This window comes from Phenylobacterium sp. (genome assembly GCF_036501465.1).
Lineage (GTDB): Bacteria > Pseudomonadota > Alphaproteobacteria > Caulobacterales > Caulobacteraceae > Phenylobacterium.
Window position 1 is genome coordinate 1 of sequence record NZ_DASYAF010000046.1, and the last position, 54,137, is coordinate 54,137.

General features: G+C 70.1%; 55 protein-coding genes and 1 tRNA gene (1 of these 56 running past the window's edge). 28 read left to right on the forward strand and 28 right to left on the reverse strand.

The annotated features are described in order from the left end of the window. The 4 genes from VGL85_RS04650 to VGL85_RS04665 form a co-directional block, all read left to right on the forward strand. On the forward strand, positions 1-367 hold a 367-nt coding region (locus VGL85_RS04650), incomplete at its 5' end, for a hypothetical protein (RefSeq protein WP_331586483.1). Positions 368-692: 325 nt separating this feature from the next. Further along, on the forward strand, positions 693-1,514 hold the full coding sequence (locus VGL85_RS04655; RefSeq protein ID WP_331586485.1) for a Cof-type HAD-IIB family hydrolase: 822 nt from the start codon (positions 693-695) through the stop codon (positions 1,512-1,514). 38 nt (positions 1,515-1,552) lie between these two features. Continuing rightward, positions 1,553-2,494, forward strand: coding sequence for a class I fructose-bisphosphate aldolase (locus VGL85_RS04660; RefSeq protein ID WP_331586488.1), 942 nt, complete (start codon positions 1,553-1,555; stop codon positions 2,492-2,494). 30 nt (positions 2,495-2,524) lie between these two features. Further along, positions 2,525-3,394, forward strand: coding sequence for an SMP-30/gluconolactonase/LRE family protein (locus VGL85_RS04665; protein ID WP_331586490.1), 870 nt, complete (start codon positions 2,525-2,527; stop codon positions 3,392-3,394). Between the two features lie 6 nt (positions 3,395-3,400). On the opposite strand, the gene VGL85_RS04670 is transcribed toward VGL85_RS04665, so the two are convergent. From VGL85_RS04670 to VGL85_RS04685, 4 genes are all read right to left on the reverse strand, one after another. Continuing rightward, complete coding sequence (locus VGL85_RS04670) at positions 3,401-3,814, reverse strand: YybH family protein (protein ID WP_331586492.1); 414 nt, start codon at positions 3,812-3,814, stop codon at positions 3,401-3,403. A 120-nt stretch (positions 3,815-3,934) separates the two neighbouring features. Further along, positions 3,935-4,933, reverse strand: a complete 999-nt coding sequence (locus VGL85_RS04675) for an aspartyl protease family protein (RefSeq protein ID WP_331586494.1) — start codon at positions 4,931-4,933, stop codon at positions 3,935-3,937. A 148-nt stretch (positions 4,934-5,081) separates the two neighbouring features. Next, a complete protein-coding gene (locus tag VGL85_RS04680) occupies positions 5,082-5,651 on the reverse strand; it encodes a gluconate 2-dehydrogenase subunit 3 family protein (protein WP_331586496.1) in 570 nt (189 codons plus the stop codon). Then, entirely contained in the window at positions 5,651-7,378 is a 1,728-nt protein-coding gene (locus VGL85_RS04685; RefSeq protein WP_331586497.1) for a GMC family oxidoreductase, read from the reverse strand. Before VGL85_RS04685 ends, VGL85_RS04680 begins: the two co-directional genes overlap by 1 nt. 119 nt (positions 7,379-7,497) lie before the next feature. Between VGL85_RS04685 and VGL85_RS04690 the strand changes: the two genes are divergently transcribed. The 4 genes from VGL85_RS04690 (at position 7,498) to tdh (ending at position 11,451) form a co-directional block, all read left to right on the forward strand. Further along, positions 7,498-8,085: an XRE family transcriptional regulator gene (locus tag VGL85_RS04690; protein ID WP_331586499.1), complete on the forward strand. Its 588-nt coding sequence runs from the start codon at positions 7,498-7,500 to the stop codon at positions 8,083-8,085. An 84-nt stretch (positions 8,086-8,169) separates the two neighbouring features. Beyond that, complete coding sequence (locus tag VGL85_RS04695) at positions 8,170-9,027, forward strand: hydroxypyruvate isomerase family protein (RefSeq protein WP_331586501.1); 858 nt, start codon at positions 8,170-8,172, stop codon at positions 9,025-9,027. Positions 9,028-9,173: 146 nt separating this feature from the next. Then, positions 9,174-10,412 carry a glycine C-acetyltransferase gene (gene kbl / locus VGL85_RS04700; protein WP_331586503.1) on the forward strand — a complete coding sequence of 413 codons (1,239 nt, stop codon included), beginning with the start codon at positions 9,174-9,176 and terminating at the stop codon, positions 10,410-10,412. A gap of 13 nt (positions 10,413-10,425) precedes the next feature. Continuing rightward, entirely contained in the window at positions 10,426-11,451 is a 1,026-nt protein-coding gene (tdh, locus tag VGL85_RS04705) for an L-threonine 3-dehydrogenase (protein ID WP_349257105.1), read from the forward strand. Positions 11,452-11,481: 30 nt separating this feature from the next. On the opposite strand, the gene VGL85_RS04710 is transcribed toward tdh, so the two are convergent. The 3 genes from VGL85_RS04710 to VGL85_RS04720 form a co-directional block, all read right to left on the reverse strand. Then, entirely contained in the window at positions 11,482-13,107 is a 1,626-nt protein-coding gene (locus VGL85_RS04710) for a carboxylesterase/lipase family protein (protein WP_331586507.1), read from the reverse strand. Between the two features lie 19 nt (positions 13,108-13,126). Continuing rightward, on the reverse strand, positions 13,127-13,819 hold the full coding sequence (locus VGL85_RS04715; RefSeq protein WP_331586509.1) for a TetR/AcrR family transcriptional regulator: 693 nt from the start codon (positions 13,817-13,819) through the stop codon (positions 13,127-13,129). Between the two features lie 110 nt (positions 13,820-13,929). Then, entirely contained in the window at positions 13,930-16,113 is a 2,184-nt protein-coding gene (locus VGL85_RS04720) for a TonB-dependent receptor (RefSeq protein WP_331586511.1), read from the reverse strand. A gap of 243 nt (positions 16,114-16,356) precedes the next feature. Between VGL85_RS04720 and VGL85_RS04725 the strand changes: the two genes are divergently transcribed. Then, positions 16,357-16,785, forward strand: a complete 429-nt coding sequence (locus tag VGL85_RS04725; RefSeq protein ID WP_331586513.1) for a hypothetical protein — start codon at positions 16,357-16,359, stop codon at positions 16,783-16,785. 82 nt (positions 16,786-16,867) lie between these two features. Here the strand turns inward: VGL85_RS04725 and VGL85_RS04730 are convergent, their stop codons facing one another. The 5 genes from VGL85_RS04730 to VGL85_RS04750 all read right to left on the reverse strand — a co-directional run bounded on the left by VGL85_RS04730 (position 16,868) and on the right by VGL85_RS04750 (position 19,628). Then, on the reverse strand, positions 16,868-17,128 hold the full coding sequence (locus VGL85_RS04730) for a hypothetical protein (protein WP_331586515.1): 261 nt from the start codon (positions 17,126-17,128) through the stop codon (positions 16,868-16,870). 204 nt (positions 17,129-17,332) lie between these two features. Continuing rightward, on the reverse strand, positions 17,333-17,752 hold the full coding sequence (locus VGL85_RS04735; protein ID WP_331586517.1) for a helix-turn-helix domain-containing protein: 420 nt from the start codon (positions 17,750-17,752) through the stop codon (positions 17,333-17,335). Positions 17,753-17,818: 66 nt separating this feature from the next. Next, entirely contained in the window at positions 17,819-18,394 is a 576-nt protein-coding gene (locus VGL85_RS04740; protein WP_331586602.1) for an isochorismatase family protein, read from the reverse strand. Positions 18,395-18,399: 5 nt separating this feature from the next. After that, positions 18,400-19,032, reverse strand: coding sequence for a hypothetical protein (locus tag VGL85_RS04745; protein WP_331586519.1), 633 nt, complete (start codon positions 19,030-19,032; stop codon positions 18,400-18,402). Continuing rightward, positions 19,029-19,628 carry a hypothetical protein gene (locus VGL85_RS04750; RefSeq protein ID WP_331586521.1) on the reverse strand — a complete coding sequence of 200 codons (600 nt, stop codon included), beginning with the start codon at positions 19,626-19,628 and terminating at the stop codon, positions 19,029-19,031. The genes VGL85_RS04745 and VGL85_RS04750 overlap by 4 nt, the downstream gene beginning before the upstream one ends. A gap of 96 nt (positions 19,629-19,724) precedes the next feature. Here VGL85_RS04750 and VGL85_RS04755 point away from each other — a divergent pair, with 96 nt between their 5' ends. Continuing rightward, positions 19,725-20,726 (forward strand): LysR family transcriptional regulator, encoded by a 1,002-nt coding sequence (locus VGL85_RS04755; RefSeq protein ID WP_331586523.1) that lies wholly within the window; start codon positions 19,725-19,727, stop codon positions 20,724-20,726. Positions 20,727-20,735: 9 nt separating this feature from the next. On the opposite strand, the gene VGL85_RS04760 is transcribed toward VGL85_RS04755, so the two are convergent. Beyond that, the gene (locus tag VGL85_RS04760; RefSeq protein ID WP_331586525.1) at positions 20,736-21,488 is read right to left on the reverse strand and encodes a sulfite exporter TauE/SafE family protein; all 753 of its coding nucleotides are present in this window, start codon (positions 21,486-21,488) and stop codon (positions 20,736-20,738) included. A gap of 92 nt (positions 21,489-21,580) precedes the next feature. Between VGL85_RS04760 and pgsA the strand changes: the two genes are divergently transcribed. The 4 genes from pgsA to VGL85_RS04780 all read left to right on the forward strand — a co-directional run bounded on the left by pgsA (position 21,581) and on the right by VGL85_RS04780 (position 23,746). Next, entirely contained in the window at positions 21,581-22,198 is a 618-nt protein-coding gene (gene pgsA / locus VGL85_RS04765) for a CDP-diacylglycerol--glycerol-3-phosphate 3-phosphatidyltransferase (protein ID WP_331586528.1), read from the forward strand. Positions 22,199-22,282: 84 nt separating this feature from the next. Further along, positions 22,283-22,930 (forward strand): glutathione S-transferase family protein, encoded by a 648-nt coding sequence (locus VGL85_RS04770; protein WP_331586530.1) that lies wholly within the window; start codon positions 22,283-22,285, stop codon positions 22,928-22,930. A 1-nt stretch (position 22,931) separates the two neighbouring features. Then, on the forward strand, positions 22,932-23,258 hold the full coding sequence (locus VGL85_RS04775; protein WP_331586532.1) for a metalloregulator ArsR/SmtB family transcription factor: 327 nt from the start codon (positions 22,932-22,934) through the stop codon (positions 23,256-23,258). Next, a complete protein-coding gene (locus VGL85_RS04780; RefSeq protein WP_331586534.1) occupies positions 23,255-23,746 on the forward strand; it encodes an SRPBCC family protein in 492 nt (163 codons plus the stop codon). The genes VGL85_RS04775 and VGL85_RS04780 overlap by 4 nt, the downstream gene beginning before the upstream one ends. A 75-nt stretch (positions 23,747-23,821) precedes the next feature. Here the strand turns inward: VGL85_RS04780 and VGL85_RS04785 are convergent, their stop codons facing one another. From VGL85_RS04785 to VGL85_RS04795, 3 genes are all read right to left on the reverse strand, one after another. Next, positions 23,822-24,301 (reverse strand): DUF4410 domain-containing protein, encoded by a 480-nt coding sequence (locus tag VGL85_RS04785; RefSeq protein ID WP_331586536.1) that lies wholly within the window; start codon positions 24,299-24,301, stop codon positions 23,822-23,824. 25 nt (positions 24,302-24,326) lie between these two features. Continuing rightward, complete coding sequence (locus VGL85_RS04790) at positions 24,327-24,728, reverse strand: PEGA domain-containing protein (RefSeq protein ID WP_331586538.1); 402 nt, start codon at positions 24,726-24,728, stop codon at positions 24,327-24,329. Between the two features lie 142 nt (positions 24,729-24,870). Beyond that, positions 24,871-26,259 (reverse strand): L-serine ammonia-lyase, encoded by a 1,389-nt coding sequence (locus tag VGL85_RS04795; protein WP_331586540.1) that lies wholly within the window; start codon positions 26,257-26,259, stop codon positions 24,871-24,873. Between the two features lie 223 nt (positions 26,260-26,482). On the opposite strand from VGL85_RS04795, the gene VGL85_RS04800 reads away from it, so the two are divergent. Next, positions 26,483-27,331, forward strand: coding sequence for a hypothetical protein (locus tag VGL85_RS04800; RefSeq protein WP_331586542.1), 849 nt, complete (start codon positions 26,483-26,485; stop codon positions 27,329-27,331). A 2-nt stretch (positions 27,332-27,333) separates the two neighbouring features. Next, positions 27,334-27,912 (forward strand): hypothetical protein, encoded by a 579-nt coding sequence (locus VGL85_RS04805; protein ID WP_331586544.1) that lies wholly within the window; start codon positions 27,334-27,336, stop codon positions 27,910-27,912. 10 nt (positions 27,913-27,922) lie between these two features. On the opposite strand, the gene VGL85_RS04810 is transcribed toward VGL85_RS04805, so the two are convergent. The 4 genes from VGL85_RS04810 to VGL85_RS04825 are packed head-to-tail and all read right to left on the reverse strand — an operon-like array spanning position 27,923 to position 30,105. Further along, positions 27,923-28,822: a pirin family protein gene (locus VGL85_RS04810; RefSeq protein WP_331586546.1), complete on the reverse strand. Its 900-nt coding sequence runs from the start codon at positions 28,820-28,822 to the stop codon at positions 27,923-27,925. A 7-nt stretch (positions 28,823-28,829) separates the two neighbouring features. Continuing rightward, positions 28,830-28,985, reverse strand: coding sequence for a hypothetical protein (locus tag VGL85_RS04815; protein WP_331586548.1), 156 nt, complete (start codon positions 28,983-28,985; stop codon positions 28,830-28,832). Between the two features lie 7 nt (positions 28,986-28,992). Then, positions 28,993-29,604, reverse strand: coding sequence for a DUF6338 family protein (locus VGL85_RS04820; RefSeq protein ID WP_331586550.1), 612 nt, complete (start codon positions 29,602-29,604; stop codon positions 28,993-28,995). 3 nt (positions 29,605-29,607) lie between these two features. Continuing rightward, positions 29,608-30,105, reverse strand: coding sequence for an Lrp/AsnC family transcriptional regulator (locus VGL85_RS04825; RefSeq protein ID WP_331586552.1), 498 nt, complete (start codon positions 30,103-30,105; stop codon positions 29,608-29,610). 141 nt (positions 30,106-30,246) lie between these two features. Between VGL85_RS04825 and VGL85_RS04830 the strand changes: the two genes are divergently transcribed. The 3 genes from VGL85_RS04830 (at position 30,247) to VGL85_RS04840 (ending at position 34,645) form a co-directional block, all read left to right on the forward strand. Continuing rightward, positions 30,247-33,690, forward strand: a complete 3,444-nt coding sequence (locus tag VGL85_RS04830; protein WP_331586554.1) for an indolepyruvate ferredoxin oxidoreductase family protein — start codon at positions 30,247-30,249, stop codon at positions 33,688-33,690. A gap of 103 nt (positions 33,691-33,793) precedes the next feature. Continuing rightward, the gene (locus tag VGL85_RS04835; RefSeq protein ID WP_331586556.1) at positions 33,794-34,114 is read left to right on the forward strand and encodes a hypothetical protein; all 321 of its coding nucleotides are present in this window, start codon (positions 33,794-33,796) and stop codon (positions 34,112-34,114) included. Positions 34,115-34,174: 60 nt separating this feature from the next. Then, positions 34,175-34,645 (forward strand): hypothetical protein, encoded by a 471-nt coding sequence (locus VGL85_RS04840; RefSeq protein WP_331586558.1) that lies wholly within the window; start codon positions 34,175-34,177, stop codon positions 34,643-34,645. Here the strand turns inward: VGL85_RS04840 and VGL85_RS04845 are convergent. Then, positions 34,642-35,838: a hypothetical protein gene (locus tag VGL85_RS04845; RefSeq protein WP_331586560.1), complete on the reverse strand. Its 1,197-nt coding sequence runs from the start codon at positions 35,836-35,838 to the stop codon at positions 34,642-34,644. The two genes, VGL85_RS04840 and VGL85_RS04845, sit on opposite strands and share 4 nt — an antisense overlap. 149 nt (positions 35,839-35,987) lie before the next feature. On the opposite strand from VGL85_RS04845, the gene VGL85_RS04850 reads away from it, so the two are divergent. Beyond that, a complete protein-coding gene (locus VGL85_RS04850) occupies positions 35,988-36,617 on the forward strand; it encodes a hypothetical protein (RefSeq protein WP_331586562.1) in 630 nt (209 codons plus the stop codon). 19 nt (positions 36,618-36,636) lie between these two features. Here VGL85_RS04850 and VGL85_RS04855 read toward each other — a convergent pair whose 3' ends face one another. Continuing rightward, the gene (locus VGL85_RS04855) at positions 36,637-37,839 is read right to left on the reverse strand and encodes a serine hydrolase domain-containing protein (RefSeq protein ID WP_331586564.1); all 1,203 of its coding nucleotides are present in this window, start codon (positions 37,837-37,839) and stop codon (positions 36,637-36,639) included. Positions 37,840-38,212: 373 nt separating this feature from the next. On the opposite strand from VGL85_RS04855, the gene VGL85_RS04860 reads away from it, so the two are divergent. Together VGL85_RS04860 and VGL85_RS04865 are read left to right on the forward strand one after the other, a co-directional pair. Next, positions 38,213-39,325: an NAD(P)/FAD-dependent oxidoreductase gene (locus tag VGL85_RS04860; RefSeq protein WP_331586566.1), complete on the forward strand. Its 1,113-nt coding sequence runs from the start codon at positions 38,213-38,215 to the stop codon at positions 39,323-39,325. Between the two features lie 69 nt (positions 39,326-39,394). Beyond that, on the forward strand, positions 39,395-41,323 hold the full coding sequence (locus VGL85_RS04865) for a M1 family metallopeptidase (protein ID WP_331586568.1): 1,929 nt from the start codon (positions 39,395-39,397) through the stop codon (positions 41,321-41,323). A 147-nt stretch (positions 41,324-41,470) separates the two neighbouring features. On the opposite strand, the gene asnB is transcribed toward VGL85_RS04865, so the two are convergent. Continuing rightward, positions 41,471-43,276, reverse strand: coding sequence for an asparagine synthase (glutamine-hydrolyzing) (gene asnB, locus VGL85_RS04870; RefSeq protein ID WP_331586570.1), 1,806 nt, complete (start codon positions 43,274-43,276; stop codon positions 41,471-41,473). Positions 43,277-43,279: 3 nt separating this feature from the next. Continuing rightward, positions 43,280-44,308, reverse strand: coding sequence for a glycosyltransferase (locus tag VGL85_RS04875; protein ID WP_331586572.1), 1,029 nt, complete (start codon positions 44,306-44,308; stop codon positions 43,280-43,282). Positions 44,309-44,444: 136 nt separating this feature from the next. Between VGL85_RS04875 and VGL85_RS04880 the strand changes: the two genes are divergently transcribed. Continuing rightward, complete coding sequence (locus tag VGL85_RS04880) at positions 44,445-44,762, forward strand: hypothetical protein (protein WP_331586574.1); 318 nt, start codon at positions 44,445-44,447, stop codon at positions 44,760-44,762. 15 nt (positions 44,763-44,777) lie between these two features. Here the strand turns inward: VGL85_RS04880 and VGL85_RS04885 are convergent, their stop codons facing one another. Then, on the reverse strand, positions 44,778-44,981 hold the full coding sequence (locus VGL85_RS04885) for a hypothetical protein (RefSeq protein ID WP_331586576.1): 204 nt from the start codon (positions 44,979-44,981) through the stop codon (positions 44,778-44,780). A gap of 167 nt (positions 44,982-45,148) precedes the next feature. On the opposite strand from VGL85_RS04885, the gene VGL85_RS04890 reads away from it, so the two are divergent. Beyond that, the gene (locus VGL85_RS04890) at positions 45,149-46,912 is read left to right on the forward strand and encodes an FAD-binding oxidoreductase (protein ID WP_331586578.1); all 1,764 of its coding nucleotides are present in this window, start codon (positions 45,149-45,151) and stop codon (positions 46,910-46,912) included. A 6-nt stretch (positions 46,913-46,918) separates the two neighbouring features. On the opposite strand, the gene VGL85_RS04895 is transcribed toward VGL85_RS04890, so the two are convergent. Next, positions 46,919-49,375, reverse strand: coding sequence for an ATP-binding protein (locus VGL85_RS04895; RefSeq protein ID WP_331586580.1), 2,457 nt, complete (start codon positions 49,373-49,375; stop codon positions 46,919-46,921). Positions 49,376-49,719: 344 nt separating this feature from the next. On the opposite strand from VGL85_RS04895, the gene VGL85_RS04900 reads away from it, so the two are divergent. The 4 genes from VGL85_RS04900 (at position 49,720) to VGL85_RS04915 (ending at position 53,051) form a co-directional block, all read left to right on the forward strand. Further along, positions 49,720-50,643 (forward strand): PEPxxWA-CTERM sorting domain-containing protein, encoded by a 924-nt coding sequence (locus VGL85_RS04900; RefSeq protein WP_331586582.1) that lies wholly within the window; start codon positions 49,720-49,722, stop codon positions 50,641-50,643. Positions 50,644-50,777: 134 nt separating this feature from the next. Further along, positions 50,778-51,686 (forward strand): PEPxxWA-CTERM sorting domain-containing protein, encoded by a 909-nt coding sequence (locus VGL85_RS04905; protein WP_414695178.1) that lies wholly within the window; start codon positions 50,778-50,780, stop codon positions 51,684-51,686. 207 nt (positions 51,687-51,893) lie between these two features. Beyond that, positions 51,894-51,970, forward strand: a tRNA-Met gene (locus tag VGL85_RS04910). A 28-nt stretch (positions 51,971-51,998) separates the two neighbouring features. Further along, positions 51,999-53,051, forward strand: a complete 1,053-nt coding sequence (locus tag VGL85_RS04915; RefSeq protein WP_331586584.1) for a tetratricopeptide repeat protein — start codon at positions 51,999-52,001, stop codon at positions 53,049-53,051. Here VGL85_RS04915 and VGL85_RS04920 read toward each other — a convergent pair. Together VGL85_RS04920 and VGL85_RS04925 are read right to left on the reverse strand one after the other, a co-directional pair. Continuing rightward, a complete protein-coding gene (locus VGL85_RS04920) occupies positions 53,044-53,667 on the reverse strand; it encodes a class I SAM-dependent methyltransferase (RefSeq protein ID WP_331586586.1) in 624 nt (207 codons plus the stop codon). The two genes, VGL85_RS04915 and VGL85_RS04920, sit on opposite strands and share 8 nt — an antisense overlap. Before the next feature lie 29 nt (positions 53,668-53,696). Further along, positions 53,697-54,137, reverse strand: the final stretch of a protein-coding gene (locus tag VGL85_RS04925; protein WP_331586588.1) for a DUF2125 domain-containing protein. 603 nt of this gene lie beyond the right edge of the window; the window shows 441 of its 1,044 coding nt (coding positions 604-1,044); its start codon lies off the right edge, out of view; it ends in the stop codon at positions 53,697-53,699.

Genomic DNA, 54,137 nt, shown 5'->3' on the forward strand with positions numbered 1-54,137 from the left:
GATCGAGACGCTGGCCCAGAAGGCCGAAGCCGGCGCGGCCGAGCGCCAGCGCCTGGCGGCCATCTCCAATCGCGTGCGCCATCCCGTCGATGTGCAGAAGGACCGGGTGTGCGCGCTCCTGAAGCGCCTGCTGTGGACCGAGTCCGAAGGCGACAGCGAAGAGTTCGACGTCCTCTACGATGACCTTAGCGCGCGCCTCGACGAGGCCGCCCGCGACCCCGCCTTCCTCGACATCCCCATCGAGGCCCTCGCCGGCCGCATGATCGCCGACATGGGCCTCTCCGGAACCTTCACCCTCAGCGTGGGCGAGGCCCCGGCGGCGCAAGCCACGCCCCAGCCCACACCCCAGCCTGCAGACACCGGCTAACCCCCCCCCCTCCCCGCTCATCCCGGCGAAAGCCGGGACCCAAGCTGAGTTTCAGAACGACACCCCACCTCGACGACAGCCTTGAGGCCGCATGGATCCCCGCCTTCGCGGGGATGAGCGGAGGCATGGGAGGGCGGAGGGCGCCAAGTGGCGTTCAAACCCCGGAACCCACACGACCGCCCCCTTTCCGTGTGGTCCGTGTGTTCCGGGGTTCAAATCCTTCCTTTTCCGGCCGCCAAAAAGTCACCGCCCGCCGTGCGTTCCGTGATCCAATGGGCCCGGCGCCCCGCCGTCGCGGGGGCTGAGTGGAACAGGGGTCGACGCGTTGGGCGCAGGATCGGACATCCGGCTGCTGCTGGCCGACGTGGACGGCACCCTGATCACCAACGACAAGGTGCTGACCGAGGCGGCGCAGGCCGCGGTGCGCGACCTGGACCGCGCGGGCATCGCCTTCGCCATCACCAGCGGGCGGCCGCCGCGCGGCATGCGCATGCTGGTCGAGCCGCTCGCACTGCGCACCGCCATCGCCGGGTTCAACGGCGGGGTGCTGGTCCACCCCGACCTGTCGGTCATCGAGAGCCATCCGCTGGGCGGCGCCGTCGCGCGCCAGGCGCTGGACCTGATCCTGGGCCAGAGGCTGGACGCCTGGGTCTATACCGAGGCCCAGTGGCTGATCCGCGACCGCGACGCGGGCCACGTGGCGCGCGAAGCCTGGACGGTGAAGTTCGAGCCCAAGGTGGTGGCGACCTTCGCCGAGGCCGACCTGGCGGCGGCGGTGAAGATCGTCGGCGTCAGCGACGACCTCGACCGGGTCGCGGCCTGCGAGAGCGCGGCCGGCAAGGCGCTGGGCGATCGCGCCAGCGCCGCCCGCTCCCAGCCCTACTACCTCGATGTCACCCACCCGCGCGCCAACAAGGGCGCCGTCGTCGAGACCCTGTCGCGGCTGATGGGCGTCGCGCCGGCCCAGATCGCCACCATCGGCGACATGCCCAACGACGTCCTGATGTTCGCCAAGAGCGGGCTCTCCATCGCCATGGGCAACGCCAGCGAGGCGGTGAAGGCCCGGGCGGGCGCGGTGACCGACAGCAACGAGAACGAAGGCTTCGCCAAAGCCGTTGAGAGGTTTGTGCTGCCGGCCGGCCGATGATCCCGCCGCCTCGGCGGCCGGGCTCAAAGGAGGCTTCGATGACGCCGCGGGTACGCGAGATCCTGAGCTGGTACGGCGCCGATAACATAGGTTCGCTGACCAACCTGGCCCGGCTGTTGAACCACGGCCGGCTGGGCGGCACGGGCAAGCTGGTGATCCTGCCGGTCGACCAGGGCTTCGAGCACGGGCCGGCGCGCTCGTTCGCGCCCAATCCGCCGGCCTACGATCCGCGCTACCACTTCGAGCTGGCGATCGCGGCGGGCTGCAACGCCTATGCCGCGCCGCTGGGGTTCCTGGAGGCCGGCGCGCGGGAGTTCGCCGCGGAGATCCCGCTGATCCTGAAGGCCAACGACGCCGACGTGCTGCGCGACGACCCCGACCCCGACCAGGCGCTGACCGCCAGCGTCGACGACGCGCTGCGGCTGGGCTGCTGCGCGGTGGGCCTGACCATCTATCCGGGCTCGGCGCACCAGATTTCGATGTTCGAGCGGCTGCGCGCCTATGCCGAGGAGGCCAAGGCGCGGGGGCTGGCGGTGGTGGTCTGGTCCTATCCGCGCGGCTCGAGCCTGAGCAAGGCCGGCGAGACCGCGGTCGACGTGATCGGCTACGCGGTGCAGATCGCCGCCCAGCTCGGCGCGCACATCATCAAGGTCAAGCTGCCGAGCGACCACATCGAGCAGGACGCCGCGCGCAAGGTCTATGAGGCCCAGGCCATCCCCATCGCCACGGCGGCCGAGCGCGTGCGCCACATCGTCCAGTGCGCCTTCGCCGGCCGGCGCATCGTGATCTTCTCCGGCGGCGCCAAGATCGACGACGACGAGGCCCTGCTGGACGAGATCCGCGCGATCCACGCCGGCGGCGGGTTCGGCTCGATCATCGGCCGCAACTCCTTCCAGCGCCCCAGGGACGAGGCCCTGAAGATGCTGGGCGCGGTGATGGACATCCACGCCGGACGTGCGCCGGCGCGCGCGGGTGTATAGCGGTGACCGGTCGGGGCGAGGGAGAGCGGCATGGCGCGGCAGGCCAAGGTGCTGGCGGGCGGGATCAGCTTCGGCGAGGGGCCGCGCTGGCGTGACGGGCGGCTGTGGTTCAGCGACTTCTTCGACCATGCGGTGAAGACGGTGAGCGCCGAAGGCGAGGTCGCCGTGGCCTTCACCCTGGACGACCAGCCCTCCGGCCTGGGCTGGCTGCCGGACGGCGACCTGCTGGTGGTCTCGATGACCAGGCGCCGGGTGCTGCGTCGCGGCGCCGACGGCCAGCTCTCGCTGCACGCCGACCTCTCGGGCCTGGCGACCTGGCACTGCAACGACATGACCGTGGACGCGCAGGGCCGCGCCTACGTCGGCAACTTCGGTTTCGACTACGAGGCGGCCATGGCCGAGCGCGGGCTGGAGGGCGTGGTGGCCGACTGCCCGACCGCGCGCCTGGCGCTGGTCGAGCCGGACGGGACGGTCCGCGCCGTCGCCGACGACCTGAAGTTCCCGAACGGCGCCATGATCACCCCGGACGGCAAGACCCTGATCATCGGCGAGACCTTCGCAGGAAGGATGAGCGCCTTCGACATCGCCGCCGACGGCGGGCTGTCCAATCGCCGCGTCTGGGCCGAGATCTTCCCGCGGCTTCCGGACGGCGCCTGCCTGGACGCCGAAGGCTGCGTCTGGATCGCCAATCCCGCCGCCCCGGAATGCGTGCGGGTCGCCGAGGGCGGCGCGGTGCTGGACATTATCGAGACCGGCCTGCCCTGCTACGCCTGCATGCTGGGCGGCGAGGACGGGCGCACCCTCTTCATGATGACCTCGCAGCCGGACCCGGCGGGCGGCAAGCCGCGCGGCCAGATCGAGACGGCGCGCGTGGACGCAGGCCACGCCGGGCGGCCCTGAGGCGGTCTAGTCCCTCGCCGGAACGGAGTGGTGCTCGTGGACGATCCGCCACTCGCCCGCCGTCTTGCGAAGCCCGACGGTCAGCCGGAACAGGAAGCCGTCGGCGTCGGCCGGGGTGGCTGAGGAGTCCGGCCCGCACCACAGGATCGCCGCGGCGAAGGCGACGTCTGCGCCCGCGGTCACCGACAGCTCGCGGAAGTCGAAGGCCGTGCCGGGCTGGTGGTAGCGGAACAGCAGGCCCCAGGTCTCGGCGTAGGCCTCGATCCCGCGGCATTGCAGCGGCGGCGGCAGGTCGAACATCAGCATGTCCGGCTCGTGGTGCGCCAGGATGGCGGGCAGGTCGTGGCGGCGCACAGCGTCCGCCCAGGCCTCGAGCAGGGCCCTGATCCGGGTTTCGTCGAGGCTGGCGGGTTCGGACATGGCTCTCGGGCTCCCTTGCGCCATCCCAGGACGAACGCGGGCCGGCAAAGCCGACAGGCGTTCGTGACTTTCGTCCAGCGATGTCCCCAGCCTGGCCGAAAGCGGGGCTGCTTCGCGCGCCTAGCGGCCCTTGCCGTCGCCGCTCGAGGCGGTCTCGGCGGGGGCTGCGGATCGGAACACCGGGCCGCCATCGTAGCTGAAGTAGAGTTTCTTCTGGCTGTTGGCGACATAGACGTGGTGGGCCAGGAAGAAATCCGCGCCGATCAGCACGTCGAAGTCCTCGGCGTTGGATTCGCCGATGGCGAGCTTGGCGTTCTTGATCTCCTCGTCGCCGATCTTGACGCTGGCGAAGGTGGCGACCCAGGTCTTCACCGCGCCGTCGAGGCCGTGGCTGTCGCCGGCCCGCTTCACTCCCGTATCGGTGGTGTGGACGCCGACCTTGGCGGCGGCGTGGGCGGTGATGAAGGAGGTGTCGGCGCCGGTGTCGAACCAGGCGCGCAGCTTCTCGCCGTTGACGGTGATCTCGGCGATGGTGTGGCCGTTGTAATGCCCCTCGGTCTCCAGCGGGACCATGGAATAGGTCATGCCGGGCTTGACCCAGTAGGCCAGTTCGGTGGTCTCGCAGCCCTGCGGCTGGACCAGGCGCAGGACGCCGTTCTTGAAGTCGTATTCGTCGTCGGCGGTGTGCAGCAGGTTCTGGCCGATCAGGCCGACGGCGTCGGCGCCGACATTGGCGCCGGTGGTCAGGAATTTCACGTTCGGGAAGGTCGAGCCGCCCACCTCGAAGGTGGGCGCGATGACGATGCCGGTGAGCTCCTGGTCGCCGCGCACGCCGGAGGTGACCGTGTTGGCGGCGCTGGGCACCAGGGAGCCCATCTTGGGCGCCGTATAGGGCTGAAGCTTCGCCTGGGCGGCGAACCCGCCGGTGAGGAAGCTGGCGAAGGCCCCGGAATCCAGGACCAGCTTCACCGGCTTGCCGCTGATCTTCACCGACACCAGCGGGCGCAGGCCCTGCATGGTCACCGGCACCTCGGCGGTGGCCAGCTTGCAGGCGGCCTGGGCCTGCAACGGGGCGAGAAGCGCGGCCGTCGCCAGCGCCGCAATCGAAACAGTCTTCATGAGATTTCCGGAAAACCGCGTGGCCAGGGCCCGCGAACGATCATGTCCCTGCCTCACAATAGGATCGGACGGCGAGGCTTTCGAGGCCCCGGGACGAGATGTCTCAGCTCTGCCTTGCGGCGGAGCCCCCGCCTTCAGCCGCGCCCGATCAACTGGTGGCCCAGACGCGCCCGATCTCCTTCAGCGGCACGCAGCCGCGATAGGCCCCGGGCACCGGATCGTAGCGCGCGGCCTTGGTGGCCCCGGCCTGCGAGGTGAAATAGGCCGTCGTGGTCAGGCCCTTCAGCGTGTTCCAGTAGTGCGGAACCGGCGGGCGGGCGCGGTCGGCGGCGCGCTGGTCGGCCTCGACCTCCGACAGCAGGGCGACCTTCTGGTCCTGGGTGAGGGCGGAGAAGTTGGCCGCGCCGCGCGTCCGCGCCCGTTCGTCGAGCTGGTCGATCCCGGCCCTCAGCCGCGCGGCGGCCGGCGGATCCAGCCATTCGGCGGTCCAGCGGTCGATGGCCTGCGGCGCGCCGGCGGCGATGGCGCCGGGCGTGTCGGTCTCCGGCACGATGGCCTCGCAGACGGCGCAAAGCGTGCGCGCCTGGTCGAGGCTGAGCGCCCTGGGCGCCCAGTTCAGCGGGGCCGGCGCGCCCTGCGCCCGGGCGATGACCGGCAGGCCCCAGGCCGCGATGGCGAGGCCCGCGAACACATCGCGGCGCGAAGCTTGAAGGGTCATCACAGCTCTCCCTTCTTGCCGGCGGTGACCGCGAAGTCCACGGCCCGGGCGGTCAGCGCCATATAGGTGAGCGAGGGGTTCACGCAGGCGGCCGAGGCCATCGCCGCGCCGTCGGTGATGAAGACGTTCTTGCACTCCCACATCTGGTTGTGGGCGTTGAGCACGCTGGTCTTGGGGTCGCGGCCCATGCGCGCGGTGCCCATCTCGTGGATGCCGAGGCCGGGGCCGTAGTCGCCGTCCACCGCGCGCACGTTCTTGAAGCCGGCGGCCTCCAGCATCTCGGCTGCGGCCGTGGCCATATCCTTGCGCATGGCCTTTTCATTGTCGCGGATCGAGACGTCGAAGGTCAGGGTGGGCAGGCCGTGCTTGTCCTTCACCGCCTTGTTGAGGGTGATGCGGTTGTCGGCATAGGGCAGGATCTCGCCGAAGCCGCCCAGGCGGATGCCCCAGGGACCGGGCTCGGTCAGCGCCGCCTTGCGGGCCGCGCCGACGCCTTCGACATTGCGGTCCCAGCCCGCGCGTCCGGCGCCGCCCTGGTAGCCGAAGCCGCGCATGTAGTCCTTCCGCGCGGTGGCCGCGTCGCCGAGGTTGCGGAAGCGCGGGACGTAGATGCCGTTCGGCCTTCGCCCCGAATAGTACATGTCCTCGAAGCCCTCGACACTGGCGCCGGCGCCCACGCCCAGGTGGTGGTCCATGACGTTGCGGCCCACCTGGTCGCTTTCGTTGCCGAAGCCGTTGGGATGGCGGCGGCTGGTGGAGTTGAGCAGGATCCAGGCGGTGTTGATCGCAGACGCGCACACGAAGATCACCGGGGCGTGGAATTCCTCGACCTGGCCGGTGGTGGCGTCCTGCACCCGCACGCCCTCGGCGCGCGGCTTCTTCGGGTCCTGGATCAGTTCGGTGACGATGGAGTTGGGCCGGATGGTCAGGTTGCCGGTCCTCTCCGCCGCCACCAGGGTCGCGGCGTTGGAGCTGAAATAGGCGCCGAACGGGCAACCGCGGACGCAGAGGTTGCGGTATTGGCACTTGCCGCGGCCGAGCGCGGTCTGTTCGGCGGTCGGCGCGGTCAGGTGGGCGGCGCGGCCGATGGTGATCCGCCGTTCGGGGAAGCGCGCTTCGGACTTCGCCTTGAAGGCGCGCTCGACGCAATTCATCTCCATCGGCGGCTGGAACCTGCCGTCCGGCAGCTGGGCCAGGCCCTCGGTCTGGCCGCTGACCCCGATGAAGGTCTCCACCCGGTCGTACCAGGGAGCGATGTCGGCGTAGCGGATCGGCCAGTCGGTCCCCACGCCCTGCTTGCCGTTGGCTTCGAAGTCCAGGTCCGAGTGGCGGTAGGTCTGCCGTCCCCAGGTCAGCGAGCGGCCGCCCACATGGTAGCCGCGGATCCAGTCGAACCGCTGGGTCTCTGTGTAGGGGTCCTCGTGGTCCTTGACGAAGAAGTGCTTGGAATATTCGGTGACCGCATAGCCGGTGCGCTTCTGCACCGGATAGACCGCGTCCATCTCGGCGGTGGGCAGCTGGCCGCGCGGGTACTCCGCGCCCCAGGGCGGGGTGTTGGCGGTGGGGTAGTCGGCGATGTGGCGCACCATCGGGCCGCGCTCGAGCACCAGGGTCTTCAGCCCCTTGCGGGTCAGTTCCATGGCCGCATAGCCGCCGACGATGCCGCTGCCCACGACGATGGCGTCGTAGCTCCGCTCGTCGTGCGCGCGGTTGTTCACATTGGCCATGGCTCGACCCCCAAAGACGTCAGGCGACGCTATCCGGCATCGCGCGGGCCGACAATCGCGCGTGGCTTGACCGGCCCCCACCTTGACCGGAAAGGGCGGCGTGCCGCCTAGATGCGACGATGAGCGCCTCCGCCGCCAAGCCGCGTAGCCCGGCGCCCCTGCTGGGGCCGCGCCTGAAGGCGATCCGCCGCTCGCGCAACCTGTCGCTGGACGATCTGGCGGCGCTGTCGGGCGTGTCGAAGTCGATGCTGAGCCAGGTGGAGCGCGGCCAGGCCAACCCGACCTTCGCCACGCTTTGGAGCCTGACGACGGCCCTGGAGTTGGACCTTCCGGAGCTGATCGGCCTGCAGTCCTCGGTCAGCCATCCCGGAATCGAGGTGACGGCCGGCGGCTTCACGCCGGAGATCCGCACCGACGACGGGCTCTGCACGCTGCGCATCCTGAGCCCCACCCAGTCGGCCGGCCAGATCGAGTGGTACGACCTCAGCCTGCAGCCGGGCGGGGCGCTGGTCTCCGCGCCGCACGCCCGCGGCGCGCGCGAGCACCTGACGGTGCGCGAGGGCGTGCTGCAGGTGGCCTCCGGCGGCGACAGCGTTGAGGTGATCCAGGACGCCACGGCCCGCTACGCCGCCGACGTGCCGCACGCGATCCGCAACCTGGGCCGCAAGGCGGCCCGCGCCCTGCTGGTGGTGGCGCACGGGCGATAGGCCGGCCTTCGTCCCGGCACGCGCGCGCCGATGGACTCATGATCAAAGGTCACGTTGTCTGGCGGCGTAACTCAGGAGAGCACGATGGCGTCCGGACTCTCGCGTCGGCGTTTTCTGGAAGCTTCGGCGATCGTCCCCGCCGGCGCCGCGAGCGCCGCGGCCGCGCAGGACGCGCCGGCGGCCGGCCGGCTGAAGCAGTCGGTGTGCCGCTGGACGCTGCGGGGCGAGCTTGCCGACGTCTGCGGCCGGCTGAAGGCGCTGGGGTTCCAGGGCGTCGACCTGCTCTACCCGGACGAATGGGACGCGGCCCGCGCGGCGGGCCTCACCTGTTCCATGGGCTACGCCAGCCGACGCAAGAACTTCATCCCCGACGGGTTCAACGACCCCAGCCTGCACCCGATGCTGATCGAGGAGCTCAACGCCGCGATCCCGCGCGCGGCTCAGGCCGGCGTGCCCAACCTTATCGCCATGTTCGGGAACCGACGCGGCCGCAGCGACGCCGAGGGGATCGCCAACTGCGTGGCGGGCCTGTCGAAGGTCGCGCCGCTCGCCGAGCAGCACGGCGTCACGATCTGCGTGGAGCTGCTGAACAGCAAGGTCGACCACCACGACTATCAGGGCGACCACACCGCGTTCGGCGCCGAGGTGATGCGCAAGCTGAATTCGCCGCGCATGAAACTGCTCTACGACATCTACCACATGCAGATCATGGAGGGTGACGTCATCCGCACCGTGCGCGAGCACCAGGCGTGGATCGGGCACTTCCACACCGGCGGCGTGCCCGGGCGGCACGAGATCGGCGAGGCGCAGGAGTTGAACTATCCGGCCATCGCGCGTGCGATCGCCGACGTGGGCTTCCAAGGCTTCGTGGCGCACGAGTTTATCGCGACCGGTGAGCCCTACGCGGCGCTCGCCGCCGCGCGCCGCGCCTGCCTGGTGTGATGCCACGCGGCAGGGGTTGACGGGACGAACGGCGGAAGACGAGCGCAGAATTCCGCTATCGTGGACAGCGTGTCGCATATCCTGCATAACGCACCCGTTCCCGCGCCGGCGCGTTTGAGGGCGGGGCGATTCCCGGAGGTGGCGGCATGCGCAACGACTTCTACACGCGGATCGCCGGCGAGCTGGCGGACATCGAGCGCCAGGGCCTGACCAAGCCCGAGCGGGTGATCGGCTCGCGGCAGGGGCCGGTGGTGCAGGTGCGCCTGGGTGACGGGCGCACGGTCGAGGCGCTGAACTTCTGCGCCAACAACTACCTGGGCCTGGCGGGCGATCCGCGGGTGGCCGAGGCCTCGGCCAAGGCGGCGCGCGAGGCCGGCGCGGGCATGGCCTCGGTGCGGTTCATCTGCGGCACGCAGCAGGTCCACAAGGAGCTGGAGGCGGCGACCGCCGACTACCTGGGCTATGAGGACGCGATCCTGTTCGCCGCGGCTTTCGACGCCAACGGCGGGGTATTCGAGCCCCTGCTGGGCGAGGGCGATGCGATCGTCTCCGACAGCCTGAACCACGCCTCGATCATCGACGGGGTGCGGCTGTGCAAAGCCGAGCGCAGGCGGTTCGCGAACGGCGACATGGACGCCCTGGAGGGCGAGCTGAAAGCGGCGCGGGCTGGCGGCGCCAGGACCCTCGTGATCGCCACCGATGGCGTCTTCTCCATGGACGGCCATATCGCCAAGCTGGACCAGATCACCGCGCTCGCCGACCGCTACGACGCCCTGGTGCTGGTCGACGACTGCCACGCCACGGGCTTCCTGGGCGACGGGGGCCGCGGCTCGGCGGCCTATCGCAAGGTGGAAGGGCGCATCGACATCCTGACCGGCACCTACGGCAAGGCGCTGGGCGGGGCGATGGGCGGCTTCGTGGCCGCCCGCAAACCGGTAGTCGAGATGCTGCGCCAGCGGGCGCGGCCCTATCTGTTCTCCAACGCGTTGGCGCCGTCGGTGTGCGGGGCGGCGCTGGCGGCCATCGACATCGCCCGCGGCCTGGAGGGCGAGGATCTGCGCGGCCACCTGGCCACCAATGCGCTGCGCTGGCGCGCGGCGCTGGAGGACGCGGGCTTCGACCTGGTCCCCGGCGAGCATCCGATCGTGCCGGTGATGCTGGGCGAGGCGCGGCTGGCGCAGGACCTGGCGGCCGAGCTCCTGACCCGAGGGGTGTTCGTCACCGGCTTCTCGTTCCCGGTGGTGCCGCGCGGCCAGGCGCGGATCCGCACCCAGCTTTCCGCCGCCCACACGCCTGAGCACCTCGACATCGCCGCCAAGGCCTTCGCCGAGGCCCGCGACGCGGTGGTCGCGCGTTCAAAGTCCCAGCCCGTTGGAGTCGCCTGAAATGACCGCGCACATGCTGGGGCTGGCCAAGCTGGAGCCCGCCGAGGGCCTGTGGAGCACGCAGGCCGACGTGCCGGCCTGCGGGCCGGACGAGGTGCTGATCCGCATCCGCCGCACCGCCATCTGCGGCACCGACCTGCACATCTGGCGCTGGGACGACTGGGCCAAGGCGACGATCCCGGTGCCGATGATCGTGGGCCATGAGTACGCCGGCGAGATCGTCGAGATCGGCAAGGCGGTCACCCGCAAGCTCCACGTCGGCCAACGGGTCTCCGGCGAAGGGCACATCATCGACATGAACTCGGCCGCCGCGCGGGCCGGGCGCTTCCACCTGGACCCCGGCACCAAGGGCGTGGGCGTCAACCGGCAGGGCGCCTTCGCCGAATACCTGGCGATCCCCGCGTTCAACGTCGTGCCGCTGCCCGACGAGGTGAGCCTGGACATCGGGGCGATCCTCGATCCGTTCGGCAACGCGGTGCACACCGCCCAGCAGTTCGACCTGATGGGCGAGGACGTGCTGGTCACCGGCGCCGGGCCGATCGGCATCATGGCCGCGGCCGTGGCGCGCCGGGCGGGCGCGCGGAGCGTGGTGATCACCGACCAGAACCCCTATCGCCTGTCGCTGGCCGAGAAGCTGGCCGACGTGCGGCCGGTCGACGTGACCCACGAGGAGCTGGCCGATGTGCAGCACGAGCTGGGGATCGAGGGCGGCTTCGGCGTGGCGCTGGAGATGTCCGGCGCGACGGCGGCGATCAGCCAGGCGGTGGACGCCCTGGCCATGGGCGGCAAGCTCGCCCTGCTGGGCATCCCGGGCAAGTCGATGGACGTGGCCTGGTCGCGGATCATCCTGAAGGCGCTGACCATCAAGGGCGTCTACGGCCGCGAGATGTTCGAGACCTGGCGCAAGATGTTCGGCCTGATCCGGGGCGGCCTGGATCTGGAGCCGCTGATCACCCACCGCCTGGACGCCAAGGACTTCCGCCAGGGCTTCGACGCGGCGCTCAGCGGCCAGGCCGGCAAGGTGGTGCTGAGCTGGTGAGGCGCCGGCCCCAGCCCTCGACCTCCAGCCCTAACCGCAGCCGCCCGCCTTGGGCGGAAGGGGCGGGGCCCAGAGGCCGACGTTCCAGTTCCAGGGCTGAGTTCCGGCCGCGCGGCGACGGCACATCACCGCCTCGTTGAGTTCGTACATGCCGGGCTCCGGATGCACGGCCGGTTCGGGCGCCGCGCGGAAGGCCATGTAGGCGCGGGTCCCGTCATAGGCGCGCCAGGCCGGCTGGCCGGTGGCGACGGGCTTTCCGGTGGCCGCGAAGCTCGTCCAATAGCCGACCATGGCGTCGGAGAGGGCGGCCTCGCCGGGGGTCGACGGCGGCTTGGGCCAGGCCGGCGGCAGGCGGGCGATGGAGCCGAAGACGAACGGCAGCTCGCTGGCATGGAAGGCGTGCAGGCCCTTGTCGTCGGCGGCCGGATAGCCATGGTCGAAGCGGTAGAGGTAGGCGCTACGGCCCACCGCGGTCTGCTTGATCGCCAGCCGCTCGGCGGTCCAGCCGTAGAGGGCGTCGCGGGTGGCCGCGATGATACTCTCTTCCAGGTTGGTCGGCGGATAGAGCTTCAGGAAGGGCTGGGCGAGGTCGCCGTAGCTGGCGCGGATGGCGGATTCATAGGCCTGGGCGCTGGCCGGGGGGCGCGGGGCCAGCGCACGCAGCGAGCGGATCTCGCCGCTGTTGAACCCGGCCAGGATCGGCACATGGGCCTGTTCGCCGCGGTCGAAGGCGTCCACGAGCTGGCTCGGCAGCAGCTTGCCGTCGATAGCCCCGAACGGCGCGAAGCCTGGCGTGTTGGTCAGCTTGGCGGGGTCCATGGCTCGCAGCGCCGCGAGGCTCTTCGCACCCAGCCTGGCGGCGAACTTGGCGCCGGACTCCTCGGCCGAGGGCGCGCCGTAGCGGGCGGCCTTCAGATCCGGGGTGGAGACCATGTAGGCGCTCTCGGCGATGGCCTTGGCGAACAGGCCGCGGGCCGGCGGCGCGGTCAGCAGGTACATGACCGACAGGCCGCCGGCGGATTCGCCGGCGATGGTGACGTTGGCCGGATCGCCGCCGAAGGCCGCGATATTGGCCTTCACCCAGCGCAGGGCCTCGATCTGGTCCAGGAGGCCATAGTTGCCGGAGACGCCGCCTTGCTCGGCGCTGAGCTCCGGGCTCGCCAGCCAGCCCAGGACGCCCAGGCGGTAGTTGATCGACACGACGATGACACCACGCTTGGCCATGGCGGTCCCGTCGTAGGTGGGCTCGCTGGAAAAGCCGGTGGTCAGCGCCCCGCCGTGGATCCAGACCAGCACCGGGGCGTGGCGCGCCCCTTTCGGCGTCCAGATGTTGAGGCTGAGGCAGTCCTCGCTCATGCGCGGCGGGTTGTCGGCGTAGATGCTGCCCGGCGGCGACAGTGGCTGCCAGCAGGCCGCGCCGAACTGCGTCGCCTGGCGCACGCCGGACCAGGGCTGCGTCGGCTTCGGGGGGGCCCAGCGCAGCGGCCCCACGGGAGCCTGCGCGTAGGGGATGCCCTTGAAGACCTCGATGCCGCCCTGCGCCTCGCCTTCCACCGCGCCGGCCGGGGCGCGCACGACCGGGCCCGGCGCAGCGAGGGCGGCGAGCGGCGCGGCCAGGGCGACGATGGCCAGGAGAACGGACAGGGTCTTCAGCATGGGCGCAGCCTTTCCCTGGTCAGCGCCGCTGGGCCAGGGCCTGGAAGCCCGCGGCCATGAACCTCGCCATGCGCGCCTTCACCGCGGCGAAGTCGTCGGAATGGCAGAGGCCGCCGGACAGCCGGTCGATGCGGCCGGTGCGGGCCAGGGTGTTCATCAGCGAGCCGGTCACGAAGTGGTAGCCCCAGAAGATGTCTTCCTCCGGGGTGTCGGGCAGGGCGCGCTTGAGGATCGAGACCAGCTTGAGGACCACCGGATCGAAGTAGCGGTCCATCAGCACCGCGCCCTCGGGCATGTTGCTGGCGAGCGCGCCGAAGGCGGCATAGTTCATCCAGGCCTCGCCGCCCTGGATGTAGAGGTCGAAGTCGGTGTCCAGGAAGGCGTGCAGCGCGCCCTCCACCGTGGGCTGGTCGCCGGCCTCGGCGGCGTAGCGGTCCAGGGCCGCCATCCGCCGCCCGCTGGTCACCGGGGCGCGGCGGGCGAACACCGCCTCGAACAGGCTCTTCTTGTCGTCGAAGTAGTAGTGCATCAGCGTGGTGTGGACGCCGACCCGCTGGGCGACGTCGCGCAGGGTCACCCCGTGCAGCCCGTGCTTAGAAAACAGGAATTCAGCCGCGTCGAGGATCTGCTCAAGCGTCTCGGCCCGCTGCTCCGCCTTGGTGCGACGGACCCGCTTGGACGCCGCCTCGGACTTTCGGGAACCTTCGGACATCGGTTCCTGCTCTCCACGCCCCCGGCGACCCTCGGCGGAGCCGCCCCCCGCCGCCACGTCGGCAGGCCACAGGGGGCTTGTCAATCGCACGGACTCTCGCCGGCCCCGGCTCAGAACGACTTCGTGACCCGGATCCCGAACTGCCGCGGCGGGCCCGCGATCCGGATCGGCGACACCGCGGCGGCGACGTATTTGTCGTTCGACAGGTTGGAGCCGTAGAGCGTCGTCACGAGATCCCCATGCGCCCAGGCCAGCGACGCGCCCAGGATGTCGCGGGCGTCCAGGAAGTCGCCCGCCGCCCGGTTGTCGAACAGCGTCGCCCACTGGTCGGAGATGTGGCTGTAGCTCACCGCCGGCGTCAGCGTGTCCTTGTCCGCCAGGTGGAAGACGTACTGGGCGTAGACGTTGAAGGTGAAGTCCGGCGCGTAGGTCTGCGGCTTGCCGTTCAGGTTGATGCAGGCGGTCGTGGCCGGGCCGGTGGTGGGGTTGCAGGTCCCGGCCGCCGGCAGGCGCGGGTCCTCGGTGAAGAAGGTGCCGAGTTCGCTGTGCTCGAGGCCGACGCCGACGTTGAACGAGAAGTCGCCGAACACCGCCTGGGCCGAGGCCTCCACACCGTAGAGCTTGGTGGGGTTGGGGACGTTCTGCTCGGTCGTCTGGGTCGGCACGGCGGGGATCGGCAGGGTCACCTGGAAGTGCTCGAAGCTGTTGTAATAGGCGCCGAGCTGGGTGCGCAGGTGGTTGTCCAGCAGGCTCGACTTCAAGCCGATCTCGTAGTCGGTGACATATTCCTGGCCGAACGGGGCCGGGATGACGCCGCCGCCGAAGTCCAGCGCGGTGTTCAGGCCGCCGGGCTTCGCGCCGCTGGCCACGAAGGCGTAGACGAAGTTGTCGGCGTCGACCTTCCAGTTCAGCGCCACCTTGCCGGTGATGTTGTTGCCCGTTTCGGTCTGGTTCTGCGGGAAGAACAGGCCGAATTCCGGAACATCGAAGATGGCGCGGTTGGTGGTGCTCCACTTGGTGTAGCGCGCGCCCACCTGCAGCTGCAGGCCGTTGTCCCAGTTCCAGCTGCCCTGGCCGAAGACCGCGGCGGTATAGGTCGGGTTGACGCCGTTCAGGTCCTCGTCGATGCCGCCCGGCGGGAAGCCGATGTCGAACTGGTTCGCCGGGAAGTCGTAGCGGTTGTTCTGGTAGTAGGCGCCCAGCACCCAGGTGAACGGCCCCTTGTCGGGCGAGATGATGTTGAATTCCTGCGACCAGATGCGCTCGTCCACCGCCTCGGCGATGGTGACGACGTTGGTGGTGGACGCGGTGCCGTCGATGTCGCCGGTCCAGGCCGAGCGACCTTGCTGGTAGCCGCTGATCGAGCGCAGATCGATGCCGTTATCCAGGGTGTAGTCGACCTTCAGGATCGAGCGGACGAGGTTGTCCTGGGCGTAGGTCTTGAAGTTGTTCGAGAAGGTGAACAGGTTCGACGTGCCCTGGTTGGTCAGGGCGTCGCCGAAGTAGCCGCCGTTCTGCAGGAAGCTGAAATCGGTCTTCCACAACACCTTCAGCTTGTCGTTGGGTTGCCAAAGCACGCCCAGCCGCCCGCTGCCCCACTTCACGCCCGGATCGCCCGTCCAGGGGCCGCTGATGTGGTAGAAGCTGTTGCGCTCCTCGGTGTTGAACGACACCCGCGCGGCCAGGGTGTCGCTGATCGGCAGGTTCACGGCGCCCTGCAGGCCCCAGTCCGAATAGTTGCCGAGCTGGCCCTGGATGTAGCCGGTGTAGCCGCCGTTGATCTTCGGATCGACGGTGTTGACGATCACCGCGCCGCCGGTGGCGTTCTGACCTGAGAAGGTGCCCTGCGGGCCGCGCAGGATCTCGACGCCGGCGACATCGTAGTAGGGCTCTTCCTGGATGTAGCCCGGGAAGGTGGCGACCCCGTCGCGATAGGTGACGACGCCGGTGCCGGTCTGGCTGTTGTGCTCGCCCTTGCCGATGCCGCGAATGTCGAAGTCGTTGCCCTGGCCGAAGTTGTTCACGGTCAGCGAGGGGCTGACGAACTGCAGCTGGTCGACGGTGACGATCCCCTGCTTCTGCAGGTCGGCGCCGGTCATGACGGTGGCGGCGATCGCGGTCTGCTGCAGGTTCTCGTTGCGCCGTTCGGCGGTGACGATCAGCTCCTGGACGGTGGCGCCGCTGTTGTCGGCGACCTTCTGTGGCGCGGCCTGCGCCACGGCCGCGCCGCTCCAGCCCAGGCTCAGGCCCAGAGTGATGGCCGACGCGCTCAGCCACAGTGCTTGGGTCTTCATGGTTCCTCCCCGTGCCTCAAGGTCCCTGCGTCAGAGACCCGCGCTCTGCGGCGCATGGGGGCGAAGCTGGAGCCAGTTCGCTCGGCCGTCAATGCTAATTATATCGTGAGTGAATATCTTGACCTGGACGTCAAGACTGGGCGTTTCCCGCCGCCTCGGGCGGCGCTTGCGTTCGGCCTGGGGCGGTCGCTTTACTGTCCGCGGCTGCGGCGTCGCGCAGTCCTCGCTGACGAGGGTCGTGAGATGGCCATTCTGATCGACCTGCTGCTCTGGCTGCACTTCCTGGCGCTGGCCATGGGCGTCGGCGGTGGCCTGGCGATGTCGCAGGTCGGCCCGCGGCTGATCGCGGCCGCCCCGGCAGAGCGCGAGCCGTTATGGCCGCTGGCCACGGTCTACAGCCGCATCGCCGGGGGCGGATTGGTGCTGCTGCTGATCACCGGGCCGCTGCTGCTCTGGCTGAAGTTCGGCGGCATGGGCGGGCTGAACGACTGGTTCAGGCTGAAGCTGGCGCTGGTCGCCGTCTCGGTGGTGACCATCGGCCTCAGCGAATGGGGCCTGGCCCGGCTGAAGCGCGGCGACGAGGGCGGCGGGCGGCTGATGAGGATCACCGGTCCCCTGACCTTGGTGACGGTGCTGGCCATCGTCCTGGCGGCGGTCTTCGCCTTCAACTGAGACGGCGTCATGGACCGCAGGCATGGAAAAGGCGCCGCAGGCGATCTGCAGCGCCTTCCCGCTTTCGCGGATTCCGTCGGGTCTAGAACTTGATCCAGACGCCGTTGCGCCAATAGCCGCGGCCGCGGTGCTCGTGCCACTTGTAGTGCTCGTCGTGGCCCCACTTCCAGTTGTCGGGGTGCACCGTGATGTTCCACTCGGGCTTGTAGTCGTAGTGGCCCTTCACGTGCCAGCACTGGTTCTCGGCGTTGCAGACCACCTCGGCGGAGGCGGCCGTCGCGCCCAACGCCACGCTGCCGGCGGCGATGGCGGCGACCATGCCGATCTTGATAAGCGTCTTCATGAACATCTCCTCTGTTCGGATGGCAGGCAAACGCGGAGCGCGCGTCAGGGTTTCCCGCATCTCGAGCGATCGGCCGCCGCAGGGGCGGCTTGCCCGGCTGACGAATCTCGCCGGGCGCGGCCAGGCGACCTGCAGGTGGCCTCAGCGGCCGCCGGCGGCTGAACCCGGAATTTCCGCAATGGGCTGCTGCGTGGACCGCGGCAGTCAGGCGCCCCGGCAGGGTCCGGCGCGGTTGGCCAGGCTGCGCACGATGGCCAAGACCGAGCTGCGGGCCTCGCCCTGCGGAACCTTGGCGAAGGCGCGCAGCAGCTCCACGGCGCCCGGAATGGCCAGCAGGCTGTTGAGCTCCGCCTGCAGGGCGTCCTCCTGCGGGGCGTGGTTCTCTTCCTTGACGGTGCGCGCGCCCAGCAGGAAGCCACCCGGGCAGTCGAGCGCGCGGGCGGTCTTCACCAGCATGGAGGCTGAAATCCGATTCGCGCCGCGCTCGTACTTCTGAACCTGCTGGAAGCTGACGCCCAGCTGTTCGGCCAGCGCGGCCTGGCTCATGCCGAGCTCCTTGCGGCGCACGCGGATACGGGCTCCGACGGCCACATCGATCGGATTTGGGCTGACGGCCTCTCCCATTGGCGGCCCCCTCGATTTCGTAGAGCGGAACCGTAACGCGTCAGTCTTGAAACACCAAACAGGCGTTTAGCCTCGCCCGCCGACCACCACCCGCAAGGGCCGCCACGGCCGCAGCAGGGTCTCGGTGGCGGCGGTGCGCACCAGGCTGGGCAGGTGGCCCAGCCGCTGCAGGCGCAACAGGCCCTCCAGCCCCGGCTGTTCGGCCACCGACATCAGGGTGGCGTCGAGGGCCAGGGTCAGGCGCACGCCTAGGCGCGTCGCGTCCACCGCCGTGGCCAGGACCGAGCCGTTGAGCGACAGGCCGCAGAGCACGACCTCGGGCCGGCCCCCGCCGGCGAGGGCGGCGGACAGCTCGGGGCTGGCGAAGGCCGAGGCCTCCTCGCGGTGATAGACCGGCTCGGCTGGGATCGGGGCCAGGCCCTCCGCCGCCCGCCAGGGCGCCTCGCCCGGCCGCGGCCGCCGCGAAATCGCGTGCCCTGCCGCCCAGCCCTGGCCGCGGGCGTGGGTCAACAGGCGCGCAGCGTTGGCGCGCCAAGCGGGGTCCGGACCGCGCACCACGCCGTCGCAGTCGGAGGCTGGGGCAGGGGTCAGCGCGTCCAGGCACAGCAGCAGGACGCCGTCCGCCTGGGGTCGGCTCAGCATCTCGCTCACGCCGCTAGGCCCTGCGCCGCGGTCTCCAGCCCGGCGCCTTCGAGGATTCCGGGCCGGTCCCAGTCGCCCTCGGGCCGCAGCAGCACCATCGGCGGGCTCTGAAGCCCGACCCTGTCGCGGCGCGGCGCAAGCTCGAACTCCATCTCCAGATAGGCGTAGCCGGAGAAGTTGAACGCCGGCCGGCCGGGCCGGCGGCGACCTTTGAAATAGCGCTTCCAGAAGGCCTCGCCGCGCACCTGGGCGTGGCCGATCAGCTTGCGGTAGCCCTTGCGCGCGGCGAGGGCGAAGGCCGCATCGCAGAGCAGCTTCAGGCCTGGACCGCCGCGATGCTCCTTGCGCACGGCCAGGCGTTCGAACTTGGCGAACTCGCCGAACCAGCGCAGCCGCGCCACGCCCACCGGCTCGCGTCCGCAGCGGAGCAGCAGGTGGGTCGCGCCGCAGAAGTCGTTGCCGTCGAACTCCTCGTCGTAGGGGCAGGCCTGGTCGCCCATGTAGACCAGGGCGCGCACGGTCTGGACCTGCAGCATCTCCTCGAGGGTGCGGACCACGCCCACCGAATAGTCGGCGTTGGCGGCGATGGACGGGGCGGCGGCGGGCGCCAGGCGCCGGCTCGAGCGGGTCGGGGTCATGCCGCGATCGCCTCTTCCAGGGCCGGCTGCCAGACCAGGTCATCGGCGCAGCCGGGCAGGTCGACGAAGCCGAGGCGCTCGCGCATCAGCCGATGGCCGGCCTCGGTGGTGGGCCGCGCGAACTTCGGCAGGTGGCCGACGGCGCCGGCCATGATCGCCCTGGCCCCGTCGATCACCCGCCGCGCGGAGGTCTTGGTGGTCGCAGCCACGCCCCAGCCGTAGAAGGCGCAGGCCCGTTCCCCCGGACCGGCCACATGGGCCGCGGCAGGCGACAGCGCGTCGAAGCCGCCTTCCCGGACGGCCTTCAGGCCTGCGGCATTTAGAAGCACGAAGGCCAGGACCCCGGTGAGCGCGCCGTCCTCCCGGGTGGTGTAGAGCGCCGCCTCGCCGCTGAGCGCGTGGACCCGCTCCAGATCATGGGCGGTGACGATTCCTTCGCCGATCAGTTGCGCGGCGAAGGCGCGGGCGGCGCGGATTCCGTCGGTCCGGGCGGGCCTGACGTCGAAGGGAGCAAGGTCCTGCGCCAGCCGGGCCGACAGGCTGGCGGCCCCAGCGGCGGCCCCACTGGCGGGACGGGCGATGGCGGTGTTCTGCATGATGGCGCCTCCTGCTCCGGAGGCTCACGCCAGCTTCACCGCTTGGGCGCCCGCAAAGATTGCAATAGGCTGCCCGCAGATCTGCCGGAGGTGGGGATGGGCGAAATCGCCCGGAGACGAGCGGATTGGTCGTACCTGCGCGTGTTCTTCGCCGTCGCCGAGACGGGGGGGATCAACGCGGCCGCGCGCGCGCTCAATGTGAATCCGTCGACGGTCACCCGCGCGGTGGAGGAGCTGGAGCGCCAGCTCAACGTCACCCTGTTCCACCGCGGCCCCCGGGGCGCGGCGCTGACCGAGGCCGGCGAGGCCGCCTTCCAGCGGGTGCGGACCATGGAGCAGATGGCCGGCGCGCTGGAGCTGGAGGTCGGCGACAGCGAGATCCTGCCGCAAGGCCGCGTACGCCTGGCCGCTCCGGACGGCGTCTCCGGCTATTTCATCACCCCGCACCTGCCGGAGTTCCTGCGGGCCTATCCCGGCATCGACCTTTCCATCGACTGCGGCCTGTGGCCCGACCGGCCGCTGGACGGCGAGGCGGAACTGGCGCTGACCTTCGCCGAGCCCACCCAGCCGGACGCGGTCGCCCAGCCTATCGCCCACGTGCACTACGCCCTGTTCGCCAGCCGCGAATACATCAGCCTCTATGGCGCGCCGGCGAGCATCGAGGAGGTGCTGCCGCACCCCTACGTCCACCACGCCGCCCAGACCCATCAGCGCGAGCTGTGGGGCAAGAAGGTGGAGGCCTGGCAGACCCTGACCCACCGCCGCATCGAGACCAACTCCAGCGCCGTGGTGATCGAGGCGGTGCGCAACGGGGTAGGCATCGGCGCCATGCCGACCTCCATCGCCTCGGTGCTGCCCGACCTGGTGATGCTGGACGTGCTGAAGGTGGGGCCGGCCAAGCTGTGGCTGGTGCACCATCGCGACGCGGTGCGGCCCGCCCGGGTGCGGTTGGTCAAGGACTGGCTGAAGTCGATCTTCGACGCGCGCACGCGGCCGTGGTACCGCGCCGAATTCGTCCACCCGCGCGACTTCGCCGCCGGGCCGCCTCCGCCGGCCGCCGCGCCGGTCGTCGAGCGCAAGCGCCGCCGGGCGCTCTAGGACCGTGGCTCAGCGGGCATAGGCGCGCCAGAAGAAGACCGCGGTGATGCTCGCGGCCAGAGCCAGGGTGCCCCAGCGCACCAGGGCGGCGGGCAGCCGCTTTCCCAAGTGGGCGCCGAGGTAGCCGCCGACCAGGCCGGCGGGCGCGAACCAGGCCGCCTTTTCCCAGTCCACCGCGCCGGCCAGCGCGAAGTAGATCACCGCGGCGGTGTTGGCGGCGCTGACCAGCAGGGTGCGCGGCGCCTGCAGGGCCTTCAGGTCGCCCGCGCCGGCCACGCTCCAGAAGGCCAGCATCATCAGCCCGACCGCGCCGCCGAAATAGCCGCCGTAGATCCCGAGCAGGAACTGGGCGGCGACGATCACCGCGACGGGCGCGGGCCGCTCGCCCCGCAACGCCTCGCCCAGCCGCCGCGCGAAGGCCAGCGCCAGGGTGGCGGTGAGCAGCAGCCAGGGCAGGATGCCGTCGAACAGGCGGCTGGGCGTCGCCAGCAGGATCACCGCGCCCAGCAAGCCGCCGACCACGGTCACGGCCGCCAGCAGGCCGAGCGGCGCGCCGCACACCGGCCCGCGGTCGGCGCGATAGACCCAGACGCTGGCCAGGCCGCCGGGATAGAGGGCTAGCGTGCTCGTCGCATTGGCCGTCACCGAGGGCGCGCCCACGGCGATCAGCGCCGGCAGGGAGACGAACGAGCCGCCGCCCGCCAGCGCGTTCATCGCCCCGGACAGCAGGCCCGCGCCGATCAGGATGGGGATGGATTGCACGGGGGCCAATCGATCACTTCGGCGGTAGGGAGGAAAGCCCCGAACCGCTAAGCTTGGCGGAACGAACCGCCCAATCCGGACGCTCCGAGCCCATGAAGTCGCTGCCGAACATCCTGACCTCGATGCGCCTGGTGCTGGCGCTGTTCATGTTCGTGGCCCTGGCCGCGGCGGCGGGCGCCGTGCCCGGCCTCTCCGACCACCTGGAGCCGCAGGTGCAGTTCGCCCTGCAGCGCTGGGCGCTCTACGCCTTCGTGGTCGCCGCGGTGACCGACTTCTTCGACGGCTGGCTGGCGCGCAAGATGAACGCGGTCAGCGTCTGGGGCGCGATCCTCGATCCGATCGGCGACAAGGTGCTGGTCTGCGGCGCGATCCTGGGCCTGATGTCGCAAGGCGCCCAGCCCCTGGTGGTGCTGCCGGCCGGTCTGATCCTGTTCCGCGAGTTCACGGTGAGCGCGCTGCGTGAAGTGGGCGCGGGCAAGGGCGTGAAGCTGCCGGTGACCCTGCTGGCCAAGTGGAAGACGACGCTGCAGCTGGTGGCCCTGGCCTTCGAGCTGTTCGTCGCCGCCTGGGGCGCCTTCGGCCTACCGGACGATCCGGGGCTGCGCAACCCGATGACCTATGTAGCCCACGGCCTGTTCTGGCTGGCGGCCCTGGTCACGATCATCACCGGCGCCCAGTATTGGGAGCAGACCCGCAAGGCGCTGAGCTAGCCTTCCTCCCGCTGGGAAGAAGGAGGCTTGCGTCGCCGCTCGCGGCCTGATACTTAGGTAATCACTTAAGTATGGAGCCCGGCCATGGCCCTGACCCTCTGGTACCACCCGCTGTCGTCGTTCTGCTGGAAGGTGCTGATCCCGCTCTATGAGGCGGACATCGCCTTCACCCACCGCGAGGTGCAGCTGTTCGATCCGCAGGATCGCGCGGCGTATCTGAAGGTCTGGCCACTGGCGAAGCTGCCGGTGCTGACCGACGACGAGCGCGGCGAGACGGTCCCGGAATCCAGCCTGATCATCGAATATCTGGCGCGGAAGTATCCTTCCGCGGCGAGCCTGCTGCCGGCCGATCCGGACGCCGCGCGGCCGGTGCTGATCCGCGACCGGGTGGCCGACAACTACATCCACGCCCCGTTCTTCGCGATCGTCGGGGAGCGGCTGCGCGACGGCCCCAAGGACCCCTTCGGCGTGGAGCAGTCCAAGGCCGCGATCGCCCGGGGCTATGACGCCCTGGCGCCGCTGATCGAAGGCCCCTGGGCCATGGGCGAGACCTTCACGCTCGCCGACTGCGCGGCCTTTCCGGCGCTCTACTACGCCGACTATGCAGTGAAACTGGATGAGTGGCCGACGCTGCGGGCCTATGTAGATCGGCTGAAGACCCGACCCAGCGTGGCGCGCGTGCTGAAGGAGGCCGAGCCGGTCTTCCACATGTTCCCGCTGAAGGACGGCTGAGGTGGGGCTGGACGCCACCTTCCAGGCGCTGGCCGACCCCACGCGCCGGGCCATGGTCGAGCGGCTGACGCTGGGGCCGGCCTCGGTGAGCGAACTCGCCCGGCCCTTCGAGATGTCGCTGCCGGCGGTGGTGCAGCACCTGGCGGTGCTGGAGGCCAGCGGCCTCGTGGCTTCCGAGAAGCTGGGCCGGGTGCGCACCTGCCGAATCGAGCCCGCCGCGCTCAGCCTCGCCGAGCATTGGTTCAACCAGCGCCGGGCGGAGTGGGAAGACCGCTTCGACCGCCTCGGCGACTACCTCAAGAAGTACCCGGACGGAGACCCCAGATGAGCACCGACATCGCCCTCGATACACACGTCAAGCGCAGCGTGGCGCACGGCATGTTCACCATCGAACGCACCTATCCGGGCGTGACGCCCCAGCGGGTGTTCGACGCCTTCGCCAGCGTCGAAGGCAAGAACGGCTGGTTCACCGCGCCCAACGAGATGTGGGACATCGCCGAGCGGACCATGGACTTCCGGGTCGGCGGCCGCGAGCGGCTGGTGGGCAATTGGAAGAGCGGCATGGTCACCGCCTTCGACGCCATCTACCTCGACATCGTGCCCGGCGAGCGGATCATCTACACCTACGCGATGCATCTGGACGGGCGGAAGATCTCCGACTCGCTGGCGACCTTCGAGTTCAAGGCGGCGGGCGGCGGCACGGCCTTCCGGATGACCGAGCAGGGCGCCTTCCTCGACGGCTATGACGACAACGGCAGCCGCGAGCGCGGCAGCCTCGGCATCGTCGACAAGCTCAGCGCCTATCTGGAAGGCTAGGCGGGACGGCGTCGAACGGACGCCGCGGCGCATCGGCCGGGGCGTCCGCCGTCGTGGGTTATTTGGCCAGGGTGACTATTTGGCCAGGGTCTGGGCGATGCTCTTGGCGGCGGCGTTGATCAGCCCGGCTTCGTGATCGGTCACGGCGCCGAGGCCGCCCGGGTTGGACTTGCGATCGACGTCGAACTCGCGCAGCACCTTGCCCGAGGGATCCTTGACGGTGACCGCGATGTGCAGGCGGTCGCTGCCGGCCAGCATCCCGCCCAGGGCCCGCACCGCGTTGCTGACCTCGCGGTAGTCGACGACGGTGAACTCGACATTGGCCGGGCTGCCGCCGGCGTTGTGCCCGGCCTCGGTCTGGATCGCCTGGGTCAGGCGCGGCAGCAGATCGCCGGGCGCGTTTTGCGCCGTGACCTTGCCTTGAACGGCCTGCACGGCGATCGCCCCGCCGGCGCCGCCCGCGATGCCGGTTCCCGGCTTTTCGGTGACGTTCGTCGAGCAGGCGGCCAGCGCGAGCAGCAGCGGCGCAGCCGCGATGATCTTGAATTTGGACAACAGTCTTCCCCCTTAAAATGCCGGTCTACGGCTGGTTCGCTGGTTGCGGTTCATCCTTCTCGAGCGTGACGCTGAGCGGATTGGGCACGAGGTCCAGCATGGCCCCGCTGGCGGCGTCGCCGACCGCGCCGATGACGCCGCCCAGGATGACGTTGCCGGCCATGGCGGCGCCGCCCGAGCTGGCCACATGGTGCGTCACATGGCCGGTCCAGGTCTTGTAGCCGACCTTGCTGATGGTCACGTCGAACTCGGCCTTGCGGCTCATCTTGAAGGTGCAGGGCGTCTGGTCGCAGCTGAAGAAGTTCGAGGTGCGGACCGTGGCGCCGACGGGCGTCGTGTTGACGGTCCAGGTGTCGGTGGTGCCCCGCGTGATCGTCGCGCAGCCCGCAAGCAGCAGGCCAACGCCTGCGAACACCAGATGCTTCACGCCGTCCCCCCCGAGTCGCGTGATCACCACATAAGGTTACATTTCAAGCCCTGGCAACCATGAAAAGAACCGGTTGCAATTGACATGGACGGAAAGGATTCCCGAGGCCAGCCAAGGGGCCGGCGACACCGATCGCCTCAGCTCAACACTCCGCCAGGTTGACCGCCAGGCCGCCCAGCGAGGTCTCCTTGTAGATGGCGCTCATGTCCTCGCCGGTGCGCTTCATGGTGGCGATCACCTTGTCGAGGCTGACCGAATGCTGGCCGTCGCCCAGGAGCGCCAGGCGCGCGGCGTCGATGGCCTTCACCGCGCCCATGGCGTTGCGCTCGATGCAGGGGATCTGCACCAGGCCGCCGATCGGATCGCAGGTGAGGCCGAGGTTGTGCTCCATGGCGATCTCGGCGGCGTTCTCCACCTGGGCGTTGGTGGCGCCCAGGGCCGCGGCGAGGCCCGCGGCGGCCATGGAGCAGGCCACGCCCACCTCGCCCTGGCAGCCGACCTCGGCGCCGCTGATCGAGGCGTTCTTCTTGTAGAGCGAGCCGATGGCCGCTGCGGTGAGCAGGAAATTCCGCCGCCCCTGCGCCGTGCCCTGATGGAAGCGGTCATAGTAGCGCAGCACCGCCGGGACCAGGCCAGCCGCGCCATTGGTGGGGGCGGTCACCACGCGGCCGCCGGCGGCGTTCTCCTCGTTCACCGCCAGCGCCCAGAGGTTCACCCAGTCGAGCGCGGCCAGCGGGTCGGCGAGGCGCTTGTCGGCGTCGGACATCAGGGTCTCGCGCACCTGGGCGGCGCGGCGCTGCACCTTCAGCCCGCCGGGCAGCACGCCCTTGGCGTGCATGCCGCGGTCGATGCAGGCGTACATGGCCGCGGCCACCTCATCGAGGCCGGCGTCGATCTCGGCGTCGGCCCCAGGTCCCGGCCGGCGCGCGCGTTCGTTGGCGCGCATCACCTCGGCGAAGGTGAGGCCGGCGTCGCCCGCCATGGCCAGCAGTTGTTCGCCGGAGTCGAACGGGTAGGGGACCTCGACCAGGGCGGAGGCTTCCGGCGGGGTGTTCAGCCCCATCTCGCCCTCGTCGCGCACGAAGCCGCCGCCGATGGAGAAATAGGTGCGTTCGACGAGCTGGGCGCCCTTGGCGTCGAAGGCCGTGAAGGTGAGCGCATTGGGATGTTGCGGCAGGCGCTTGCGGCCTTCCCAGAGGAGATCGGTCGCCTCGTCGAAGGCGATTTCGTGGCGTCCGGCGAGGTTGAGCTTGCCCTCGGCGCGGACGACCTCGACGACTCGTTCGGCCTGGTCGGGATCCAGGGTGCGCGGCTCGAAGCCACTGAGGCCCAGGATCACCGCGCGGTCGGTGGCGTGGCCGCGGCCGGTGAGCGCCAGCGACGCGTAGAGCGTCACCCGCACCCGGGCCGTGCGCCCGACCTTCGGCCCCAGCCGTTCCAGGAACCGCCCCGCGGCGGTCATCGGGCCCATGGTGTGGGAGCTGGACGGACCGACCCCCAGCTTGAAGAGGTCGAAGACGCTGACGTTCATGGCGGCTGATGTAGCCAGTTCCGGCGCCTAAAAACAGGGCGCCTATCGCGCCGCCACAGGACCCGCGCTCGGCGGGAGGTTGACGCTGGTCCTCTTGCTCGCGAGGCGAGAGTCTGGATAGCTTGTTATCCGGCCGACGCCATTGGAGGGGGTCCGGCCATTGGGGGGAACCATGCGAACGTCATTCACACGCGGCCTCGCGGCCGTCGTCGTCGGTCTGTCCATGTCCGTCGCGACCGCCGCTGCCGCAGATTCCAAGAACATCCTGGCCGAGTCCGCGCGCAGCATCGAGGGCGGCCGCTCGGTTTCGGTGCTGGTCGCCCAGGACGAGCTCAAGTCGGACATCAACCAGTCCAGGGTCGCGGTCGCCGGCGGCGGCGGCCTGCTGCTGGCGCTCATCGACGTGAAGGTGAACTCCGACCGGGCCAACCGCGCCGAGCGGGAGATCAAGCCGCTGCGCGCCGCCTTGACCGGTTTCGACGCCGATGCGCTCGCCAAGGACACCACGGCCTCGGCGCTCGCCAAGCTGGCCTGGTTCCAGCCGGGCGCGGTGACCTTCGGCCGTGACGCCACCATCCAAGGCCTCAGCGCCGCGCTCGACGCCAGCGCCGCGCCGCAACAGGCGATCTTCCAGTACAGCTACGACGCCGTGCCGGATTTCTCGGCCCTGCGGGTGACCCTGACCATCCGAATCGCCAACAAGGCGCTCGCGGCCGGGCAGAAGCCGGAAAGCCGGCTGGCCCCCAAGGCCCTGGTCTACAGCCAGCAGATCGTAAGCGTCATCGCCCTGCCGTCGCCGTCGAAGGATGGCGAGGAGAACGCCGTCCAATGGACCGCCGACAACGGCAAGCTGGCTCGTGCGGCGTTGACCACCGGCTTCACCCAGATCGGCGTGCTGATCCCGCGCGCGCTTGAGAAGAGCCAAGCCGACGTGGACGCCCTGAAGCATGGCAAGCGCACCGGCGATCAAGGCACCCACCTGACCGGCTGGCCGATGGACAACGCCGCCGACGGAACCGTGCTCTACGACTACGACGGCACGATCTCCCACTTCAAGACCGTCGGGCAGTAGGGGTGCGGCGGACCGGGCGGGGCCCCGCGCGCGGCGGCCCCGCGCTCGCCGCGATGGGCCTGGCGCTGGCGGCCTGCGCGCCGTTGGAGCCGATCACGGCGAGCGGGACGTTCCAGGACCACCTTCCGGCCAGGGCTCCGGCCCCGGCTGGCGGCTGCGCCGTGAACATCACCGCGGTGGCCGACGCGCGGACCTCGCCGGAGATCCTGGGGATCGTCGGCCGGGCGGTGAAGGCACCGTCGGACACCCAGGCCTGGCTGCGCTCGATCCTGCAAGGGCTCGGCAGCCGGGGGTTTCAGGTGGGGTTCGCGGCCGCGCCGGAGCCGGAAGCGATCAACATGCAGGTGCGGCTGGACAAGGCCTGGCTCACCGGCACGGCCACCAACAAGACGGCCAATGTGGTGGTCCATGTCCGGGCCGAACGCGCTGGCTCGGCGCCGCTCGAAGCCGACTATCGCGGGGCGCTGACGGTGATGAACTGGGCCTCCACGGCGGCGGAACTGCAGCGGTTGGCCGACACCGCCTTCGCCAAGGCGCTGGACGAAATGACGCCGCCGCTGAAACGGCTTTGCCCGGTCTGAGGGCCGGGTCTCAGCTCATCGGGTTGGCCGGCGGCGGCGGGTCGCCGGGCAGCGGGATGAACTCCTGGTCGTCGGCGTCGGGCAGCTTCATGCGCCCGGCGCGCCAGTCGGCCTTGGCCTGTTCCAGGCGTTCCTTGGACGAGGAGACGAAGTTCCACTCGATGAAGCGCTGGCCCAGCGGCTCGCCGCCCAGCAGCATGACGATGGCGTCGGTCTGGGCGGTGAACACGACGGCCTGGCCCGGGGCGAAGATCGCCATCTGGCCGGCGCTCAGGACCTGGCCGTCCACCTCGACCGACCCCTGGGCGACATAGGCGGCGCGCTCCGGATATTCCGGCTGCAGGTCGGCCCGGGCCCCGGCCTTCAGTCGCCAGTGGACGTAGAACAGCGGCGAATGGGTCTTCACCCGGGCCTCGGTGTGGAAGGCCTTGCCGGCGATCAGCCGCGCCCAGAGCCCGCCGTCCGGACTTTCGTAGGTCGGCAGGTCTTCGGCGCCATGGTGGGCGAAGGCGGGATCGGTCTCCTCGGCCGCCTCGGGTAGGGCGACCCAGGCCTGGATGCCGTGCATGCTCCCGCCGCGGGCGCGCAGGTCCTCGAACCGCTCGGAATGGGTGATGCCGCGTCCGGCGGTCATCCAGTTGACCTCGCCGGGGTGGATCACCTCGGTCGAACCCACGCTGTCGCGGTGGGTGATCGCGCCGTCGAAAAGGTAGGTGACCGTCGAGAGCCCGATGTGCGGATGGGGCCGGACGTCGACGCTTTTCGGGAAGCCCGGCTGGAAATCCACCGGCCCCATGTGGTCGAAGAAGATGAAGGGTCCCACCATCCGGCCGCCGCCGTATGGCAGGAGGCGGCCGACCTCGAAGCCGCCCAGGTCGCGGCGGCGCTGGTCGATGATGCGCTCGATCATGCAGCGCTTACTTGCGCTTGACGGTCGCCTGGCGGGGCGGATCGGGCGGCAGGGCGGAACCGCCCTTCGGGGGGTTCCGGGGCCCGTCATAGGCCGGCGAGGCGCCGAACAGGCTCCATGAGCCCTTGGGCGCCGGCTTGTTCGTATTGGGCTTCGTCGCCATGGCTCACCTACTCGTCGCGGAAGAACTCGATCCAGTCATAATCCTCAGGCCGGAACAACGCGCCGTTGGACTCGGTGACCGGGGTCGTGAAATGGCCGTTCCGATCGAGCTTCCAGAGGGCCTCAAGATAGATGTGGCCGGAGTCCGGTTCAACGCTGGCGAAGGACTTCGATCCGAAATAGCCGCCGACCAGCTTGCCGTTCTTCAGGTGCACGATGACCCAGCAAGGCTCATGGCGGGTGAAGTAGTTGTCCCAGGCCACGTGATGCGGCGGCAGCAGCCAGCCCCTGCGCGCGCCGAGCCGCTGGAGAACGCGGAAAAGCGGCGGCCAGATCGCCGGCCCGAGCACACAGACCAGCACGCCCAGCGCCCAGACGAGGGGATAGTTGGTCGATGCGCCGTTGAGCTCCTGGCTCACCCGCCGGACCGCCCAGGCAAAGACCGCGGCGTTCAGCAGTGAATAGGCCAGGGCGTCGACGATGAAGTCCGCGCCGGTGGATCGCTTGCCCGGCTGCATCAGCCGGTCGACCTTGATCGAGACGAAGCCTGGCAGGAACAGCGCCACGAGCGCCGCGAACTGAGGAAGGGTCAGCGCGACGAGCTTGGCGATGTCGTCCACGCCTTACCCCTGGGCGCTCACGTAGGGGCTGATCAAGCCGAGCGGCGCGGCGGTGGTGTGCTTCACCGAGCGGATGACGATGCGGCTTTCGATGTTCGACACCAGGCCCAGCGACAGGATGCGCTCGCGCAGGAAGTCGTCGAAGGCGTGCATGTCGCGGGTGACCACGCGCAGCTCGTAGTCGGCCGAGCCGGTGACCGTGGCGCACTGCACCACCTCGGAGAGCTTGCCGATCGCGGTCTCGAAGGCGTCGAGGTTGTCCTTGGTCGGCAGGCTCAGTTTGACGGTGCAATAGACCTCGAATCCGAGGCCTAGTTTCTCCCGGTCCAGGATGGTCACCCGGCGCTGGATGACGCCGGCGTCCTCCAGCCGCTTGATCCGCCGCCAGCAGGGGCTGGAGGACAGTCCGACCCGTTCGGCGATCTCCGCTACGGATAGTCCGGCGTCATACTGGATGAGGTCGAGTATCTTGGCATCGACGGCGTCGAGGACCTCGGACAAGTTTTCCTCCCCCCTGAGGGCTTAAAGTGCTCTGTTCTTGCCCCGGAACGGACAGGCCGGGGCACGCTTTTGGCAAGCAATTGCTGCGATCTTATATGATCTTCTAAAGCAGGATCGAGGGCCGAAAGGAAGAAAATTGCGATGCGGCACGCTGAAGTGACGCTCGACGACAAATTTCTGCTCACGGAAGGCCGGGTTTTCATCACCGGCGTCCAAGCTCTCCTGCGCGTGCTGATGGATCAGCACCGGCTGGATGCGGCCGCCGGCCTCAACACCGCCGGCTTCGTCTCCGGCTACCGCGGCTCGCCGCTGGGCGGCCTCGACCAGCAGGCGCACCGCGCTCAGAAGTTCCTGGATTCCGCCGGGATCGTCTTCAAGGAAGGCGTCAACGAGGACCTGGCCGCCACCGCCGTCTGGGGCAGCCAGCAGGCCAACCTGTTCGCCGAGACCGCCAAATACGATGGCGTGTTCGGCATGTGGTACGGCAAGGCGCCGGGCGTCGACCGCACCGGCGACGCCTTCAAGCACGCCAATTTCGCCGGGACCTTCCCCAAGGGCGGGGTGCTGGCGGTGGCCGGCGACGACCACAACTGCAAGTCCTCGACGCTCCCGTCGCAGTCGGAATACGCCTTCCAGGACTTCGAGATGCCGGTGCTGTCGCCGGCCGACGTGCAGGAGGTGCTGGACTACGGCCTGATGGGCTACGCCATGAGCCGCTTTTCCGGCCTGTGGGTCGGGCTGATCGCGCTGGCCGACACCATGGATTCGGGCGCCACCATCGACGTTGACCTGAAGCGCCACAGCCACGTCCTGCCGGAGAGCTTCCGCGCGCCCGCCGGTGGCCTCGGCATCCGGCTGAAGGACCAGCCGCTGGACAAGGAGCGGCGGCTGCGCACCCAGAAGATCCCTGCGGCCCTGGCCTTCGCGCGCGCCAATCGGGTCGACCGGGTGATGCTGGGCGCCTCGCGGCCGCAGCTGGGCATCGTCTGCCAGGGCCAGGCCTACAAGGACGTGATCGAGGCCTTCGCGGCCATGGGCATCTCGCCGGCCGAGGCCGCGAGCCTGGGCGTCGCCATCTATAAGGTGGGCATGCCCTGGCCGCTGGAGCCGCAGGGCGTCCGCGCCTTCGCCGCCGGCCTCGAGACCATGATGGTCATCGAGCACAAGCGGCCGCTGATCGAGACCCAGGCGCGCGCGGCGCTCTACGACCTGCCCGCCCACGCCCGGCCGAAGATCGTCGGCAAGGTGGACGAGCACGGCCACCCGCTGTTGTCGGAGATCGGCTCCCTGTCGGTGGCCGAGGTGGCGCTGGCGATCGCCGACCGCCTGCCGCCGGGACCGCACATGGACCGCGTGCACGACTACCTGGCCCGGGTCTCGGCCGCGTCGATGGCCGCCGTGACGCTCAGCGCCGACCAGCAGAGGAAGCCGTTCTTCTGCTCCGGCTGCCCGCACAACACCTCGACCCGGGTGCCGGAGGGCAGCCGCGCGCTGGCCGGCATCGGCTGCCACTACATGGCAAGTTTCAACGACCCGTCGACCGACCTCAACAGCCACATGGGCGGCGAGGGCCTCTCCTGGGTGGGCGCCTCGCCCTTCACCAACGAGAGCCACGTGTTCGTGAACCTGGGCGACGGCACCTACAATCACTCGGGCTCGCTGGCGGTGCGCGGCGCCGTCGCGTCGGGTTCGTCGATGACCTACAAGCTGCTGTTCAACGACGCCGTCGCCATGACCGGCGGCCAGGCGGCCGAGAGCGGCTTCACGCCCGCCCAGATCACCCGCCAACTCGCCGCCGAGGGGGTGAAGACCATCGTCATCGTGGCCGCCGAGCCCGAAAAGTACCAGGGCGTCGCCGACCTCGCGCCCGGCGTGGAGGTGCATCCGCGCTCGGAGCTGATGGCGGTGCAGGAGCGGCTGCGCGAGACGCCAGGTGTTTCCGTCCTGCTCTACGACCAGGTCTGCGCCACCGAGAAGCGCCGCCGGCGCAAGCGCGGGCGCATGGACGCCGCCCCGCAGCGGGTGATGATCAACCCGCTGGTCTGTGAAGGCTGCGGCGACTGCTCGAAGACCTCCAACTGCGTCTCGGTCGAGCCGCTGAACACCGAGTTCGGCCGCAAGCGGAAGATCAACCAGTCCTCGTGCAACCAGGACTACACCTGCCTGGAGGGCTTCTGCCCCTCGTTCATCACGCTCGTCGGCGCCGAGAACCCGCACCGCGAGGCCATGCCGGCGCTTACGGCGGACTCGACCCCGCTGCCGGCCTTCGCCCCGTTCGAAGGCGTGAAGAACATCGTCTTCACCGGCGTCGGCGGCACGGGGGTGACGACCGTCGCCTCGATCCTGGCCATGGCCGCCCACGTGGACGGCCGCGCCGCCAGCGTCGTCGACATGACCGGCCTGGCCCAGAAGGGCGGCGCGGTGTTCAGCCACGTGCGCATCGGTGAGACCGAGGAGACAGTGGTGGGCGGGCGCGTGCCGGCGGCCAGCACCCATGTGCTGATCGCCTGCGACCTGCTTTCGGCCGACGGCGCCGACGCGCTGGCGCTCTACGCCAAGGACCGCACGGTGGCGGTGGGCAACGCAGACTTCGCGCCGACCGCCGACTTCGTCACCGACCGCGACATCCGCTTCGACGCTGACGTCCAGGGCCGCCGCCTGACCGCGGCGGTGAAGTCCTATGACGCCCTGCCGGCCCAGAACCTGGCGGTGAACAACCTGGGCGATGCGATCTACGCCAACATGATCATGCTGGGCTTCGCCTGGCAGAAAGGCGAGATCCCGGTCTCCAGCCGCGCGCTCTATCGGGCGATCCGGCTGAACGGCGTCGACGCCGAGGCCAACCTCCAGGCCTTCGAGCTGGGCCGCAAGGCGCTGGTCGATCCGGACAGCCGCGGCAAGCGCGAGGACGACGTGCCGACGCCGGAGACCCTGCCGCTGGACACCCTGATCGCCCAGCGCACGGCCGAGCTCACCGCCTACCAGAACGCCGCCTATGCGAAGCGCTACGCCGACCAGGTGGCCAAGGTGCGCGCCGCGGAAGCGCCCCTGAAGTCCGAAGCCCTGACCCGGGCGGTGGCCGTCAATCTCTATAAGCTGATGGCCTACAAGGATGAGTACGAGGTCGCCCGCCTCTACACCGACGGCCGCTTCCAGGCCTATCGCAACGAGACCTTCAAGGGCGGCAAGACCAGGGTCTGGCTCTCCCCGCCACTGCTGGCCCGCAAGGGGCCGGACGGGCGGCCGAAGAAGATGGCGTTCGGCGGCTGGATGCTGGACGCGGCCTTCCCGGTGCTGACCAAGCTCAAGGGCCTGCGCGGCGGCCCGCTGGACATCTTCGGCTACACCGCCGAGCGCAGGATGGAGCGCGGCCTGGTCGCCGACTACGAGGCCGGCCTCGCCAAGCTGGTCGCGGGCCTGACGCCCGAACGGCTGGAGACCGCGGTGCGCATCGCCGCCATCCCGCAGAAGATCCGCGGCTTCGGCCACATCAAGGAAGCTTCCGTCGCTCCCGCCAAGGCCGAGGAGAAGGCGCTATGGGGCCGCTGGGAGAAGCAGGCGGAGAAGGCTCTGGAGCCCGCCTGAACTGGCGTAACCATGTGACGCAGCGACTTCCAAAGCTACGGCGTTAGAGTCACTGTCGATCCGTCACCGGACGACTCAGGTGTCTTCTATTCGAGTGGGGCGAATGGACGAACGCGAAGAGAAACGTATCCACGACAATGTCTCGCTTGTGGGCTTGCGCGCCCATGCGACGGCGGTGGGGTTCCTGACGCTGGCCCGCGAGCTGGTCCGCGCCGGGGTGCTGGACGAAGCGGCGGTGGACCGGATCAAGGAGGCCATCGTCAAGGAGCTGTCGGTGACCCGCAGCCGCGCCACCTCCGCCGAGGAATTCGAGCGAACCACCCGCCACCGGCTGGACGGCCTGTTCGCGGGCGACGAGCCGGTGGGCGGGACGCCGCCGCCGGAGATGGCGGCCGGCCGGCCGGAGCCCAACTCCACGCATTGACAGTCTGAATTACAGGCGTAACTTTATCTGAAGTACAGGCGTACTTTGGATGAAACCGCCATGACGTTCTCGACGGAAATCGGCCGCAAGCCTCGTCCGGACGCCACCGCGCGCTTCACCAGGGGCACGGTGATCTTCCTGGCTGCCGCGATCCCATTGGTCGCCGCCTTCGCCTTCTGGAACCACAAGCACCAGATGCTGGTGGCGTGGGACATCCGCGGCCCGGCCTGCCCCCTGGCGCGCCATGCCTGGAGCGAGATCGCCCTGCATCGCCAGCCGCACACGTTCAAGTACGGCGGCGCGGACTTCGCCCATGTGTTCGGCGCCGCCCGCTGCGCTTCGGTCCCGCACGGCCATGCCCTGAGCCGCGAGGCCGACTATGTCTGCCAGTTCACCCGGCCGGCGATGATCGCGGTCACCACCGCCGATGGCCGCAAGGTGCTGTTCGAGCCGGGGTACGAGCGCCAGGCGACGGTGGCGCTACGGGGCGGGGCGCTATCCTGCGTGGTCGGCGGCTGGCTGCAGGACTAGGCGCGGCGGCGTTCGGCGTGGGCGGTGCGGTGCAGGCCGGTGGCGATCGCCAGGCCCACGGCCTGTAGGGCAAAGCCCAGGACCAGCACGCCATGGACGTTCTTGTCATTGACGACCAGCGCCGCCAGCAGGGGGCCGAAGGCGGCGGCCAGCAGCTGCACCGTGCCGCTCTGCATCGTCGCGCGACGCGACGGGTCGGCCTCGACGGTCATCGGCAACAGGAAGGGCGCGGCGACATAGGCGGCCAGACCGGCCACGCCGGTCAAGCCGATGAACAGCCAGGCGGGCGCATGGAAGGCGTAGGTCGTCCAGGCGGCGGCGAAGGCGGCGGCGCAGACCCAGAAGACGGCGATGTAGCGGACCCGCCCGGCGATCGCGGTCGCCACCACCCCGCCCAGCATCTGGCAGGCCAGGCTGACGGAGACGGCGGTGCGCCCCACGGCCACGCTGAGGCCGGCCTGCTGGGCCAGGGGCACGAGGTAGAGGGTGACGGCGGTCAGCGGCGCGGCCATGGCCAGGGTGCCGGCCAGCGCCAGCCAGCCGCGCGGCGGCGGCGCGCCGGAGAGTTCCTCGCCGCCGGGCGCGCCCAGGCGGGTAGGCAGGAACGGCGCCAGGGGGATCGCCAGGGCGGCGCTCACCGCCACCACGACGAAGCCGCCATTGGCCCCGAAGCGCGGCAGGACGAAGGCCGAGACCCCGGTGGCGACGGCGAGCTGCGACAGGCCCATGCCGGTGAACAGCAACGCCGCCCACCGCTCCGGCGTGGCGGTGCGCGAGATAAAGCCGATGGCGATCCATAGCAGGATCCCCTCGGGCGCGCCGGCCAGGCCGCGGATCGCCAGCACGCCCGTCCCGCTGGCCGCCGTGGTGGCGAGGTCGAGCGCGGTGAGGGCGGCGGCGGCGACAGCGGCGATGGTCCGCAGGCGCACCGGCTTCAGCATGATCCCAGCGGCGCCGGTGACCACGGTGGTGACAAGCGCCTCGATCATCGCCGAGAGCCCGATTCCGGCGGCGGAAAGGCGGTGCTCCTCGGCGAGCGTGGAGAACAGGATGCTGAATAGGCCGGAAATCAGCAGGGCCAGCACGCCCAGGACGATCGCCGCGGCGGCCTCGGTGGGGTTGAACGGCGGCCCGGCGACCTCGGCGACGCTGTCGGTGAAGATCGCATCGTCGGCATCGGGCTGGGCGGTCATAGGCGGTAGGTTCGCGCGGAAACGGCGGCGGCGCCTAGGGGGTATCGGAGGCGGCGGCCGGCTCCTCTACCGGATGCGGAGCATCGCGGGAGAGGAGCGGTCTGCCCGCGCGTCCTTGACCGAGGCCGGGCCCGGAGCAAACTGCCGGCATGGCGCTAAGGGGTTGGAGGGTTGCGGTCGCGATCACAGCGACGTTCGCCGGCGGATCAGCTTCGGCGGCGGCGCTCCCGGCCGAGATCGTGGGGCAGCTTCCCACGGGCTATGCCGTCCTCGGGTCGGCCGACGCGACGCCCCTGGCCGGCCACCAGTTCTACTTCGTCGCCCTCGGCTCCCGGACAGAGCCGAAGCATACCCTGACCGAACGACGCGCCGCGCCCGCGCGGCCGCTGCTGATCTTCGAGACCGGTCCGGACGGGCGCTATGTTCTCGTCGGACGCAATGACGACATCGTCCTGCGCGCCGATGACGGCGGGCTGGCCGGGAACGGCTGCGATCCGTTCGAGCGACGCCACATCGCCGTTCGGGGCCCATACTTTACCGTCGAGAACGGCGTGTCCTGCGGCGCGCACTGGACCGACTACGTCACCTTCCGATTCGATCCGCAGGTCGGAGGCTATGTCTTCGACAACTGGCGAGCCCAGTGGTGGAGGTTCAATCCCAGCCAGGATCCCGACGCCGAAGCCCTGATACCGGAGAAGCCGATCGTGATCCGCGCCGCGAAGGGGCAGCCGGTCTCATTCGGGACCTGGCGGCGGCCGGAGCGCTACTTCAAGCGATGACGATGCGGATCGCGCGCGCCTACTTCACGCCCACCGCCGCCTTCACCCCGTCCACCATGGCGAACTCGGCCACGTTGAGCGGCTTGCCGGTCGCCGCCGGCCAAGCGGCGTTCTGGACGATGATCAGCCTGTCCTTCGGGAAGGTGATGATCGACTGGCCGAAGATGCCGATGGCGGAATAGGCGCCGGCCGGGCGGATCCACCAGAAGTAGCCGTAGCCGCCGGCCGGCTTTCCGGTGGCGTCGTAGTTCTCGATCTCCTTGCGGGTCGCCTGGGCCATCCACCAGTCGGGGACGATGCGCTTGCCGTCCGCCAGGCCGCCGCCGAGCGCGAAGAGGCCCACGCGGCCGTAGTCGCGCAGCGTCATGGAGATACAGCAGCCGCCGCGGTCCTGGCCGCCCGGGTCGGTCATCCAGACGGCGTCGCGCTCCATGCCGTAGGGCTGCCAGATCTTCTCCGAGGCGTACTGCGCCAGGCTCTCGTGGGTGGCCTTGGAGACCAGCACGCCGACCAGGTCGGTCTCGCCGGTATTGTAGTGCCAGACGGTCCCGGGCGGATGGGCGCGCGGCAGCTTGCGCAGGTAGCTGACCATCGGGTTGACGCCCGGCTCGGTGACTTTCTGGCCGGCCCTGGCGACGTCGGAGTTGGGGTCGGCGTAGTCCTCGTTCCACTTCACGCCGGAGCTCATCATCAGCATCTGGCGCACGGTGACGCCCTCGTAGGCGCTGCCCTTCAGCTCCGGGATGTAGGCGGTGACCGGGTCGTTGATCGATTTGATCTTGCCGTCCTGGATCGCAGCGCCGACCAGGGTGGAGGTGATCGACTTGGCGACCGAGAAGGAGGTCCAGCGGTCGGTGGGCTTGCGGCCCAGGGCGTACTTCTCAAGCACGATCTGGCCGTCCTTCAGCACCAGCAGGCCGGAGACCCGGTAGGCGGCCATGTACTGGTCGATCGACATGGTCTTGCCGTCGATGGTGACCTTGGGCGCGATCTGGCGGGCGGCCACCGGCAGCGGATGGACCTTGGTCCCGCGCTTGATGACGTCGGTCTTGAAGATGTGCTCGATGTCGCGGAAGCCCTTGGCCTGCTGCTCGCCGCGCCAGTCGAGGATCGAGGCGATGGCCTTCGGTTTGCTGGGATCGATCGAGACCTGGGACCAGGCGGCGGTCGCCGCCAAGCCCAGCGCCAGCGAAAGCCCGGCCGCCCCGATCAGCGTCTTCATGGATCGTCTCCCCGAATGTCGCGGGAAGCTATCGCCTCCGCCGGGGATTTGAACCCCGGAAAATGGAAACCACGAACGGCCCGAACGCAAAGACGCCGCCGGCTTGCGACCGGCGGCGCCTCAGGTTGTTGGTTTGGAGAAGGTCACACCGCCGCGGACGCGTGGCGTGATCTGAACCTCATGCTGGACCCTCCGACTCCGACGCTTCGACAAGGTGGGGAGCGTCCGCCGGCGCGCGGCGGGCGGACAGCGGTTTCGCGCCTGCTGCGAAGTTTTCGCGCCGGGGTGGAAGCCGGCGCATCATTTGCGAAGTCGGCCGCGAAGTCGGCCGGGCGGGTTCCCAGCGCCCGCGTTCCGGGCTAGGCCCAGGCGCATGGCGGAGTTCGATTTCGACGCGGTGGTGGTGGGCGCGGGCTGCGTGGGGCTGGCGACCGGCTATGCGCTCGGCAAGCGCGGCCTGTCGGTCGCGGTTCTGGAGAAGGAGGCGGCCATCGGCCAGGGCGTCTCCTCGCGCAATTCCGAGGTGATCCATGGCGGACTCTACTATCCGACCGGCTCGCTGAAGGCGCGCCTGTGCGTGCAGGGCCGGCGCGCGCTCTACGCCTTCTGCGACGCCCACCACGTGGACTACGACCGCTGCGGCAAGCTGGTGGTGGCCACCGCGCCGGACGAGGTCGAGCGGTTGGAGGCGATCCTCGAGCAGGCGCGGATCAACGACGTCGAGGGCATGGAGCAGTTCACCGCCGCCCAGGCCATCGCCATGGAGCCGGAGCTGGCTTGCTACGGTGCGCTGTGGTCGCCGCAGAGCGGAGTGCTGGACAGCCACGGCTACATGCTGGCGCTGGAGGGCGAAATCGGCGCGCATGGCGGCGCGGTGGTGACGTCCACGCCGTTCGAGGGCGCGAGCCCGCTGGAGGGCGGCGGCTTTTCGGTGCGGGCCGGCGGCGAAGAGCCTGCGACGCTGAGCTGCCGTTATCTGGTGACCGCGCCCGGCCTCTTCGCGCAGGAGGCGGCGGCGACCATCGAGGGATTTCCAAAGGCGGAGATCCCCAAGGCCTTCTATGGCAAGGGCATCTATTTCCGGCTGATGGGCAAGGCGCCGTTCGCGCGCCTGGTCTATCCGCCGCCGATCCATGGCGCGCTGGGCACCCACTATCGCCGCGACCTGGGCGGCCAGGCGGTGTTCGGGCCGAACCTGTTCTGGGTGGACGAGCTGGACTATTCGGTCGACCCCTCGGCGCGGGCGGCCTTTACCGCCTACATCCGCAAGTTCTGGCCGGCCGTGCCGGAGGAGCACCTCAGCCCCGACTACGCCGGCATCCGCCCCAAGCTGCACGGGCCCGAGGATCCGCAGCCGGACTGGCGCATCGACGACGCCTCCGCCCACGGCCTGCCGGGCCTGGTGGCGCTGTTCGGGATCGAGAGCCCCGGGCTTACCTCATCCCTGGCGCTGGGCGAGAAGATTACGACGCGGCTCGAACTCTAGCCGCCGGCCCTTGCCCCAAGGCCGCCCGCGGCGCCAGATGCCGCGCTCACGCTCTTCCGGGGGATTCCTTTGCGCTTCATCGTCTTGTTCGCCGCCGCGTCGCTCCTGGCGGCCTCCGCCCACGCCCAGACCTATGATCCCCTGAAGACCTTCGCGCCGCTGAGCCTGCCGGCGCCGGCCAATTCGATCCGCACGGGGTCCGGCGCGCCGGGCCCCGACTTCTGGCAGAACCGGGCCGACTTCAACATCGCCGCCAAGATCGACACCAGGGCCCACGTGCTCACCGGCGACGAGACGGTCACCTATACGAACAACAGCCCTGAGGCCCTGGGCTTCCTCTGGTTCCAGATGGACCAGAACCTCTACCGCCGCGACAGCCGCGGCTACGCCATGTCGGGCGGCCGCCGCGTCGATCCCAAGTCGTCGACCGAGGGCTATATCGTCGACGCCGTGACCGTGAACGGCAAACCGGTGAACACGGTCGTCTCCGACACCCGCATGCGCGTCGACCTGCCGGACGCGGTGAAGGCCAAGGGCGGCCAGGTGAAGGTGCGCGTGCAGTATCACTTCACCATCCCCGGCCTGTTCGGCGGGCGGATGGCCTGGAACACCAACAAGGCCGGCGACATCTACGACCTGGCGCAATGGTATCCGCGCCTGCAGGTGTTCGACGATGTGCGCGGCTGGGACACCCTGCCGTACCTCGCGAATGAGTTCTATCTGGAGTACGGCAATTTCGACTACGCGGTGACTGTGCCGGCCGACATGATCGTGGCGGGCTCCGGCGCGCTGGTGAACCCGAACGAGGTGCTGACGGCGGAGCAGCGCGCCCGCTTCGACCGCGCCAAGGCCAGCGACAAGACCGTGGTGATCCGCACGCCGGAGGAGGTGGCCGCGACGCCGCCCGCGGGCGCGGCCACCAAGACCTGGCGCTTCCACATGGACAACACCCGCGACGTGGCCTTCACCGCCAGCCGCGCCTTCGTCTGGGACGCGGCGAAGATCAACCTGCCGGACGGCAAGACCTCCGTCGCGCAGTCGGTCTATCCGCCGGAAAGCGTCGGTGCGAACGGCTGGAGCCGGTCCACCGAATATATGAAGGACGCCGTCGAGCGGTTCTCCAAGCGCTGGTATCCGTACCCCTGGCCGAACGCCATCAACGTGGCGGGGCCGGCCACCGGCATGGAATATCCGGGCATCGTCTTCGACGGCATCGACGACAAGGCCAAGACCCTGTTCTTCATCTCGGCCCACGAGATCGGCCACAGCTGGTTCCCGATGATCGTCGGCTCCGACGAGCGGCGGAACGCCTGGATGGACGAGGGAATCAACACCTTCATCGACGTCTATGAGAGCGACGACTTCGAGGGCGGGGTCTATGGACCCAAGCGCGACGGGGAATATGCGCCGTCGCCGGCCGGCTCGCCCGCGGACCAGATCGCCGAGCTGATCAAGGACCCCGAGGCGCCGGTGATCATGAGCCGGGCCGACACCATCCGCGAGAAGTACCGCCACCCGGTGACCTACTTCAAAGCCGCCTTCGGGCTGACCCTGTTGCGCGAGGATATCCTCGGGCCGGAGCGGTTCGACACCGCGTTCCGCAAGTACATCGCCGACTGGGCGTTCAAGCATCCCAAGCCCAGCGACTTCTTCCGTGAGATGGAGAGCGCCGGCGGCGAGGACCTGTCGTGGTTCTGGCGCGGCTATTTCCTGAACAACTGGAGCCACGACATGGCGGTGACCGAGATCGTGAACGACCCGGCGAAGGGCGCTTCCGTCACCGTGGAGAACCGCGGCCAGCTGGTGCTGCCGGCGACGCTCAGGGTCACCTTCAGGGACGGCAAGACGCGCGACATCCGGGTTCCGGTGGAGACCTGGATGCAGAGCGGCAAGCACACCTATACCATCGAGGGCGGGGCGGTGGCCGAGGCGACGGTGGATCCGGACCATCGCCTGCCGGATGCGGACCGGTCGAACAATTCGATGAAGGCGAAGTAGGCGCACCACGCCCTCATAACCGCCGTCATCCTCCGGTCGCCCGAAGAGGCGAGCCGGGGGACCCATTCGGCGTCGCCCTATCCTGCAATACAGCTTGGGTCCCCCGGATCAGCCTGGCGGCTGACCGGAGGATGACGTGCTTTTGGCTCAGACCGACCCCACCAAACTCGCCAGCGCCTCGTCGGGCTTGGCGCCCTCCAGGTGGATGCGGGCCCAGAGCGCCAGGAACAGCAGGGGCCAGCGGCGGCCTTCGGGGAACTGGGCGGCGTCGGGGGCGATGCGGCGGACGGCTTCGACCTCGGCGATGCGGGCCGCGATGTCGGCCGCGCGCGGCGCGATCCAGGCTTCCACGGGCACGGTGAAGCCTTGCTTGCGGGCCCAGGGTTCGCTGGCCGGGCAATGCCGCTCCAGCCATTTGCGCAGCAGCCACTTGCCGTAGCGGCCCTGGACCTTCTGGGCGTCGGGCAGGTTGAAGGCGAAGGCGGCCACCTCGCGGTCGAGGAAGGGCGTGCGGCCTTCCAGGCCGTGGGCCATCAGGCAGCGGTCGAGCTTGAGCAGCAGGTCGTTCGGCAGCCAGGTCTGGATGTCGGCCCACTGCGCCTGCTGCAGGGGCGTCAGGCCATCCGGCCCGCGGGCCTCGTGCCGCCAGTGGGCCAGGGCCGCCTCATCGGCGCCGCGCGGCTCGGCGGGGCGGCCGCCCAGCCAGGCGGGGCGCAGCGCACGGCGATAGCGGCCGTAGCCTGCGAACAGCTCGTCGCCGCCCTCGCCGGTCAGCACGACGGTGAGCGTCCCCTTGGCGGCCTCAGCCAGCTTGTAGGTGGGAAGCGTCGCGTAGTCGGCGGTGGGGTCGTCGAGCGCCCAGGCGACCTCAGGCGCGATGCGCCAGAAGTCCTCTTCGCCGAAGCTGGTCTCGCGCCAGTCGAGGTTCAAGGCCCTGGCGACCTTCTCGGCCTGGGCGCGCTCGTCGGCGGCTTCGGGGACGTCGAAGCCGCAGGTGAAGGCGGTGACCGGCCGCGCGTTGAGCCGCGCCATCAGCGTCGCGATGGCGGTGGAATCGACGCCGCCGGACAGGAACAGGCCATAGGGGACGTCGGAGCGCTGGTGGACCTTCACGCTGTCTTCGAGGACGGCGTCGAGTTGATCCAACAATCCCCGCTCATCCCCGCGAAGGCGGGGATCCATGCGAGGCTTCGTGGCGGCCGCGGATTCAGCTTGGATTCCCGCCTTCGCGGGAATGAGCGGAAGCGGGTTCTTCCAGGCCTGGCGCCAATTGGCGACGACGCGGCCGTCGCGGACCTGGAGCACCTCGCCGGGGACCAGGCGGCGCAGGCCCTGGAAGAGGGTGCGTTCGGCCAGGGTGTAGTTGAAGCCCGCCAGCTCGCGGCCGGCGTCCGCGTCCAGCACCGGACCCATCAGGCGGGCGTGCAGGAAGGCGCGGGGCTCGGAGGCGAAGGCCAGGCCGCCGTCGTGCTCCATGATGTAGAGCGGCTTGATGCCGAAGGGGTCGCGCGCCAGCCAGGCGCGGCCGTCGCCGCCCAGCAGGCAGAAGGCGTACATGCCGCGCAGCCGCTCGAACGCCGCCTCGCCCTCGCGGGCGTAGAGGTGCAGCAGGGACTCGAAGTCGGAGCCGGTGGCGAGCGCGTCGGCGAGGGCGTGGTCGCGGGCCAGCTCGACGTAGTTGTAGATCTCGCCGTTGCCGACCAGGGTCGAGCCCGCCGCGCTGATCGGCTGCCAGCCGCCTTCCAGGTCGATGATCGACAAGCGCGCGTGGGCGAGGGCGGCCGCGCCCGGTCCGGCGCCACCCCGCTCGCCTTGCGAGTCGCCCGCCCCACGTGGGGGAGGGAAGGAGAGCGTCTCCATGCGGATGCCGTCGGGGCCGCGATGGGCGAGGGCGCCGATCATCGGCGCGAGGCGGGCGTCCTTGCCGCCGAGCTGGCCTGCGATGCCGCACATCCCTCAGGCGGCCCCGTAGTCGGCGAAAAGGGTTTTCCATTGGCCGACGACCGCGGCCTCGGAAAATTCGGCGGCGACGCGGCCCAGGCCCCGTTCCGCCAGCGCCTTGGCGCGCCTGGGGTCGGCCATCAGGGCGCGGACCGCCTCGGCCAGCGCGCCCGGATCGTCGATGGGGATCAGCACCCCGTCACGGCCGTCGTCGATCAGCGCCTTGGGACCCTGGCTCGCCGCAGCGATCACCGGCAGGCCGTGCGCCCAGGCCTGGATCACCACATTGCCCAGCGGCTCGTAGCGCGAGGGGAAGACGCAAAGGTCGGCGGCCCGGTAGAGCGCGGAGGCGTCGGTCCGCCAGCCAAGGAAGCGCACGCGACCCTGCACTTTCAGGGCCTCGGCCAAGGCCTTCAGCCGCGCCTCCTCCGGCCCGACGCCGGCGATCCACAGGAAGGCCTCGGGCAGCAGCGCCAGCGCCTGCAGGGCGATGTCATGCGCCTTGGCCTCGTGCAGCCGGCCCATGGCCAGGAGCAGGGGCACGCCCGGCGGCGTGTCGAGGCTTTCGCGGGTGACAGGCGCGGCGGTCGACGGGACGGCGGCGAAGTTGGGGATGCAGCGCACCCGGCCGGCCGGCCAGCCCTGTGAGACGATCCACTCGGCGATGTCCTCGGTGTTGGCGACCAGTTCCTCGAAGCCGGCATAGTATTTGAGGTTGTAGTAGCCGCCGAGCCGGCCGATCCGCGCCCACGGCCCGCGCGGCGCATGGCGCGCGGCGCGGTTCATCCAGGCCAGCTCCAGGCGGGTCTTCTGCAGGGACGCGTAGCCCGCGACGGCGGTCCGGGTCAGGATGTCCAGCGGCCCGCCGAAGGCCAGGGTCTTGTAGGGCACGCCCGCGGCCTTGAGCGCCGCCTCGCGCCCGGGATGGCGGCGGAGCGCCACGGCCTGGCGGACGCCCGCCCGCGCCAGAGCGGTCACCAGGTCGACGAAGTAGGTCTCCGCCCCGCCGTCCCCGGCCGTTCCCAGAAGGTGCAGCACGCTCATGTGTGGACGCGAACCTAGCGGGTTGGGCGTGGCGGCAGAAGAGGGGATGGCCAGCCGCTTCCGCCCCGGGGGCTCGAAGCCTTTGCAGAGTTCGCGGAATTGGCGTTAGCATCACACGTTATCGGAGTGTTGCGTCATGTTGTTCGCGTTGGGGGTCGCCGTCGCTTTCCTCACCCAGGCTGCGCCGGATGCGGCCCAGCCGCCCGCCGCCGCCCTGCCGCCCGTTCCCGCCGCTTCGCCGGCCGGCAAGACCGTCTCGCCCCTGGTGGTGACGCCGCAGGCCAAGCCCACGGTCAAGGTCGAGCAGAACACCTATGTCTGCCACAGAGAGAAGGTGCTGGGCTCGATGTTCCCCAAGAAGGTCTGCGCCACCAAGGCCCAGATCAGCGAACGGCGCGCCGAGGACCAGGAGCAGGTGCGCGAATGGGTCCGCGTGAGGCCGCTGGCGCAATAGGCGCGCCACCCCTGCTCAGTGCAGGGTCAAGGCCAGGGCGAGCACGCCGGTGACGCCGATCGGCGGCAGGACGACCAGCGCCCAGTAGCCCCGCGGATGGGCCGCGCGGCTCACCGGCGGCAGGCCCGGAAGCCAGACGGCGCCCAGCTTCAGCGCCACGACCACATAGACCCCCAGCGTGAAGGGCAGCAGATAGATGGGGTCGGCGATCCCACGCATCGGGCGAGCTTAGCGTTCGGCCTTCCGCTCGTCACGGCTCAGCCGCCGCTCGTCCCAGGCGCGGCGCCAGATGTCCCCGCCGCTCCGCCGCGCGGCCCGCGGCGGTTGGAAGGCCGGGCGACGGCGAACAGTATGGACCGGTCGCAATTCGAGATCGGAGCCGCCTGATGACCCGTCGACATTTCCTGGGCGCCAGCCTGGCGCTGGCCGCCGGCGCCGCGCTGGGAGGCCCTGGGGCCGCCGCAGCCGCGCCGCTGAGCCGCGTCCGCTCCGGCGGTCCGGGCTGGCCGCGCGAGGGCGACTGGGATGGGCTGAAGCAAGCGGTGGGCGGCCGCCTGATCCGGCCCGTCGCGCCCGACGTTTCCGACCCGGCGGTGCGGGTGCTGATGAAGAACCCCTTCTATGTGGGCGACCAGCCGGGCCTGACGCAGAGCTCCGGCTGGTTCGAGGCTTGGCGCTCGTCGCCCAGCGCCTATGCCGTGGTCGCGGAAAGCGCCGCCGACGTGGCCCAGGCGGTGCGCTTCGCCCGGGCCCACAACCTGCGCCTCGTGGTCCGCGGCGGCGGGCACAGCTACCTCGGCGCCTCCAACGCCCCGGACTCGCTGATGGTCTGGACGCGGAAGATGCGTCAGGTGCAGGTCCACGAGGCCTTCACCCCGCAAGGATCGAAGGCCGCGCCGGTCCCGGCGGTGTCGGTGGGCGCGGGCTGCATCTGGCTGGACGCCTACAAGGCGGTGACCAACGGGGCCGGGCGCTATGTGCAGGGCGGCGGCTGTACGACAGTGGGGATCGCGGGCCTGGTGCAGGGCGGCGGCTTCGGCAGCCACTCCAAGGCGTTCGGCACCGGCGCGGCCGGCCTGCTGGAGGCCGAGGTGGTGACGGCCGATGGCAAGGTGCGGGTGGTGAACCAGGCGCGCGAACCCGAGCTCTTCTGGGCGCTGAAGGGCGGCGGTGGCGGGACCTACGGGGTGATCACCCGGCTGACGCTCGCCACCCATCCGCTGCCGCAGACCTTCGGCGCTGTGCGGATGAGCATCCACGCCAGGTCCGACGAGGCCTACCGGCGGCTGCTGGCGCGCTTCGTCGAGCTCTATGCGACCAGCCTGCACAACCCGCACTGGGGCGAGCAGGTGCATGCCGGGCCGAGCAATCGCCTGGACGTGGAGATGGTCTTCCAGGGCCTGACGGGCGCCGAGGCGCGGGCGGCCTGGGCGCCGCTGGTGGCGTTCGCCGACGCAAGCCCCGGCGACTACGAAGGCCAGCGGTCGCTGCTCGCGCTCGACCTGCCGGCGCGGAAGTTCTGGGACGCGACGTTCATGAAGAACGCGCCCGGCGCGATCACCCAGGACCAGCGTCCCGGCGCGCCCGCCGGAAACTTCTGGTGGACCGGCGACGGCGACCAGGTCGGGGCCTATTGGAACGCCTATACGTCCGTCTGGCTGCCCGATTCCCTGCTGCGGCCGGAAAACCGCGCAAAGCTGGTCGACGCCTGGTTCGCCGCGACGCGTCAGTGGAGCATGGGGTTCCACTTCAACAAGGGTCTTTCCGGCGCACCGCCCGAGGCGATCGCCGCCTCGCGCGACACCGCCACCAATCCGCAGGTCCTGGACGCCTTCGCCCTGGTGATCATCGCCTCGGCCAGCGGCCCGGCCTATGCCGGCATGCCCTTGCCCAATCCCCAGCCGGCGGCGGTGTCCCGAAGCCGGGTGCAGGCTGCGATGACCGCGCTGCGCGCCTGTGCGCCGGGAGCGGGCTCCTACGTCAATGAGACCGACTACTTCCAGGCGGACTGGCAGCGGGCGTTCTGGGGCGGCAACTACGCGCGGCTGCTGCGCGTGAAGCGGCGCTATGACCCGCAGGGGCTGTTCACCGTCCACCACGGCGTAGGCAGCGAGGGCTGGAGCGCCGACGGCTTCACCCGCAGGGCGTAGGGTTCGCTAGGCCGCGGCCTCGTCGGCGTCGCCGGTCGGAGGCTCGATGGCTTGGCTGATGGCCTCCAGCAGGCGCGCGACCTCGATGGGCTTGGGCACGAAGCCGTCCATGCCGGACGCCAGGTACTCGGTGACCTGGTGGCTCATGGCGTTGGCGGTGAGCGCCACGATGGGGGTGCGACGGCGGCCGGTCTCGGCCTCGCGGGCGCGGATGGCGCGCGCGGCGTCGGGGCCGTCCATCACCGGCATCTGCACGTCCATCAGGATGACGTCCCAGGCGTCGGCTTCCCAGGCGGCCACGGCCTCGGCCCCGTCGCCGACGATCACCGGATCGAGGCCGACCTGGGTCAGCAGGGTCTTGAGCACCAGCTGGTTGACGGCGTTGTCCTCGGCGGCCAGCACGCGAATGGCGCCGCGCGCGGCGGCGACGCGGGTTTCGGAGACCGGTTCAGGCGCGGGCCGAGCACGGCGGGAGCCGCGCCGGGCTGCCAGGCGAACCGGAGCCAGCGGCAGGGTGACGGTGAACACCGAGCCCTTGCCCGGCTCGCTCTCGGCGCTGACCTCGCCGCCCATGAGCTGGGCGAGTTCGCGGCAGATGGCCAGGCCCAGGCCGGTGCCGCCGTAGCGGCGGGTGGTGGTGGCGTCGCCCTGCTCGAACTTGGAGAACAGGCGCGAAAGCGGCTCCGCGGCGATGCCGATGCCGGTGTCGGAGACGGTGACCGTCAGGCCCGCGCCGGTGCGGTCGACGCGAACGCCGACCCCGCCGGTTTCGGTGAACTTGATGGCGTTGGAGACCAGGTTGTAGAGCACCTGGCGCACGCGGGTGGAATCGCCGCGGTAGGCGCCGCGCGCGGCGGGCGTGACCGACAGGTCGAAGTCGATCCCCTTGGCGCCGGCGATGGCGGTGAAGGCGGCATAGGCGCCGCGCGCCAGCTGCTCGATGTCGAACTCGGTCTCTTCCAGCTCCAGCTTGCCGGCCTCGATCTTCGACAGGTCCAGCACGTCGTTCAGGATGGCCAGCAGGCTTTCGCCCGACTGGCGGATGACGTCGAGGCGCTCGCGCTGGTGGGCCGGCAGGTCCTCGGCGGACATGGCCTGGGCCATGCCGAGCACGCCGTTCAGCGGCGTGCGGATCTCGTGGCTCATGGTGGCCAGGAAGGCGGACTTGGCCTTGTTGGCGGCCTCAGCCTCGTCGCGGGCGACGCGCAGGGCGTGCTCGGCCTCGCGGCGGTCGGCGATGTTCTGGATCGCGCCCACCACCTTCAGCGGCGTGCCGTCCTTGTCGGACACCAGACGGATCGAGGCCTCGACCCAGATCTCCTTCCCGTCCTCGCGGGCGATGCGGTACTGGGGCCGGTAGGGCGCGCCCTCCTCGACGTGCCGCCGCCAAGCCTCGCGCACGGCGTCGCGGTCGCGCTTGTCGATGGTGCGGAACAGGCTGGGCGCCAGATCCTCATAGGTCTGCGGGCGCTCGAAGAAGCTGTCGAGGGCGCCGGCCTTCTTCAGTTCCTGGCGCGCGTAGTCCAGTTCCCAGACGTGCAGGTTGGCCACGTCTAGGGCCATGTTCAGCCATTCCTCCGAGCGCTCGGCGCGCTCCAGGCTCTCCACCAACTCGGAGATGTCGTCGCCGGTGATGATCAGGCCGGCGATGTCGCCCGCCGAGTCGCGCCAGGGCTTGATCTCGGTCTGCATCCACATGGTGCGCCCGTTCATCTCGCCCACCGGCACGCGGCTGGCGGAATGGCGGTTCCCGAACTTGATGCAGTCGTCGTAGATGTGCCGCCAGGGCTCGTAGACCTGGGGTGCGATCTCGAAGATCGTCTTGCCCACATAGGGCTTGTCCCGCAGGCCCAGGTGGGCCTCCCAGAGGCGGCTGGCGGCGACCACCCGCAGGTCGGCATCGGTGAGCACCAGTGAGATCGGCACCGCGCCGAACAGGGCGGCCTGGGTGGTGCGCGCCAGGCTCAGCTCCTGGCGCGAGCGGACGTGGGCGTGGGCGATCTGGGTCCGCTCCCACTCGTCGGCGACGAAGGTGGCGAGCGCGGTGAGCTGGGCGGCCTTGGAAGCGTCGTAGGGCTCGGTGTTGACACTGAAGATCGCCAGGACCCCGGGGGTCGTGCCGTCCTGCAGCCGGATCGGGGCGGCGATGTAGGCGCGCAGATGGGGCGGCCCGGTGACCACCGGCTCGTCCTTGGTCATGGGATGGGCGCTAGCGTCTTCGATCCACAGCATTTCGCCGGTGGCGATGGCGTGTTCGGCCACGTGGTCGCGGGTGGGCAGGCCTTCATCGTAGCGGCTGCGCCAGGCGACCCCATCCTTGACCAGGACGATCAGGCTCTGGGCGCCGGCGAACAGGCCGCGGGCGACCAGGGTCGCGCGGTCGAACACCGCCAGCGACGGCTCCAGGCCGAAGGGCAGGGTCTCGGCCGGCGGGCCGTTCGTCTTCCGCCCAGTCGGGTCCAAGCCATTCCCCACAAACGACGTTTTTTACAGTATCCATGAAAGGGATTAACCGAAGGATGCCGGCTGGGAACCGCCTCCTGAGGCGGGTTGCCGCAGGCCACGGCCTTGTGCCGAAATGGCACATAACACCCGGATTTCGCGAGAGTTTCGGTCGGTATGCCCGCTATGCGGGCATCGCTGCGCCGGCAGGCTCGAAAATTCGCCTCTCCGGCGAGTCGCCTTGTGGCCAGGCTCCCATCGCTTTACACGGTATCTTAACCATAAGGGCGAGGGGGCTCGCCCGATTGGCCTAGTACGCGGAAGCCGCCCGGCTTCGGCTAGTGATTTTCCCAGGGGGATCGAGAGTGTTCAAGTCCAGGATCAGTTCTGTGGTGAGCGGCGTGGCTCTGGCTGTGGGTCTGGGGGCCCTGGCGTTCGCCTCTCAGGCGTCGGCGACGGATACCAATCCGACCTCGCCCGACATCCTGCTCAAGAGCGCGACCATGGTGACGACCTACACCGCCAATGTGGGGACGAACGCCTCGAACCAGGTCGACGCCTATTCGAACGGCGTGACCTTCAGCTACCAGAACTCGAACGCGCTGGGGCAGCCGATCGGCGGGACCAGCGCGACGGTCTACACGCTCTACGGCTTCTGCGTGGACATCACCCATGACATGTTCATCAACACGCCGCTGGGCTACACCTACGCCGACACCTATACGCCGGTGACCGGCCCGATCGGCGATCCGCTGCCGACCGATTTGGACAGCCCCACGGCCCATCCGATCTCACCGGCGCAACTCACCTCGCTCACCAAGCTGATCGACACCGGCTGGCTGCTGCACGAAGGCGAAACCGGCCAGAACCAGGCCTACATCAACAACGCGAACCTGCAGCTGGCGGCCATCCAGGCGGCGATCTGGAAGGTCGAAGGCGGCTTCGTCACATTGAACAACCAGTACGCGGTGGCGGGCGCCAACGTCGGCGGCGCGATCACCGGCGCGGCGCCGGTGGACACGGTCAACGATCCCAGCGGTCAGTGGACCTATCTGGACTACTTCAACGCCTATTCGACGGGCGCCTTCACCAACCTGGGCGACGACAACGACAGCTTCTACACGATCCAGGAAGTGCTGCCGACGCAGGGCGGCAATCAGGCGTTCGCCATCGGCTGGCCGCTCCCGGGCGTGCCGGAACCGGCCACCTGGGCGATGATGCTGGTGGGCTTCGGCGGCCTGGGTGCGATGCTCCGCCTGCGGCGTCGCCGGGTGGCGCTCACCGCCTGATCCAAGGCGAAATCCGGAGTTGCGATGGGGCGCCCTCGGGCGCCCCATTTGCGTTTGGCCGCACCCGATCCACTCGCCTCTGGCACGAGCTTTGCCGGAAATCCCAACGACACGATCAAGTTGGGACAAACACCGTGAACAAGATGAACCTGACGTCGGCGCTCCTGAAGACCGCCGCCCTGACCGCCGGCCTTGCCGTGCTGGGCGTCGCGGGCCAGGCCGCCGCCTCGACCGAGATCAAGATCGAAAAGACCGCGATGGACGAGTCCTACACGGCGACCCTCACGAACAACACGACTCACGCCCATGAGACCGCCTACGCCAACGGCGTGACCTTCACGGTCCAGAACTGGGATCCGACGATCACCAACAGCCATCACCAGGTGGTCGGCGGGACCGTGGGCTCGGTCTACACGCTGTACGGGTTCTGTGTGGACATCTACCACGACATCTCGATCGGCAATCAGAGCTTGATCTACAACGACAACGAGAACCTCGCGACCGGCCCGGTCGCCGACCCGCTGCCGAACAACTTCGCGCCGGGCACGACGCCGACCTCGGTGGACATCAACGCCACCCAGCTCCACGCCCTGACCAACCTGATCGACACCGGCTATGAGCTGCACGCCAGCGAAACCGGCCAGACCAGCGCCTACATCAATAACGTCGAGATGCAGCTGGCGGCAATCCAGGCGGCGATCTGGCAGGTCGAGAACACCGGCGACACGATCACCGTCAACAACGGGACGCACACGACCGGAGCCACCAGCTATGGCGGCGCCATCAGCGGCGCGGGCCTCACCTACCAGCAGTACTTCAACGACTATGTGTCGGGCAGCTACACCAGCCTGGCCGACGCCAACGACAGCTTCTACACCATCGTCCAGGCGTCCCCGAACTACGACCAGCACCAGGCGTTCGCCATCGGCTGGCCGATCCCGGGCGTGCCGGAACCGGCGACCTGGGCGATGATGCTGATCGGCTTCGGCGGCCTGGGCGCCCTGCTGCGCGCCAAGCGCCGGCAGGCGGTCCTGGCGGTCTGATCGCCCCCGGATCATTGACGACAAGCGAGCTTGCGACGGGGCGTCTTCGGACGCCCCGTTTGCGTTGGGCGCCGCCCGCGCGGCGGCTGCGTCTCATGGGCGGCTTGCTGGGCGGCGGACGAGACTCTATAACCCGCGCCTCCCTCGCGAGGCCGCGCCCGGGCACAGGTCCGGACGCTGTCGCAGACAGGCTCTCGGGGAGCCGATGGCTGGGTAGCTCAGATGGTTAGAGCGGTGGATTCATAACCCACAGGTCGGCGGTTCGATCCCGCCCCCAGCTACCACCCCAAAGGACGCGGCGGGATCATCCGGGTGACGAGCGAGACGCCTCCGCTGGAATTGGCCTCGGCCCTGCACGTGGCCGGGCGCCTGGCCGAGGCCGAGCCGATCTATCGCCGGATCCTGCAGGGCGACCCGCGCGAGCAGACCGCGCGCAACAACCTGATCGCCCTGGTCCGCGCCCAGGAGCGCTGGGCCGAGGCCGAGGCGCTGCTGCGCGAGGCGATCGAACTCGCCCCCGACGATGCGGAGTTGCGCCAGCGCCTGGCTGTCGCCGTCCTCGCCGACGGCCGCTACGCCGAGGGCTGGCCGCTGTTCGAGGCGCGCCGCGACCCGCGCCTGAGGGAATATGTGAAGACGCCGCCGCTGCCGATCCCGGAGTGGGATGGCGGGCCGGTGGAGGCCCTGCTGGCCTGGCCCGAGCAGGGGTTCGGCGACGCCATCCAGTTCGCCCGCTTCCTGCCGGTGCTGGCGACGCGCGGGATCCGTGTGACCGTGCTCTGCCGTCCCGAGTTGCTCACCTTGTTCCAGGACGCCGGGCTGGCGGCCTATCCCGCCCAGGGCGGCGCCGAGCTTCCCGCCCAGCAGGCCTGGTCGCTGATGGGCTCGCTGCCGGGCCGCATGGGGGTGACGCTGGAGACCCTGCCGCCGCCATTGCCGATCCGGGCCGAGCCCACGCGGCGCGGCGGCATCGGGATCATGACGAGCGGCCATTCGGGCCACCGCAACGACGCCAACCGTTCCCTGCCGCCAGCGGCCGCCGCGGCGCTGATGGCCCTGCCCGGTGCGGTCAGCCTGGACCCGCGCGATAGCGGCGCCCGCGACTTCCGCGACACCGCCGGCCTGATCGCCGGCCTGGACCAGGTGGTGAGCGTGGACACCGCCGTCGCCCACCTGGCCGGCTCGATGGGCAAGCCGACCGCGGTGCTGCTGCCCCGGCTGAACACCGACTGGCGCTGGCTGCGCGGGCGGACGGACTGCCCCTGGTATCCCAGCCTGACCCTCTACCGGCAGGCCGAGGCGGGCGACTGGGAGCCTGAGCTGGTGGCGGTGAGGCGCGACCTGGCGGCCAAGGGCCTTATCTGACGGTCGCCGAACCCCACTCGTTCCAGGCGGCGATCTTCGGGGTCTTGGGCACGTACATGGTCTCGCGGTCGGTGAGGCTGAAACCCGCCGCCTCAATGGCCGAGCCCACCGGCCTGGTCAGGTGGCAGCCGCCGGCGATGCGTTTCCAGAGCGGTTCGATCCGCCGCTGCCAGCGGGCGACCCCGGGATCGGGCGCCAGGCCATGCTCGCAGAACAGGAACCGGCCGGCGGGCTTCAGCACGCGCCGCGCCTCGGCGAGTGCGGCCGCCGGCGTACACACCGAGCAGAGGGTGAAGGTGCAGACCACGGTGTCGAAGCTGGCGGCCTCGAACGGCAGGGCCTCGGCGTCGCCGTCCTCCACCTGTACCGTCAGGCGCTCGTCGCGCGGGGCGGCCAGGGCGGCGGCCCGCAACGCGGCGGCCGGGTCGACGCCTACCACCGCGCTCACCTTCGCTGGGTCGTAGTAGGCGAGGTTCAGGCCCATGCCGATCCCTAGCTCCAGCACCCGGCCCTCGGCGCGCGGCACGACCTTGGCGCGCTGGCGCATGATCGGGCTGGAGCCGCAGGCGCAGCCCAAGAGCTTCGGCAGGATCGTGCGCTCGTACCAGGACGCCATGGCCATGTCCCCCCAATCAGCCGGCTTAGTCAGCGCGGATCATAGACCTTCGGCGCGGGGCCGAGCGAGACCGGACCGAACGTCGTGCGCCCGGCCTGGAAATTGATCTCGGCCTCGATGGCCTCGCCGTCGGCCAGGCGTGCGCGGGCCACGGCGGAGGCGGTCTGGGCGGCGTCGGCGCCGATCAAGTTCTCCGCGGCCAGGGCGTCGAAGGCGCGTGGCGCCTGGGCGGTGGTGACGTTCAGCACGCCGCTCGCCCGGCCGTCGGGGCCGACGGCCAGCGTCCCGGACCGGACGCCCACCAGCGGGCCGCCGGCGCTGATCCCGGCGTTGCGCACAGTCATCGTCCCGCCGGCCCGGGCCCAGTTGCGCACCGCGTCCGGCCAGGTCGCGCCGCGGAAGGCGCTGACCTTCGACAGCGTCGAGTTCCACTGCATCGAGACCGGCCGCTCGCCCGCCAGGCGGCCGAG

Excerpts from the sequence above, each read along its gene's own strand:
- VGL85_RS04800 (WP_331586542.1), top strand. The coding sequence starts at position 26,483 with ATGTCCGTCGCGACCGCCGCTGCCGCAGATTCCAAGAACATCCTGGCC.
- VGL85_RS04675 (WP_331586494.1), bottom strand. The coding sequence starts at position 4,933 with ATGAAGACTGTTTCGATTGCGGCGCTGGCGACGGCCGCGCTTCTCGCC.
- VGL85_RS04735 (WP_331586517.1), bottom strand. The coding sequence starts at position 17,752 with ATGGGAGAGGCCGTCAGCCCAAATCCGATCGATGTGGCCGTCGGAGCC.
- VGL85_RS04745 (WP_331586519.1), bottom strand. The coding sequence starts at position 19,032 with ATGACCCCGACCCGCTCGAGCCGGCGCCTGGCGCCCGCCGCCGCCCCG.
- VGL85_RS04715 (WP_331586509.1), bottom strand. The coding sequence starts at position 13,819 with ATGTCCGAAGGTTCCCGAAAGTCCGAGGCGGCGTCCAAGCGGGTCCGT.
- VGL85_RS04680 (WP_331586496.1), bottom strand. The coding sequence starts at position 5,651 with ATGACCCTTCAAGCTTCGCGCCGCGATGTGTTCGCGGGCCTCGCCATC.
- tdh (WP_349257105.1), top strand. The coding sequence starts at position 10,426 with ATGCTGGGGCTGGCCAAGCTGGAGCCCGCCGAGGGCCTGTGGAGCACG.
- VGL85_RS04855 (WP_331586564.1), bottom strand. The coding sequence starts at position 37,839 with ATGAAGACGCTGATCGGGGCGGCCGGGCTTTCGCTGGCGCTGGGCTTG.
- VGL85_RS04695 (WP_331586501.1), top strand. The coding sequence starts at position 8,170 with ATGGCGTCCGGACTCTCGCGTCGGCGTTTTCTGGAAGCTTCGGCGATC.
- VGL85_RS04845 (WP_331586560.1), bottom strand. The coding sequence starts at position 35,838 with ATGACCGCCCAGCCCGATGCCGACGATGCGATCTTCACCGACAGCGTC.
- VGL85_RS04660 (WP_331586488.1), top strand. The coding sequence starts at position 1,553 with ATGACGCCGCGGGTACGCGAGATCCTGAGCTGGTACGGCGCCGATAAC.
- VGL85_RS04720 (WP_331586511.1), bottom strand. The coding sequence starts at position 16,113 with ATGAAGACCCAAGCACTGTGGCTGAGCGCGTCGGCCATCACTCTGGGC.
- VGL85_RS04815 (WP_331586548.1), bottom strand. The coding sequence starts at position 28,985 with ATGGCGACGAAGCCCAATACGAACAAGCCGGCGCCCAAGGGCTCATGG.
- VGL85_RS04850 (WP_331586562.1), top strand. The coding sequence starts at position 35,988 with ATGGCGCTAAGGGGTTGGAGGGTTGCGGTCGCGATCACAGCGACGTTC.
- VGL85_RS04780 (WP_331586534.1), top strand. The coding sequence starts at position 23,255 with ATGAGCACCGACATCGCCCTCGATACACACGTCAAGCGCAGCGTGGCG.
- kbl (WP_331586503.1), top strand. The coding sequence starts at position 9,174 with ATGCGCAACGACTTCTACACGCGGATCGCCGGCGAGCTGGCGGACATC.
- VGL85_RS04750 (WP_331586521.1), bottom strand. The coding sequence starts at position 19,628 with ATGCAGAACACCGCCATCGCCCGTCCCGCCAGTGGGGCCGCCGCTGGG.
- VGL85_RS04690 (WP_331586499.1), top strand. The coding sequence starts at position 7,498 with ATGAGCGCCTCCGCCGCCAAGCCGCGTAGCCCGGCGCCCCTGCTGGGG.
- VGL85_RS04885 (WP_331586576.1), bottom strand. The coding sequence starts at position 44,981 with ATGCGTGGGATCGCCGACCCCATCTATCTGCTGCCCTTCACGCTGGGG.
- VGL85_RS04730 (WP_331586515.1), bottom strand. The coding sequence starts at position 17,128 with ATGAAGACGCTTATCAAGATCGGCATGGTCGCCGCCATCGCCGCCGGC.
- VGL85_RS04835 (WP_331586556.1), top strand. The coding sequence starts at position 33,794 with ATGGACGAACGCGAAGAGAAACGTATCCACGACAATGTCTCGCTTGTG.
- asnB (WP_331586570.1), bottom strand. The coding sequence starts at position 43,276 with ATGTGCGGCATCGCAGGCCAGCTCGGCGGCAAGGACGCCCGCCTCGCG.
- VGL85_RS04665 (WP_331586490.1), top strand. The coding sequence starts at position 2,525 with ATGGCGCGGCAGGCCAAGGTGCTGGCGGGCGGGATCAGCTTCGGCGAG.
- VGL85_RS04840 (WP_331586558.1), top strand. The coding sequence starts at position 34,175 with ATGACGTTCTCGACGGAAATCGGCCGCAAGCCTCGTCCGGACGCCACC.
- pgsA (WP_331586528.1), top strand. The coding sequence starts at position 21,581 with ATGAAGTCGCTGCCGAACATCCTGACCTCGATGCGCCTGGTGCTGGCG.
- VGL85_RS04875 (WP_331586572.1), bottom strand. The coding sequence starts at position 44,308 with ATGAGCGTGCTGCACCTTCTGGGAACGGCCGGGGACGGCGGGGCGGAG.
- VGL85_RS04880 (WP_331586574.1), top strand. The coding sequence starts at position 44,445 with ATGTTGTTCGCGTTGGGGGTCGCCGTCGCTTTCCTCACCCAGGCTGCG.
- VGL85_RS04890 (WP_331586578.1), top strand. The coding sequence starts at position 45,149 with ATGACCCGTCGACATTTCCTGGGCGCCAGCCTGGCGCTGGCCGCCGGC.
- VGL85_RS04710 (WP_331586507.1), bottom strand. The coding sequence starts at position 13,107 with ATGCTGAAGACCCTGTCCGTTCTCCTGGCCATCGTCGCCCTGGCCGCG.
- VGL85_RS04685 (WP_331586497.1), bottom strand. The coding sequence starts at position 7,378 with ATGGCCAATGTGAACAACCGCGCGCACGACGAGCGGAGCTACGACGCC.
- VGL85_RS04725 (WP_331586513.1), top strand. The coding sequence starts at position 16,357 with ATGGCCATTCTGATCGACCTGCTGCTCTGGCTGCACTTCCTGGCGCTG.
- VGL85_RS04860 (WP_331586566.1), top strand. The coding sequence starts at position 38,213 with ATGGCGGAGTTCGATTTCGACGCGGTGGTGGTGGGCGCGGGCTGCGTG.
- VGL85_RS04755 (WP_331586523.1), top strand. The coding sequence starts at position 19,725 with ATGGGCGAAATCGCCCGGAGACGAGCGGATTGGTCGTACCTGCGCGTG.
- VGL85_RS04810 (WP_331586546.1), bottom strand. The coding sequence starts at position 28,822 with ATGATCGAGCGCATCATCGACCAGCGCCGCCGCGACCTGGGCGGCTTC.
- VGL85_RS04830 (WP_331586554.1), top strand. The coding sequence starts at position 30,247 with ATGCGGCACGCTGAAGTGACGCTCGACGACAAATTTCTGCTCACGGAA.
- VGL85_RS04770 (WP_331586530.1), top strand. The coding sequence starts at position 22,283 with ATGGCCCTGACCCTCTGGTACCACCCGCTGTCGTCGTTCTGCTGGAAG.
- VGL85_RS04740 (WP_331586602.1), bottom strand. The coding sequence starts at position 18,394 with ATGCTGAGCCGACCCCAGGCGGACGGCGTCCTGCTGCTGTGCCTGGAC.
- VGL85_RS04795 (WP_331586540.1), bottom strand. The coding sequence starts at position 26,259 with ATGAACGTCAGCGTCTTCGACCTCTTCAAGCTGGGGGTCGGTCCGTCC.
- VGL85_RS04920 (WP_331586586.1), bottom strand. The coding sequence starts at position 53,667 with ATGGCGTCCTGGTACGAGCGCACGATCCTGCCGAAGCTCTTGGGCTGC.
- VGL85_RS04670 (WP_331586492.1), bottom strand. The coding sequence starts at position 3,814 with ATGTCCGAACCCGCCAGCCTCGACGAAACCCGGATCAGGGCCCTGCTC.